This window comes from Streptomyces sp. NPDC057424 (genome assembly GCF_042803315.1).
Classification (GTDB): domain Bacteria; phylum Actinomycetota; class Actinomycetes; order Streptomycetales; family Streptomycetaceae; genus Streptomyces.
On record NZ_JBHVCP010000034.1, the window covers coordinates 1 to 54,945 of the forward strand.

The 54,945-nt window shown below is 72.2% G+C and carries 57 protein-coding genes, 3 pseudogenes and 1 riboswitch (1 of these 61 only partly in view); of the genes and pseudogenes, 25 read left to right on the plus strand and 35 right to left on the minus strand.

The window, feature by feature from the left end; all coding sequences use genetic code 11:
• Positions 1-789, plus strand: a 789-nt coding sequence (locus tag ACFU3E_RS24500; RefSeq protein ID WP_384162016.1) for a radical SAM protein, incomplete at its 5' end; no start/stop codon positions are given.
• Between the two features lie 481 nt (positions 790-1,270).
• Here the strand turns inward: ACFU3E_RS24500 and ACFU3E_RS24505 are convergent.
• Both ACFU3E_RS24505 and ACFU3E_RS24510 read right to left on the minus strand, forming a co-directional pair.
• Positions 1,271-1,840, minus strand: coding sequence for a DUF4232 domain-containing protein (locus tag ACFU3E_RS24505; protein WP_384162019.1), 570 nt, complete (start codon positions 1,838-1,840; stop codon positions 1,271-1,273).
• Between the two features lie 95 nt (positions 1,841-1,935).
• Entirely contained in the window at positions 1,936-2,364 is a 429-nt protein-coding gene (locus ACFU3E_RS24510) for a PRC-barrel domain-containing protein (RefSeq protein WP_384162022.1), read from the minus strand.
• A 762-nt stretch (positions 2,365-3,126) separates the two neighbouring features.
• On the opposite strand from ACFU3E_RS24510, the gene ACFU3E_RS24515 reads away from it, so the two are divergent.
• The 3 genes and pseudogenes from ACFU3E_RS24515 (at position 3,127) to ACFU3E_RS24525 (ending at position 5,417) form a co-directional block, all read left to right on the plus strand.
• Positions 3,127-3,471 (plus strand): hypothetical protein, encoded by a 345-nt coding sequence (locus tag ACFU3E_RS24515; protein ID WP_384162025.1) that lies wholly within the window; start codon positions 3,127-3,129, stop codon positions 3,469-3,471.
• Between the two features lie 534 nt (positions 3,472-4,005).
• A complete protein-coding gene (locus ACFU3E_RS24520) occupies positions 4,006-4,524 on the plus strand; it encodes an immunity 21 family protein (protein ID WP_384162028.1) in 519 nt (172 codons plus the stop codon).
• Positions 4,525-4,593: 69 nt separating this feature from the next.
• Positions 4,594-5,417 (plus strand): annotated as a pseudogene (locus tag ACFU3E_RS24525) (SDR family oxidoreductase).
• Here the strand turns inward: ACFU3E_RS24525 and ACFU3E_RS24530 are convergent.
• Both ACFU3E_RS24530 and ACFU3E_RS24535 read right to left on the minus strand, forming a co-directional pair.
• Positions 5,418-7,109, minus strand: a complete 1,692-nt coding sequence (locus ACFU3E_RS24530; RefSeq protein WP_384162031.1) for a DUF885 domain-containing protein — start codon at positions 7,107-7,109, stop codon at positions 5,418-5,420.
• Positions 7,110-7,140: 31 nt separating this feature from the next.
• Positions 7,141-7,632, minus strand: coding sequence for an Lrp/AsnC family transcriptional regulator (locus tag ACFU3E_RS24535; RefSeq protein WP_384162034.1), 492 nt, complete (start codon positions 7,630-7,632; stop codon positions 7,141-7,143).
• 67 nt (positions 7,633-7,699) lie between these two features.
• Between ACFU3E_RS24535 and ACFU3E_RS24540 the strand changes: the two genes are divergently transcribed.
• The gene (locus ACFU3E_RS24540; protein ID WP_384162246.1) at positions 7,700-8,917 is read left to right on the plus strand and encodes a trans-sulfuration enzyme family protein; all 1,218 of its coding nucleotides are present in this window, start codon (positions 7,700-7,702) and stop codon (positions 8,915-8,917) included.
• A gap of 9 nt (positions 8,918-8,926) precedes the next feature.
• On the opposite strand, the gene ACFU3E_RS24545 is transcribed toward ACFU3E_RS24540, so the two are convergent.
• The 5 genes from ACFU3E_RS24545 to ACFU3E_RS24565 form a co-directional block, all read right to left on the minus strand.
• A complete protein-coding gene (locus tag ACFU3E_RS24545) occupies positions 8,927-10,180 on the minus strand; it encodes a GNAT family N-acetyltransferase (RefSeq protein WP_384162037.1) in 1,254 nt (417 codons plus the stop codon).
• 109 nt (positions 10,181-10,289) lie between these two features.
• Positions 10,290-11,852 carry an alkaline phosphatase D family protein gene (locus ACFU3E_RS24550; RefSeq protein WP_384162040.1) on the minus strand — a complete coding sequence of 521 codons (1,563 nt, stop codon included), beginning with the start codon at positions 11,850-11,852 and terminating at the stop codon, positions 10,290-10,292.
• 127 nt (positions 11,853-11,979) lie between these two features.
• Complete coding sequence (locus ACFU3E_RS24555; RefSeq protein WP_384162043.1) at positions 11,980-13,419, minus strand: PLP-dependent aminotransferase family protein; 1,440 nt, start codon at positions 13,417-13,419, stop codon at positions 11,980-11,982.
• Positions 13,420-13,456: 37 nt separating this feature from the next.
• Entirely contained in the window at positions 13,457-14,287 is an 831-nt protein-coding gene (locus ACFU3E_RS24560; RefSeq protein ID WP_384162046.1) for an alpha/beta fold hydrolase, read from the minus strand.
• 106 nt (positions 14,288-14,393) lie between these two features.
• Positions 14,394-15,047, minus strand: coding sequence for an NADPH-dependent F420 reductase (locus ACFU3E_RS24565; RefSeq protein WP_384162249.1), 654 nt, complete (start codon positions 15,045-15,047; stop codon positions 14,394-14,396).
• Positions 15,048-15,156: 109 nt separating this feature from the next.
• Here ACFU3E_RS24565 and sigJ point away from each other — a divergent pair.
• A pseudogene (gene sigJ, locus ACFU3E_RS24570) lies at positions 15,157-16,040 on the plus strand (RNA polymerase sigma factor SigJ).
• A gap of 169 nt (positions 16,041-16,209) precedes the next feature.
• Complete coding sequence (locus ACFU3E_RS24575; RefSeq protein WP_384162049.1) at positions 16,210-16,971, plus strand: GntR family transcriptional regulator; 762 nt, start codon at positions 16,210-16,212, stop codon at positions 16,969-16,971.
• Positions 16,972-17,069: 98 nt separating this feature from the next.
• Here ACFU3E_RS24575 and ACFU3E_RS24580 read toward each other — a convergent pair whose 3' ends face one another.
• The 3 genes from ACFU3E_RS24580 to ACFU3E_RS24590 form a co-directional block, all read right to left on the minus strand.
• Complete coding sequence (locus ACFU3E_RS24580) at positions 17,070-18,218, minus strand: ROK family transcriptional regulator (RefSeq protein ID WP_384162052.1); 1,149 nt, start codon at positions 18,216-18,218, stop codon at positions 17,070-17,072.
• Positions 18,219-18,308: 90 nt separating this feature from the next.
• Entirely contained in the window at positions 18,309-18,971 is a 663-nt protein-coding gene (locus ACFU3E_RS24585) for a response regulator transcription factor (protein WP_361113689.1), read from the minus strand.
• A 14-nt stretch (positions 18,972-18,985) separates the two neighbouring features.
• Positions 18,986-20,155: a sensor histidine kinase gene (locus ACFU3E_RS24590; protein ID WP_384162056.1), complete on the minus strand. Its 1,170-nt coding sequence runs from the start codon at positions 20,153-20,155 to the stop codon at positions 18,986-18,988.
• A 330-nt stretch (positions 20,156-20,485) separates the two neighbouring features.
• Between ACFU3E_RS24590 and ACFU3E_RS24595 the strand changes: the two genes are divergently transcribed.
• From ACFU3E_RS24595 to ACFU3E_RS24605, 3 genes are all read left to right on the plus strand, one after another.
• Positions 20,486-21,052: a transposase gene (locus ACFU3E_RS24595; protein ID WP_384162059.1), complete on the plus strand. Its 567-nt coding sequence runs from the start codon at positions 20,486-20,488 to the stop codon at positions 21,050-21,052.
• An 86-nt stretch (positions 21,053-21,138) separates the two neighbouring features.
• A complete protein-coding gene (locus tag ACFU3E_RS24600; protein WP_384162252.1) occupies positions 21,139-21,630 on the plus strand; it encodes a transposase in 492 nt (163 codons plus the stop codon).
• A gap of 355 nt (positions 21,631-21,985) precedes the next feature.
• On the plus strand, positions 21,986-22,246 hold the full coding sequence (locus ACFU3E_RS24605; RefSeq protein ID WP_384162062.1) for a hypothetical protein: 261 nt from the start codon (positions 21,986-21,988) through the stop codon (positions 22,244-22,246).
• 74 nt (positions 22,247-22,320) lie between these two features.
• On the opposite strand, the gene ACFU3E_RS24610 is transcribed toward ACFU3E_RS24605, so the two are convergent.
• On the minus strand, positions 22,321-23,076 hold the full coding sequence (locus ACFU3E_RS24610; RefSeq protein WP_384162255.1) for a class I SAM-dependent methyltransferase: 756 nt from the start codon (positions 23,074-23,076) through the stop codon (positions 22,321-22,323).
• 554 nt (positions 23,077-23,630) lie between these two features.
• On the opposite strand from ACFU3E_RS24610, the gene ACFU3E_RS24615 reads away from it, so the two are divergent.
• From ACFU3E_RS24615 to ACFU3E_RS24625, 3 genes are read left to right on the plus strand one after another with little or no spacing between them, the layout of a single operon-like run.
• The gene (locus tag ACFU3E_RS24615) at positions 23,631-24,551 is read left to right on the plus strand and encodes an ATP-binding cassette domain-containing protein (protein ID WP_384162064.1); all 921 of its coding nucleotides are present in this window, start codon (positions 23,631-23,633) and stop codon (positions 24,549-24,551) included.
• A 2-nt stretch (positions 24,552-24,553) separates the two neighbouring features.
• Positions 24,554-25,279, plus strand: coding sequence for an ABC transporter permease (locus ACFU3E_RS24620; RefSeq protein ID WP_384162068.1), 726 nt, complete (start codon positions 24,554-24,556; stop codon positions 25,277-25,279).
• 55 nt (positions 25,280-25,334) lie between these two features.
• Positions 25,335-25,766, plus strand: a complete 432-nt coding sequence (locus ACFU3E_RS24625; RefSeq protein ID WP_384162071.1) for a hypothetical protein — start codon at positions 25,335-25,337, stop codon at positions 25,764-25,766.
• 4 nt (positions 25,767-25,770) lie between these two features.
• On the opposite strand, the gene mug is transcribed toward ACFU3E_RS24625, so the two are convergent.
• The 9 genes and pseudogenes from mug to ACFU3E_RS24670 all read right to left on the minus strand — a co-directional run bounded on the left by mug (position 25,771) and on the right by ACFU3E_RS24670 (position 35,425).
• Positions 25,771-26,316, minus strand: a complete 546-nt coding sequence (mug, locus tag ACFU3E_RS24630; protein ID WP_384162074.1) for a G/U mismatch-specific DNA glycosylase — start codon at positions 26,314-26,316, stop codon at positions 25,771-25,773.
• Between the two features lie 22 nt (positions 26,317-26,338).
• Complete coding sequence (gene purB, locus ACFU3E_RS24635; RefSeq protein ID WP_384162077.1) at positions 26,339-27,781, minus strand: adenylosuccinate lyase; 1,443 nt, start codon at positions 27,779-27,781, stop codon at positions 26,339-26,341.
• 90 nt (positions 27,782-27,871) lie between these two features.
• Positions 27,872-28,651 (minus strand): SGNH/GDSL hydrolase family protein, encoded by a 780-nt coding sequence (locus ACFU3E_RS24640; RefSeq protein ID WP_384162080.1) that lies wholly within the window; start codon positions 28,649-28,651, stop codon positions 27,872-27,874.
• A gap of 81 nt (positions 28,652-28,732) precedes the next feature.
• Positions 28,733-29,746: a hemolysin family protein gene (locus ACFU3E_RS24645; protein ID WP_384162083.1), complete on the minus strand. Its 1,014-nt coding sequence runs from the start codon at positions 29,744-29,746 to the stop codon at positions 28,733-28,735.
• A complete protein-coding gene (locus ACFU3E_RS24650; RefSeq protein WP_384162086.1) occupies positions 29,743-31,083 on the minus strand; it encodes a hemolysin family protein in 1,341 nt (446 codons plus the stop codon). The genes ACFU3E_RS24645 and ACFU3E_RS24650 overlap by 4 nt, the downstream gene beginning before the upstream one ends.
• Before the next feature lie 207 nt (positions 31,084-31,290).
• A pseudogene (locus ACFU3E_RS24655) lies at positions 31,291-31,442 on the minus strand (MBL fold metallo-hydrolase); the annotation flags it as partial.
• 75 nt (positions 31,443-31,517) lie between these two features.
• A complete protein-coding gene (locus tag ACFU3E_RS24660) occupies positions 31,518-31,982 on the minus strand; it encodes a GNAT family N-acetyltransferase (RefSeq protein ID WP_384162089.1) in 465 nt (154 codons plus the stop codon).
• Between the two features lie 55 nt (positions 31,983-32,037).
• Positions 32,038-34,605, minus strand: a complete 2,568-nt coding sequence (locus ACFU3E_RS24665; protein WP_384162092.1) for an ABC transporter permease — start codon at positions 34,603-34,605, stop codon at positions 32,038-32,040.
• A gap of 4 nt (positions 34,606-34,609) precedes the next feature.
• Positions 34,610-35,425: an ABC transporter ATP-binding protein gene (locus tag ACFU3E_RS24670; protein WP_384162096.1), complete on the minus strand. Its 816-nt coding sequence runs from the start codon at positions 35,423-35,425 to the stop codon at positions 34,610-34,612.
• Positions 35,426-35,560: 135 nt separating this feature from the next.
• On the opposite strand from ACFU3E_RS24670, the gene ACFU3E_RS24675 reads away from it, so the two are divergent.
• Positions 35,561-35,800, plus strand: a complete 240-nt coding sequence (locus ACFU3E_RS24675) for a hypothetical protein (RefSeq protein WP_003988727.1) — start codon at positions 35,561-35,563, stop codon at positions 35,798-35,800.
• Positions 35,801-35,804: 4 nt separating this feature from the next.
• A complete protein-coding gene (locus tag ACFU3E_RS24680) occupies positions 35,805-36,179 on the plus strand; it encodes a fic family toxin-antitoxin system, toxin component (RefSeq protein WP_384162099.1) in 375 nt (124 codons plus the stop codon).
• Between the two features lies 1 nt (position 36,180).
• On the opposite strand, the gene ACFU3E_RS24685 is transcribed toward ACFU3E_RS24680, so the two are convergent.
• The 6 genes from ACFU3E_RS24685 to bioB all read right to left on the minus strand — a co-directional run bounded on the left by ACFU3E_RS24685 (position 36,181) and on the right by bioB (position 42,015).
• Entirely contained in the window at positions 36,181-36,855 is a 675-nt protein-coding gene (locus ACFU3E_RS24685) for a class I SAM-dependent methyltransferase (RefSeq protein WP_384162102.1), read from the minus strand.
• A gap of 69 nt (positions 36,856-36,924) precedes the next feature.
• The gene (locus ACFU3E_RS24690) at positions 36,925-37,821 is read right to left on the minus strand and encodes an endonuclease/exonuclease/phosphatase family protein (RefSeq protein WP_384162105.1); all 897 of its coding nucleotides are present in this window, start codon (positions 37,819-37,821) and stop codon (positions 36,925-36,927) included.
• Positions 37,822-37,861: 40 nt separating this feature from the next.
• On the minus strand, positions 37,862-38,761 hold the full coding sequence (bla, locus tag ACFU3E_RS24695) for a class A beta-lactamase (protein ID WP_384162108.1): 900 nt from the start codon (positions 38,759-38,761) through the stop codon (positions 37,862-37,864).
• A gap of 84 nt (positions 38,762-38,845) precedes the next feature.
• The gene (bioD, locus tag ACFU3E_RS24700; protein ID WP_384162111.1) at positions 38,846-39,571 is read right to left on the minus strand and encodes a dethiobiotin synthase; all 726 of its coding nucleotides are present in this window, start codon (positions 39,569-39,571) and stop codon (positions 38,846-38,848) included.
• 1 nt (position 39,572) lies between these two features.
• Complete coding sequence (locus ACFU3E_RS24705; RefSeq protein WP_384162114.1) at positions 39,573-40,853, minus strand: adenosylmethionine--8-amino-7-oxononanoate transaminase; 1,281 nt, start codon at positions 40,851-40,853, stop codon at positions 39,573-39,575.
• Positions 40,846-42,015: a biotin synthase BioB gene (bioB, locus tag ACFU3E_RS24710; RefSeq protein ID WP_384162117.1), complete on the minus strand. Its 1,170-nt coding sequence runs from the start codon at positions 42,013-42,015 to the stop codon at positions 40,846-40,848. The genes ACFU3E_RS24705 and bioB overlap by 8 nt, the downstream gene beginning before the upstream one ends.
• A 151-nt stretch (positions 42,016-42,166) precedes the next feature.
• Here bioB and ACFU3E_RS24715 point away from each other — a divergent pair, with 151 nt between their 5' ends.
• Positions 42,167-43,294, plus strand: a complete 1,128-nt coding sequence (locus tag ACFU3E_RS24715; protein WP_384162120.1) for an 8-amino-7-oxononanoate synthase — start codon at positions 42,167-42,169, stop codon at positions 43,292-43,294.
• A 51-nt stretch (positions 43,295-43,345) separates the two neighbouring features.
• On the opposite strand, the gene ACFU3E_RS24720 is transcribed toward ACFU3E_RS24715, so the two are convergent.
• Together ACFU3E_RS24720 and ACFU3E_RS24725 are read right to left on the minus strand one after the other, a co-directional pair.
• Complete coding sequence (locus ACFU3E_RS24720; protein WP_384162123.1) at positions 43,346-43,576, minus strand: DUF397 domain-containing protein; 231 nt, start codon at positions 43,574-43,576, stop codon at positions 43,346-43,348.
• Positions 43,577-43,585: 9 nt separating this feature from the next.
• Positions 43,586-44,446 (minus strand): helix-turn-helix domain-containing protein, encoded by an 861-nt coding sequence (locus tag ACFU3E_RS24725; RefSeq protein ID WP_384162126.1) that lies wholly within the window; start codon positions 44,444-44,446, stop codon positions 43,586-43,588.
• A 213-nt stretch (positions 44,447-44,659) separates the two neighbouring features.
• Between ACFU3E_RS24725 and ACFU3E_RS24730 the strand changes: the two genes are divergently transcribed.
• Positions 44,660-45,118 (plus strand): ATP-binding protein, encoded by a 459-nt coding sequence (locus ACFU3E_RS24730; RefSeq protein ID WP_384162129.1) that lies wholly within the window; start codon positions 44,660-44,662, stop codon positions 45,116-45,118.
• A 137-nt stretch (positions 45,119-45,255) separates the two neighbouring features.
• Here the strand turns inward: ACFU3E_RS24730 and ACFU3E_RS24735 are convergent, their stop codons facing one another.
• From ACFU3E_RS24735 to ACFU3E_RS24750, 4 genes are all read right to left on the minus strand, one after another.
• Entirely contained in the window at positions 45,256-45,885 is a 630-nt protein-coding gene (locus ACFU3E_RS24735) for a DUF6328 family protein (RefSeq protein ID WP_384162132.1), read from the minus strand.
• 81 nt (positions 45,886-45,966) lie between these two features.
• Positions 45,967-46,440, minus strand: a complete 474-nt coding sequence (locus ACFU3E_RS24740; protein ID WP_384162136.1) for a C40 family peptidase — start codon at positions 46,438-46,440, stop codon at positions 45,967-45,969.
• A 3-nt stretch (positions 46,441-46,443) separates the two neighbouring features.
• A riboswitch (cyclic di-AMP (ydaO/yuaA leader) is annotated at positions 46,444-46,656 on the minus strand.
• Between the two features lie 336 nt (positions 46,657-46,992).
• A complete protein-coding gene (locus tag ACFU3E_RS24745; RefSeq protein ID WP_384162139.1) occupies positions 46,993-47,301 on the minus strand; it encodes a hypothetical protein in 309 nt (102 codons plus the stop codon).
• Positions 47,302-47,308: 7 nt separating this feature from the next.
• Entirely contained in the window at positions 47,309-47,944 is a 636-nt protein-coding gene (locus ACFU3E_RS24750; protein WP_384162142.1) for an ATP-dependent Clp protease proteolytic subunit, read from the minus strand.
• Positions 47,945-48,033: 89 nt separating this feature from the next.
• Between ACFU3E_RS24750 and ACFU3E_RS24755 the strand changes: the two genes are divergently transcribed.
• Positions 48,034-48,321: a type II toxin-antitoxin system Phd/YefM family antitoxin gene (locus ACFU3E_RS24755; RefSeq protein WP_384162145.1), complete on the plus strand. Its 288-nt coding sequence runs from the start codon at positions 48,034-48,036 to the stop codon at positions 48,319-48,321.
• A gap of 217 nt (positions 48,322-48,538) precedes the next feature.
• Here ACFU3E_RS24755 and ACFU3E_RS24760 read toward each other — a convergent pair whose 3' ends face one another.
• Positions 48,539-49,531: an ABC transporter permease gene (locus tag ACFU3E_RS24760; RefSeq protein ID WP_384162148.1), complete on the minus strand. Its 993-nt coding sequence runs from the start codon at positions 49,529-49,531 to the stop codon at positions 48,539-48,541.
• Between the two features lie 125 nt (positions 49,532-49,656).
• Here ACFU3E_RS24760 and ACFU3E_RS24765 point away from each other — a divergent pair, with 125 nt between their 5' ends.
• The 7 genes from ACFU3E_RS24765 to ACFU3E_RS24795 form a co-directional block, all read left to right on the plus strand.
• Positions 49,657-50,286 (plus strand): TetR/AcrR family transcriptional regulator, encoded by a 630-nt coding sequence (locus ACFU3E_RS24765; RefSeq protein WP_384162150.1) that lies wholly within the window; start codon positions 49,657-49,659, stop codon positions 50,284-50,286.
• A gap of 132 nt (positions 50,287-50,418) precedes the next feature.
• Positions 50,419-50,721, plus strand: coding sequence for an urease subunit gamma (locus ACFU3E_RS24770; protein WP_018534180.1), 303 nt, complete (start codon positions 50,419-50,421; stop codon positions 50,719-50,721).
• A gap of 13 nt (positions 50,722-50,734) precedes the next feature.
• Positions 50,735-51,046, plus strand: coding sequence for an urease subunit beta (locus tag ACFU3E_RS24775; RefSeq protein WP_384162155.1), 312 nt, complete (start codon positions 50,735-50,737; stop codon positions 51,044-51,046).
• Positions 51,039-52,760 carry an urease subunit alpha gene (locus ACFU3E_RS24780; RefSeq protein ID WP_384162158.1) on the plus strand — a complete coding sequence of 574 codons (1,722 nt, stop codon included), beginning with the start codon at positions 51,039-51,041 and terminating at the stop codon, positions 52,758-52,760. The genes ACFU3E_RS24775 and ACFU3E_RS24780 overlap by 8 nt, the downstream gene beginning before the upstream one ends.
• Positions 52,761-52,770: 10 nt before the next feature.
• On the plus strand, positions 52,771-53,445 hold the full coding sequence (locus ACFU3E_RS24785; protein WP_384162161.1) for an urease accessory protein UreF: 675 nt from the start codon (positions 52,771-52,773) through the stop codon (positions 53,443-53,445).
• A 79-nt stretch (positions 53,446-53,524) separates the two neighbouring features.
• Complete coding sequence (gene ureG, locus ACFU3E_RS24790; protein WP_384162164.1) at positions 53,525-54,202, plus strand: urease accessory protein UreG; 678 nt, start codon at positions 53,525-53,527, stop codon at positions 54,200-54,202.
• On the plus strand, positions 54,190-54,945 hold the 5' portion of the coding sequence (locus ACFU3E_RS24795) for an urease accessory protein UreD (protein ID WP_384162167.1). The gene runs 27 nt beyond the window's last position; the window shows 756 of its 783 coding nt (coding positions 1-756); its start codon is at positions 54,190-54,192; the stop codon falls past the right edge of the window. The genes ureG and ACFU3E_RS24795 overlap by 13 nt, the downstream gene beginning before the upstream one ends.

The window sequence follows — 54,945 nt, forward strand, 5'->3', positions numbered from 1 at the left end:
GACGTCGCCTTCATCCGGCCCGAGCACGGCCACGCCATCGCCGCCGAACTGGAACGCCGCAGGATCCGCAAGCACTACTACCTGGAGACCCGCAGCGACGTGCTGCTGCGCAACGAAGAGGTCTTCCAGCGCTGGACCCGGCTCGGCCTGAAGTACATGTTCCTCGGCATGGAGGCCATCGACGCCGAGGGACTGGACCTGTACCGCAAGCGCGTCAGCCCCGACGACAACTTCCGCGCCCTGGAGGTGGCACGCCGGCTCGGGATCAACGTGGCGATCAACCTCATCGTCGATCCGGCGTGGGACGAGGAGCGCTTCCGTGTCGTGCGGGAGTTCGCCCTCAGCGTCCCGGAGATCGTGCACCTGACGGTGATGACGCCCTACCCCGGAACGGAGATCTGGCACACCGAATCCCGCAGGCTCACCACCCGCGACTACCGGCTCTTCGACATCCAGCACGCCGTGGTGCCCACCACTCTGCCCCTGGACGTCTTCTACCGCGAGCTGGTCAGGACCCAGGCGGTCATCAACCGCAAACACCTCGGCCTGCGCACCGCGATGGGCGCCCTGCGCGTCCTGGGCGGCAACCTCGCCCGCGGACAGACCAACTTCGCCCGCATGCTGTGGAAGTTCAACCGCGTCTACAACCCCGCCCGGCAACTGGCCGACCACCACCGCCCGGTGCGCTACGAGCTCCCGATGCCCAAGCACCTCGACGTCGGCGACCGCCGCGAACTGTACGTCCACACCCGCCCGGCGGCCCGACGCGACACCGGGCAGGCGGAGTAGCCGGTGTGCGCACGGGGGCGACGGCGAATTGGCGGGGAGTGTCATACAGAGCGTGCGATATGCCCGGAGCCCGAGTGACGTGCCAGGTCCCGAGCGGTGGGGCAGAGTGCGGGACCGGCGGCCGAGGACGAGTCGGTTGCCCGTGGGACGAGGTCGGATGTCGCTACTGGTGAGAGACGATCCGGCTCAGCGGCTCGACATAGAGGTGGACCGGCGCGACCGCGACCCTGACGTCGGGTTGCAGCTGGTCGTCGTGCAGGCAGTGCTGGAGGACGTCCCAGTGGACGTCTTCGTCGACGCCGGCAGGATCCGGCCTTCCTCGGTGGGGGACGAGGAGCTTTCGTGCGTAGCCGCGTCGGGCTGCCCGGACGAGGAAGTCGCGGACGTTCGCCCGGGCCGGGCACGGGACCGGGAAGGGTGTCGAGGCGCAGGAATCCCGTTGACCGGGCGCAACGGCCAAAGTCGCCGGTGTGATTCCGGGTCAGGGGTGCCTGCCCGGCTTGACCGCACTGACCTCGAAGATGTCACCGCAGACCCGGAACGAGTTCGCTGGTGTCCGCAAGGCCCAGGTCGATCCCGGCGGGTAGGCCTGGACCTGTGCGGCGCGAGGCGAACAGGGCTTGTCCGTCACGCCCTCGACGACGGTGTGGAGGGCGGCGTAGGCGCTGCCGCCGGGTTCCAGAGTCACGGTCGGGGCGTCGGGGCCTTGGCGCTGGGCGGGTTCGCCGATGCGGTCGCCGGCGGAGTCGAGCAGGGTGACGCCGGGATAGCCGTTCAGTGAACAGGATTCCGTGCCCGTGTTCGTGAAGACCAGGGGGACGTAGCGGTTGCCCGCGCCCGGCGAGACCCGGCCGAGGGACAGGCTCAGCCGGCCACCGGTGCATCGGGAGGGCGGCGTGGTAGACGAGGCGGACGGGGTGGTGCCGTCTCTCCTGGCGGGTGCCGCCGCCGGCTTCGAAGCAGAAGTGGCGGACGAGGCGGCGGACGCCGTCGGCGCCGACCGCCCGGCGGCGCCTTCCCTACATGCCACGGCCGCCAGAAGGACACTCACGCTCACGACGCCCGTTCGCAGCAGATGCATGTCCCGCCCATGCCGCGGAGCGGCCTGAGCGCGCGATCCGCTGTCCCGCCGGACGGCCGGGGACATCACGGCTGGCCGGGCAGCCGGGGAAACGGCGGATACACGTAGCCGGACCCCCAGAACGGGGCGTAGCCGTAATGCTGGTAGACGCGGTCGTAGAACTCGGTGCGGTCCACCAGCTCCGGGTCGTACTCGGGCGCGTCGACCACCTGGTCCCGGGTCCGGTCGATGCGCACCCGGTCCTCGGTCACGTCGGCCACGGCGTCGACCGGGATGTAGCTCTTCTTCTCACCGATGCCGAGGAACCCTCCGTGTTCCACGAGGAGGAAGCGGACCCTGCGCTCTTCCTCGTCGACGAGCAGGTCACCGACCTTGCCGAGTTCGTTGCCCGAACGGTCCGTCACCTTCCGGCCCCGGACATCTTCGTCGGCGGCGGTGATCGCCTGGCGGGATTCGGAGATCTTCGTCAGGACGGGGATGTCGCCGGATTCCACGTCGCCTCCCTCGGACGTCACAACAGGGGATGTGCGGCCCGGGCCGGATGGCCCGGCGCTTCGTCCTCCCCGGTTCCCCTCTTCGGGGGGGGCATACCCGGCCTTCCCCGCCTTTTCTCAGCCATGTCCGCGTCCGGCGCCGGTCACCGGCGGCGGACGCGGGTTCGGGGGCATGAGTGCCCGATGGCGGACGGGAACTCCGCGAGATCCGCGATGGGATCGTGACCACCGGCGACGTAGACAAACGCCGGACCGGTATCGACACAGCGTGCCCGCCCTCGCTCGGCGGCGTCCGCGGGCCGTTCGGCCCCTGTACGACGAGCAGGTCAGGATCCGTTGGGCCGACCGGGGTCTCTCGCCGCCATCCCTGTTTACCGCCGCCGGAGCAGGGGACCTGTGGGTGGACCGTTGTAGCGGTCGGCCGGCCGGGCTGTGGGCCTTGGGCACCTCGCGGGTTCCGCACCCTTTGTTCCAGGCATCGCGGCTCGGCCGGCTCACCGATTCCGGCGACGTGTCGAGCAGCGGCTCCTGACGTCACGCCGGTGAGTGGTCCCGTCGTGTGGAGCCACTGCGTCCGTGGCGTGTAGCGGACGCCGTCGGAATCAAGAGTGCCCTGGGCCCGCCGCGTGCCACTGCGAGGGCTCTGAGGACAGTGACCACCGGGTCGGTGGTGGCTGTCGGAAGCTGGGCGTTCGTCCCGATCCGCCCGCAGGCCCCGACGTACGACAGGGGCGGCGTCATCGAAAGCAGAGGAGATCGAGGATGGTTGCGTTGACATTGGTCACGGGTGATGGCCAACGAGTGGAGCCGGAGACGGAGTTCGCTCCTCTCGCCGTCATGGCTGCCGCCGACGGCGAACCCGTCGGAGGCCGGATGGTGAGCTTCTTCGTCGACGATCCCGAAGGAACCGGGACCGACTTCCACGGTGGCTCCCCCGTCCGGGTGACGACGGCTTCGGACGGGACAGGCACCACGGACGTGCCGCTCATAGCCGGTGACTCGCCGGGCGATGTGGAGGTAAAGGTCTTGGTGGAGGGGGCGCACGCCTTGTTCTCCTTGCACGTGTCTGAGCACCGGGACGGCAGCGACAGGGTCTCTGCCCCGTAACCCACGACACCGGTTTCACGGAACTGAGGTGAAGAGTCCCCGCGGGCCGGGCCGTCGGCGGTTCTTCATCTCTGCGACTACCGACGAGGGCGGACGGGCCACAACGTGCGGGAACCACTCTCCGGCGTGGCGGAGCGCGACGCGCAGTCGGTGTGCCCTCGCGGAGGGAGTCGGCATCAGGGCCGGCCATACCTCCGGGCGTGCTGAGCCCGTCCCACCGGCCGACAGGTGAAGCACCGCCGCCAGCACGACCGACACTGCCGTGGCTGTGGGGACGGCGGGCAGGCTGCGCTGGGGCGATCTTCGTCCTGACACGAGTCCGGCCCGGGTTCCGCGGCGGCGGTCTGACTCGCTCCCGCCCCCGCATCCTCGGACCGGCCAGGCAGGAGGGGCTCTGAGACATGCGAGCCGTTCACAGCCCGCGGCCCTCGCCCTCGCCGACCCCGATCCCTGTCGGCCCCCGTGGGCGCCGGTGACTGCGGCTGCTGAACCCCTGCTCCTGTGAAGCGAGTTGACCCTGTAGGTTCTTGCGCCATGGTGCGATACGCGGAGCCGGGCGCGGTGCAGTGGGTGGAGTCGGGCGGCGGGCCGCTGATAGCGGTACCGGAGACCGTCCTGCCGTTCTGGGCGGGCGCCGACGGCGAGGAGACGGCCTCGGACTACGACCGGGCCTGCGAGGTGGACGGCCACGTCGGCCTCCTCCCGGTCGGCGACTCCACCGCGCTGGTCCTGGGGGACGAACCCGCCGCGACCGCCTACCTGCCCGGCCACGGCGTGTTCGTGCGGTGGCGGGCCGGCGACTCCGAGGAGGAACTGCTGGCGAGCGTGGAGTCGGCCGTCGACGCCGCGCACTGGGAGCCGGAGGTGTACTGGGACGTCCCGGGCGCGGTCCTGCTCTTCGACGCCGCCTGGCCCGGCACGGACCCCTCGGGGTCCGACCAGATGCGGGTCGTGCTGGAGCCGGGCAGGTACGCGGTCCGTGCGGCAACGGCCCAGCCGGGTCCGGAGACCTGGCTCGGCCTGGTCCGGCTCCGGTTGCTCGCGCGGAGGTAGGGCAGCACGCCCCTTGCCGGCCGGGAGAAGAGCGTGCGCCGACCGGCCGTTTCCGATCACCATGAGCCCATGCCCCGCCTTCGCCACCCCGCCCCCGAGGAACTGCGCCGCGACCCCATGCCGCTGCGCGGCCGTACCGCGCTCGTCACCGGCGCCAGCCGCCGCGGCGGCATCGGACACGCCGTGGCCCGCCGTCTGGCCGCGTACGGCGCGAGCGTCCAACTGCACCACCACGTCCCGCGCGACGCCGAACAGCCCTGGGGCGCGGACCGCCCCGAGGACGTCCTCGCGTCCGTCCGCGACGCGGCCGGCGGTCCGGATCGTCGCGGGCCCCGGCGACCTGGCCGACCCGGCCGTACCCGCCGAACTCGTCGGCAGGGCGGCCGACGCCCTCGGCGGACGTCGCGGCACTAGTCGCCAACCACGCGCAGAGCGGGTTCGACGGCTCGCTGGACGAGATCGACGCGGCGATGCTCGACCGGCACTGGTCGGTCGACACACGCGCGGTCCTGCTGCTCGTCCAGGCGCACGCCCGATTGAGGCCGCCCGGCCCCGGAGGCCGCGTGATGATGATGGCCTCGGGTCAGGACATCGCGGGCGGCATGCCCGGCTAGATCGCCTACGCCCTCCAGAAGGGCGCCCTCGCCTCGATCACCCGCTCCCCGTCGACGACGCTCTCCGAGCGGGGCATCACGGTCAACACCGTCAACCCGGGCCCCGTCGACACGGATTACCTGACCGGCGAGCACTACGACGCCGTCGCGGCCCGCTTCCCCTCGGGCCGGTGGGGCATGCCCGACGACCCGGCCCGCCCCGTCGCCTGGTTCGCGACCGACGGGGCGGGCCGGATCACCGGTGAGGTCATCAGCTCCGAGGGCGGATTCCGGCGCTGATCAGAGGGCGGACAACTCGTCCACCAGATCGTCCAGTCCGAGGGACCCCTGCGACAGTGCGGCCATGTGCCAGGCCTTCGGGTCGAAGGCGTCGCCGTGCCGCTCGCGGGCGTTCTCGCGGCCCAGCAGCCAGGCCCGCTCGCCGAGCTTGTAGCCGATGGCCTGGCCCGGCATGGACAGGTAGCGGGTCAGCTCGCTCTCCACGAAGTCCGCCGGACGGCTGCTGTGCGAGCCGAAGAACTCCTGCGCCAGCTCGGCCGTCCAGCGCTCGCCGGGGTGGAAGGGCGAGTCGTCCGGGATCGTCAGCTCCAGGTGCATGCCGATGTCGATGATGACGCGCACGGCCCGCATCATCTGCGCGTCCAGGTAGCCGAGCCGGCGCTCCGGGTCGGTCAGGAAGCCCAGTTCGTCCATCAACCGCTCCGCGTACAGCGCCCAGCCCTCCGCGTTGGCGCTCACCATGCCGACGCTCGCCTGGTAGCGGGAGAGGTTCTCCGCCACGTGCTTCCACTGGGCCAGCTGGAGGTGATGGCCCGGCACGCCCTCGTGGTACCAGGTCGACACCAGGTCGTAGACCGGGAAGCGCGTCTCGCCCATGGTGGGCAGCCAGGTGCAGCCCGGGCGGGAGAAGTCGTCCGACGGCGGCGTGTAGTAGGGGGCCGCGGCGCTGCCCGGAGGGGCGATGCGCGACTCCACCCGGCGCACCCGCTCGGCCAGGTCGAAGTGGGTGCCGTCCAGCGCCTTGATCGCCTCGTCCATGAGGCCCTGCAGCCAGTCGCGGACCTCGTCGACCCCCTCGATGTGCGTGCCCTGCTCGTCGAGGTGGGCCAGCGCCTCCCACGGCGTGCCGGCGCCCGGCAGGATCTTCTCGGCCTCGCTCTTCATCTCGCCGAGGAGGCGGTGGTACTCGGACCAGCCGTAGGCGTACGCCTCGTCCAGGTCGAGGTCCGTTCCGTTGAAGTAGCGCACCCAGCGCGCGTACCGCTCCCGGCCCACCACGTCCGGCGCGCCCTCGATCGCCGGGGCGTACACGTCCCGCATCCAGTCGTGCAGCCGGACGACGGCCTCGGTGGCCGAGCGGGCGGCGGAGTCCAGCTCGGACCGCAGGGAGTCGGGGCCGGCGGCCGCGTACTGCTCGAACCAGCCGTGGCCCTCGCCGTCGGCGTCGGCCCATTCGCCGAGCTGCTGCACGAACGTGGCCGTGGCGCGGGGCCCGCCGTACAGCTTGCGCTCCAGTCCGAGCGCGAGGGACTCCCGGTAGCCCTCCAGCGCGGCCGGGACCGCGCGCAGCCGCTCGGCGACCGCCGTCCAGTCCTCCTCCGTCTGCGCCGGCGTCACGGTGAACACCTGCCGCACCGCATGGGCGATGGAGCTCAGGTTGCTGACGGACCGCAGGCTCTCGTCGGCCTCGTGCACCGCGAGTTCGGCGCCCAGCCGCTCGCGCAGCAGCCGCGCGCACCGGCGTTCGATGTCACTGTCCGCGCCGGGCAGCCGTTCGGCCTCGTCCAGCCGGGCCAGCGTCCGGCGCGCCAGCTCCGCGAGTGCCTCCTGCCCCGCGGGCGAGGTGTCGGGCAGCCTGCTCGAACTCTCCTTGTCGCCGAGGTACGTGCCGGTGATCGGATCGAGGGCGACGAGCTCGTCGACGTACGCGTCGGCGACTTCACGGGGCAGCGGGCTCTTGATCTCAGACATGCGGCCATCCTCGTACGACGGGCCGCGCACGTCACGCGGATTGAGCCGAGGGCGAAGGCGGCAGCAGCGGCCCGCACTCCCACTGCTGGAAGATCAGCCGGGTCTCCACCCGGGCCACCTCCCGGTGTGCGGTGAACTCGTCCAGCACGAGCCGCTGCAGATCGGCCATGTCGGCGACCGCGACATGGACCAGGTAGTCGTCGGGGCCGGTCAGATGGAAGACCGTCCGCGACTCCGGCAGGGCCCGGATCCGTTCCACGAACGGCCCCACCAGCTCCCGCCGGTGCGGCCTGACCTGCACCGACAGCAGGGCTTCCAGCCCCCGCCCCAGCTTGGCCGGATTCAGCTCCAGCCGGTGCCCGAGGATCACCCCCGAGCGGCGCAGCCGCGTCACCCGGTCCAGACAGGTCGACGGCGCCACCCCGACCTGCGCGGCGAGGTCCCGGTACGTCGCCCGGGCGTCGTTCTGCAACAGCCGCAACAGATGGAGATCCACCGGATCCAGTACGACAGATTCAGCCATCGGCCGAACGTAGCACGGGGTACTCACCCGGCAGCCCGTTCGATGTTCACCCTTGCCCATCATGGACATGGACACAACGAGCACGCGCGCCCACGACGACATACGCACCGCACCGCGAGCCCTCGCCACCGAGGCCGTGCACGCCGGTCGGGACGACCTCGCCCGGCAGGGTCTGCACGCCCCGCCGATCGACCTGTCCACCACCTACCCCTCGTACGACAGCCGCGGCGAGGCGGCCCGCATCGACGCGTTCGCCACCACCGGCGCCGAGCCGGACGGCCCGCCCGTCTACGGGCGGCTCGGCAACCCGACCGTCGCCCGCTTCGAGACCGCCCTGGCCCGCCTGGAGGGCACCGAAGCGGCGGTCGCCTTCGCCAGCGGCATGGCCGCACTGAGCGCCGTCCTGCTCGCCCGCGCCTCGATGGGCCTGCGCCACGTCGTCGCCGTGCGCCCCCTCTACGGCTGCAGCGACCACCTGCTGACCGCCGGGCTGCTGGGCTCGGAGGTGACCTGGACCGACCCCGCCGGTGTCGCCGACGCCCTGCGTCCGGACACCGGCCTGGTCATGGTCGAGTCCCCGGCCAACCCCACGCTCGCCGAGGTCGACCTGCGGGCCGTGGCGCACGCCTGCGGCTCGGTACCGCTGCTCGTGGACAACACCTTCGCCACACCCGTCCTCCAGCGCCCCGCCGAGCACGGTGCCCGGCTGGTCCTGCACAGCGCCACCAAGTACCTCGGCGGCCACGGCGACGTCCTCGCCGGCGTGGTCGCCTGCGACGAGGAGTTCGCGGGCCGACTGCGCCAGGTGCGCTTCGCCACGGGCGGCGTCCTGCACCCCCTGGCCGGCTACCTGCTGCTGCGCGGCCTGTCCACCCTCCCCGTCCGGGTCCGGGCCGCCTCCGCCACCGCCGCCGAACTGGTCCGCCGCCTGACCGCCGACCCCCGAGTGGCACGGGTGCACTACCCGCGCATCGGCGGCGCCATGATCGCCTTCGAGGTGCACGGCGACCCGCACGAGGTCATCGCCGGCGTGCGTCTGATCACCCCGGCGGTGAGCCTCGGCAGCGTGGACACCCTGATCCAGCACCCGGCCTCCATCAGCCACCGCATCGTCGACGAGGACGACCGCAGGGGAGCCGGGGTGAGCGACCGGCTGCTGCGCATGTCGGTCGGTCTCGAGGACGTCGAGGATCTGTGGTCGGATCTGGACCAGGCGCTGCGGCGCCCCTTCAGGAGCGCGGGGAACTGCGCGTCAAGCCACAGCGCACCCGCAGCCGCCCACTGACGCACGCCCCTACGGTGCGGAGGCGCTGCCGAACTCCTCCGCACCCGCCGCCACGGGCTCACCCAGCCGCGCCGCGATGACCAGCGTCCCCTCCTCGACCTGGTAGTCGAGAGGAAGTCCCAGTCCGCGCATGGCGGCCACCATGGCCGTGTTGGACGCCTGCGTCACGGCGTACACGCTGGAGCAACCCGCCTCCACGGCCATGGCCACGAGCCGCGCCAGCAACTCCGCCCCCACGCCCCGCCGCTGCCAGGTGTCCTCGACGAGCAGCGCGACCTCCGTCTCGTCCCCGTCCCAGAGGAGGTGACCCAGCCCGACGATCCGGCCGGAGGCCGTCTGCACGGCCAGGGTGCGGCCGTAGCGGGGACTGAGCAGGTGGTTGAGGTACCGGTCGGCGTCACCGACGGGCCCGTGGTAGCGCAGCTTCAACGTGCGCGCCGAGCAGCGCTCGTGCATCGCCCGGGCCGCCGCCAGGTCACGGGTGTCGGCCCGCCGCACGGTGATGTCGCCGCCCTCGGCGAGCGTGAGCACGTCCCGTGCGTGCGGCAGGCGCGGACCGAGCCGGGCGTCCAGTTCCACCAGTGCCCTGGCCCGGGCGAACTCGGTCGGCGTGAACGGCAGATACGGCCGCTCCACCGTGATCACTCCGCCTTCCGGGGCGCGCAGCCGCATCACCGTGTCGTCGAGAGCCCCCTCCACCGCAAGGCCCCCCGGCGCCCGGCCTCCCAACGGAGCGGGCCGGGACCGGATCGTGCACCGTCCCAGCAACTGCCTTAGGGCCAAAGGCAGTTCCGCAGCGTCCAGGGCGGTGCGGGCGGCGAGCCCGAGGACCCGGGTCGGCGCGTCCACCAGGTCGTGGGCGTCGGCCCGCTCGATCCAGGTGTCGGCGCCTCCGGCCGACTCGACGGCCGTGGTGATCGCGGACGCCGGCAGGCCGGCCGGGCCCCGCAGCAGGAACTCGTCGACCGTGCCTTCGGCCAGCGGGTGCGTCTGCAGGCTCAGGATGTCGACGCGCCGCCCGGCCAGGGCGACGCACAACGCCGCCAGTGACCCCGGCTCGTCCTGAACCGTGGTCCGCATCCGCCACAGCGTGTTCGCCCCCGGCACCGGTTCCGGTGCCGGGGACCCGGTATCACTCGTCGGTGGTGCGTGTTCCTGGCGTCGTGTCCGCCAGGCGTGGAACGCCGCCGCGACCCGCTGCCACGAGGCGGCGGGGCGGCAGTTGTCGTCAGGGTGCGTCACTCGGGTCACTTCTCGCGTCATGCACCCAGTGTGACGGAACGGTGTTGCGTGATCGCGAACGCACGGTGACCGGCGGGTAAAAAGGCAAGTGTGCCCCCTTTGTCAACGCTTCAAACGTTGCGCTCCGTACTTACTGGCCGACCAGGCCCGGCTGGAGCGTCTGTGTGAAGAGCACGGTGCCGTCCTGTTCCCGCAGACGCACCGTCAGCTCGCCGCTGTGGCCGTCGATGTCGACCTCGCCGAAGAACTGGTAGCCGCCCGCGGGGGAGACGTTGGCGGTCTTCGGCGCCTTCACGAACACGCGGTCCGGGCCGAAGGTTCCGTCGAGCGTGTTCGCGGGGAAGGCACCGGCGTTGAGCGGGCCCGAGACGAACTCCCAGAACGGCTCGAAGTCGGTGAAGGCGGCCTTCGACGGCAGGTAGTGCTGCGCCGACGTGTGGTGCACATCGGCCGTCAGCCACACTGTGCCCGTGATCCGCCGGTGCTTGACGAACCGCAGCAGTTCGGCGATCTGCAGCTCACGGCCGAGCGGCTTGCCGGGGTCGCCCTGGGCGACGGCCTCGATGTTCTGACCGTCCGGGACGACCAGCCCGATCGGCATGTCGGAGGCGATCACCTTCCACACCGCACGGGAGCGGGACAGCTCGCGCTTGAGCCACTCCAGTTGCTCCCGGCCGAGGATGCCCTGCGCGTCGGTGGGCTGGTTGTCCGGCGAGTTCGCGTTGCGGTAGGTGCGCATGTCCAGGACGAACACGTCCAGCAGCGGGCCGTGGTGCTGCACGCGGTAGACCCGGCCGTCGGGGCGGCGCAGCGTGGAGATCGGGAAGTACTCGGAGAAGGCCTGCCGGGCGCGGGCGGCGAGCACGTCTACGCGCTGCTCGGTGTACCGGGTGTCGCTGAGGATCTCGCCCGGGTACCAGTTGTTGGTGACCTCGTGGTCGTCCCACTGGACGATGGACGGGACCCGGGCGTTGAAGGCGCGCAGGTTCTCGTCCAGCAGGTTGTAGCGGAAGTTGCCCCGGAACTCGGTGAGCGTCTCGGCGACCTTCGCCTTCTCCTCGGTCGTGATGTTCCGCCAGGTCCGGCCGTCGGGGAGGGCCACGGTCTCGGTGATCGGGCCGTCGGCGTAGATGTTGTCGCCGCTGCACAGGAAGAAGTCCGGGTCGAGGGCGCCCATGGCGTCGTAGATGCGGTAGCCGCCGAACTCCGGGTTGATGCCCCAGCCCTGCCCGGCCAGGTCGCCGGACCAGACGAACCGCACGCCGTCGCGGCGCTTGGCGGACACCGTGCGGAAGGTGCCGGTGACCGGCTCGCCGGTGCCGCGCGGGTCGTCCGGGTCGGCGAGCAGCACGCGGTAGTGGATCTGCTCGCCGGACGGCAGGCCGCGCAGCCGTGTCGTGCCGGTGAAGTCTGTGCCCGGGCCCAGCAGCGGGCCGCGCCATCGGTGCGGGTTGCGGAACGACTCGGTCGCCGACGTCTCGACGATCATCCGGGCCGGCCGGTCGGAGCGCACCCACACCAGCCCGGAGTCGCAGGTCACGTCTCCCGCCTGCACACCCCACCCCGCCGTCGGGCGCCCCGAGCGCGCGAATGCGGGAGCCGCGCCGGGAACGGTGGACAGGGACAGGGCCGCCGACGCGGCGAGGGAGCCACGCAGGACGCCACGGCGCCCGGGCAACGGACGGTGAGACATGGATACGCCTCCAGGGACGGGATCCGGCCAAGTGTGCAGAGCCACACCTACTGGCACGCCGCGGCGCACACACGAACCCCAAGTGAACAACTGACCGCAGGGTGAGGGAACCTGCGAACCGGTCGGCTCACCCGGCCGCAGCCTCCGCCATCAGACGCACACCGTCGGCGATCCGGGCGGGTGGCACATGGGCGTAGCCCAGAACGAGCTGCACCTCCCCGGCCCCGTCGGACCCGGAACGCGAGTGGGCGTACGCCGACAGCGGGCGTACCGCCACCCCCGCCTCCGCCATGCGCGTGAGGAACCGCTCCTGCGGCCCGTACCGTCCCGGCAGCGTGGCGATCACATGCAGGCCCGCGGCGATCCCGGACACCTGCGAACCGGGCAAGTGCGCGTCCAGGGCGTCGACCAGCGCGTCACGCCGGTCGCGGTAGGCGCGTTGGCAGCGGCGCAACTGGCGGTCGTAGTCGCCGCGCTCCAGGAAGCGGGCGAACAGGGCCTGGTCGAGGGCCGGGTGGCCGAGATCCATCGTGCGCTTGCGTTCGACGACCTCCTCAGCCCAGGACTCCGGCACCAGCACCCAGCCCAGCCGCAGGCCCGGCGCGAGGGACTTGCTGACCGAGCCCGTGTAGGCCACATGGTCCGGGTCGAGGCCCTGGAGGGCGCCGACGGGAGCACGGTCGTAACGGAAGTCGCCGTCGTAGTCGTCCTCCAGGACGATGCCGTCCACCGACCGCGCCCAGTCCAGCAACTCGGCGCGACGCCGGGCCGAGTAGGCGATGCCGGTGGGGAACTGGTGGGCCGGAGTCGTCACCACGGCCCGTACGCCCGAGGATCGCAGCGGCTCCAGGGCGACTCCCTCGTCGTCCACCGGCAGCGGCACGGCGGTGACCCCGGCCGCGCCGTACAGCGTGTCGTGCTGGGGACTGCCCGGGTCCTCCACGCCGACCGTGCGCGCCCCGCGCGCGTGGAGCGCGAAGCCGAGCAGGGTCGTCGCCTGGGCCACCCCTGAGACGACCACGATCCGCTCCGGGTCGGCCACCACGCCCCTCCGCCGGACGAGCAGTTCGGCCAGCGCGGTACGCAGCCTCGGCAATCCGCGCGGATCGGGGTAGCCCAGCTCCTGGTGCGGCAGTTCCGCCAGCACACCGCGCTGCGCCGCGGCCCACGCCGCGCGCGGGAACAGCGCCAGGTCGGGCGTCCCGGGCACGAAGTCCGCACGGGCACCGGGCGGGCGCGGAGCGAGGTCGTGCGCCGGCGGCTGTGCGGCCCGTACGGCCGCGCCCACCCAGGTCCCGGCGCCCCGGCCACTGCGCAGATACCCCTCGGCCGTCAGCTGCTCGTACGCCTCCGTGACCAGCCCGCGCGACACTCCCAGGTCCGCCGCGAGATCCCGGCTCGACGGCAGCCGGGTGCCCGGCGTGAGCCGGCCCGAGCGGACCGCCTCGCGCAGCGCCTCCTGCAGGGAACGGCCCCGCGTGCGTGCCGGTGCCGAGGCGGCGGGGAGCAGCAGCTCCCAGGCGGCGGGCGCCGCACCTCCGCCCCGGGCGCTCCGCGATGGCCTCATGTGGGGCAACCCTAGAGGCTCTGCCCCTCGGTGCCGGTCAGCGGCTGCCGTCGAGGACGACCCGGGCCACCAGCGCGGGGTCGTCGTTCATCGGGACATGGCCGCAGCCGGGCAGTCGCACCAGCCGGGCCCGGGGAATGACGCCCTTGGCGCGCACGCCCTGGCGGGGGATGAGCAGCCGGTCCCGGCTGCCCCACGCCACGGTGACCGGCGTGCCCACGATGTCGTCGGTGAACTGCACGGTCCGGCCGGAGCGCAGGGTCTCGGAGAACCCCTGGGACCGGGCGAGCGCGAGGGTCTCGGCGACCACGGCCTCGGGTGAACGGCGGCCCGGGCGGGCGTAGATGGTGCTCGTCAGCAGGGTGCGGCCGATCGCCGGCCGGGCCAGCCGCTCGACCACGGGCAGCGGCATCCGCTGGGCGATCTGCCGCATCGTCATCAGCACGGTGAAGGCGTAGCGGCGCTCCGCCGCGTTCCAGAACCCGGCGGGGGACAGGGCGGTGACGGAGCGGACGCGTTGCGCCCGGGCCAGGTCCAGGGCCAGCAGGCCGCCCAGCGAGTTGCCGGCCACGTGCGGCCGTTCGATCTCCAGCGCCCCGAAGAGCGCCGTCAGGACCGTGCTCATCGTGGGCAGGTCGTGCGCCATGCCGTCCGGGAGTGCCGGAGACTCACCGCAGCCGGGCAGGTCCACGGCGATCACGTCGCGTTCGGCCGCCAGCGCGGGGATCACCGGTTCCCACGCCTGCCGGTGGTGGCCGATGCCGTGCAGCAGGAGCAGCGGTTCGCCGCTGCCCCGGCGGGTGTAGGACAGGGTCACGCTCTGCTCGCCCTGCGCGGAGGCGACTTTGAAGGAGACGGTGGCGGACATGGGGTGCTCCTCGGCTGTACTCGCTGACGGACGCTGTAGACAGCTTGTCAGCAATTACTACCCGCCGGTAGCCCCATGTGTGTCGCCGCGTCCTCCCGCCGGCCGTTCATCGGGCCCGGCGCACCTCCAGGTTGAACTCCCCGTGCCCGAACTTCCGGAACAAGCCGGCCCAGAGGGGCAGCCACATCTCCACGGCCCGGGCCGCCCGGATTCCGCCGAGGTCGAGCACCCGGTCCGCCGGCCAGCCGAACTCCCCGAGCAGCGCCGTCACCTGCTCCTTGGCGCCCGGGTCGTCCCCGCAGACGAAGACGTTGTGCTCGCCCGGCACGCCGGCCGGATCCACCATCACCCGGCAGTTGACCGTGTTGAGCGACTTCACCACGCGCGCGTGCGGAAACGCCCGCTGGATCTGCTCGCCCACACTGTCCGACCCGACGGGGGACAGCCGCAGCTCGTCCTCCTCGAACGCCAGCGGGTTGGACACGTCCACGAGGACCTTCCCGTCGAGGTTCTCCGCCCCGGCCGCCTCCAGCGCGGCGAGCGCCACGCGCCCGCCGACCGCGTTCACCACGACCTCCCCGAACTCCGCCGCCTCCGCGAACGTCCCCACACTCGCTCCGGGGCCCGCGGCGGCGGCCCACTGCACGGCGGCCGTGTTGTCCCTGGTGCGCGACCCGAGCCGCACCTCGTGCCCCAGCTCCACCAGCCGTCCGCCGAGGGTGCGCCCGACCTGACCCGTACCCAGCACCGCGTACCGCATCGCCACCTCCGCAGCCGTGCCGCCGATGACCGGCGTCCTGTCGGCCATTCTGTCCGGGAAGGGGTGATTCCGCCTGGACAGGGCCGCATCGGTGGGCTGGGATGGAGCCGTGGCCGCCGAGACCGCGACCGACGTCTTCGAAGCACACCGTCCCGTCCTGCTGGGCGTCGCCTACCGCATGCGGGGACGCGTGGCCGACGCGGAGGACGTGGTCCAGGAGGCCTGCTGCGCTGGTCCGGCGGCGACCGCGGCGACGTGCGCCAACCGTGCGGCCACCTCGTACGGATCACCACCCGCCTCGCTGTCGACCGGCTGCGCCAGATCAAGGCCCGCGGCGAGACCTGCGTCGGCCCCTGGCTGCCCGAGCCCTGCGTCACCGACTTCGGCGACACCGTGCCGGACACCGCCGAGCGGGAGGTGCTCGCCGACTCCGTCTCCCTCGCCGTCCTCGTCGTGCTGGAGTCGCTGTCGGCACTGGAGCGGGCCGTGTTCGTGCTGCGCGAGGCCTTCGGCTTCCCGTACGCCGACATCGCCGCCATGCTCGACCGGGGCGAACCGGCGGTGCGCCAGCTCGCCGGGCGGGCCCGCAAGCACGTCGAGGAGCGGCGCCCCCCCCGCTACGAGGTCGACCCAGCCCAGCGCCGCGACCTCACCGAGAAGTTCCTCACCGCGGCGGCCGAGGGCGACCTCGAGGGCCTGATGGCGCTGCTCGCCCCGGAGGTCCGGCTCGTCGGCGACAGCGGCGGCACGTCGCGGGCGCCGCTGCGGGTCCTGCAGACCGCCGACAAGGTGGTCCGCTTCCTCGTCGGCGCGGCGCAGAAGGGCCTCCCGGGCCTGTCCGTGCGTTTCCTGGAACTCAACGGCGGCCCGGCCGCGCTGATCCTGTCCGACGGCAAGCCCGACTCCGTCTTCCAGCTCGACGTGGCCGACGGCCGCGTGCAGGCGGTCTACGTCGTCCGCAACCCCGACAAGCTGCGGTCGCTGGCCGCCTAGACGCGTCGCCGGGGGCGGTCCGCGGCCTCGTGGCACCGGCCCGTGAACGTTCCCGGCCATTGGTCTTGACCAAGGATCAGGGCCGCCCTATGGTCGCAGAGAAGTGCAACAACCTTTAATAAACAAGGGCGCTGAAACGCTGCCGACCACGGCGATTGCGGAGGACAGGGTGGGGACCACGCAGCTGGAATCGGTGCAGGAACCGAAGTACTGGCATCTCAAGACCGTGCTCAGTCAAGCGCTCGACTCGGAGTTCTCGGTGGGGGAGATCCTGCCCAACGAGCGCGATCTCGCGGCCCGCTTCGGCGTCGCCCGCGCCACGCTCCGCCAAGCCCTGGAGCAGCTCGAACTCGAAGGCAGGCTGCAGCGCCGCCGCGGTGTAGGAACGACCGTCGCGCCGCCCCGCGTGGGCGTCTCCCTCGGCACCGGCCCGCACACCTGGCCGGGCGGCCCCGAGGACGCCTGGGAGCCCGCCGACTGCACCGCGGCCGTGCCGCCGCCGGCCGTCGCCGACGCGCTGGAGACCGGCCGCGACGAGTCCGTGCACATCGTGCGGCGCTCCCGCGTCTCCCACGGCCGGCCGGTGGCCGCGGAGCTGCTCTACATCCCGCAGCCCTCGGTGCCCGAGCTCTCCGGTATCGACGCGCCGTCCGCAGCGGCCCGCGCGCGTGCGGTGCTGCACGAGCTGCAGCGGCTGGAGCCGGAGCGGCAGGAGAACGCGGTGGAGCTCGGCTCCGCCGGGGCCGACGAGGCCAAGGAGCTGGACCGGCTGCCCGGGGCGCCGGTGCTGGTGGTGACCACGCGGTTCGTCGCCGGGGGGCGTACGGCCGCGTTGTCGGTGGCGACGTATCGCGCTGACACGTGCCGACTCACCTTCGGTGACTCGGGGAGCGTGGAGATCCACGCCGGGCTTCAGAAGCAGGCGTCCTGAGCCTGGCGCCGTAGGGGTGCGGAGTGCGGGGGCTGCCGGCGCGCTGTGGCTTTTCGCGCCCACGCGGCGGAACCGCACATCAGCGCAGCCCCGCGCCCCTAGAGGGGGCGCTGCTCCACCGCGAAGAGCTGTTCCTCCACGTGGTCCAGGGCCAGGCGCAGGGCGCCTGTTGCCACTGCCGCGTCTCCGAGGGCGGAGAGGGTCACCTCCGGGGGGCGCAGGCAGTAGCGGGCGAGTTCATGGCGGAGGGGGGCCAGGACGCCGTCCAGCCCCGCCGCCCAGCCGCCGATGACGACCAACTCCGGGTCCAGGGCGAGGACGAGGGCCGCCACGTCGTGGACCAGGCGCTGGATGAAGCGGTCGACGGCCGCGCGGGCCCCCTGGTCGCCCTCGCGTGCCCGCGCGAAGACCCCGGCGACCGCCTGCTCGTCGAGGGGGTGGAGGGGTTCGTGCGTGGTGGACAGGAGCGTCTCGGGCGTCACCTCCCGGCCCAGCAGATGGAGCGCGCCGATCTCGCCGGCCGCCCCGCCGTAGCCGCGGTGCAGCCGGCCCCCGATCAACGCGCCGGCGCCCGGGCTGAGCCCCGCCAGCACGAACACCACGTCGTCCGACTCGGTGGCCGCGCCCTTCCAGTGCTCGGCGACCGCCGCCGCGTTGGCGTCGTTCTCGACCAGCACCGGGCACTTGAACGACCGGCCCAGCCGCTCGCCCAGCCGCAGCCCCGTCCACCCCGGCAGCGCCGTGCCCAGCCGCACCGTGCCGTCGGCCTCGACGATCCCGGGCGTCGCCACGCCCACGGCCCGCAGCGACCCGCGAGCGACCCCGGCCCGCCGCAGCAGTTCGGAGACCGCCCCGCGCAGCCGCTCCAGCCGCTCGTCGGCCGCGGCCGTCTCGGGCACCTCCCTGGCCTGGGCGCCGATCACCCGCCCGTCCATGTCGGACAGCAGCGCGGCCACCCGGTGCGCCCCGATCTCCAGCCCCAGCAGGTGCCCGGCCTCCGCCCGGAACCTGAACCGCCGCGCCGGGCGCCCCTGCCTCCGGGCAGCGCCCTCCTCGGCCGCCTGCTCGACGGCCAGCCCGGCTTCGATGAGCCCTTCGACGACGCCTTCGACGGTCGGCCGGGACAGCCCCGTCACCCGGGTGATCTCGGTGAGCGTCGCGCAGTCCGTGGCACGCAGCGCGTGCAGCACCACCGCGGAGTTGATCCTTCGCAGCAGCGAGGGGTCCCCGCCGGTCAGCCGCCCCACCGTCCGTCCTCCCAGGTCGTGCGCGTGTTGGCCGGATCGTACTGCGACCCGGCACACCCCGGCGAGGGGCGGGCACCGGCCCTTCGCCGATCAGCCCGGTGCCACGAACCCCGACTCGTACGCAGCGATCACCGCCTGGGTGCGGTCCCGCGCCCCCAACTTCGCCAGCACCGCGCTGACGTGCGACTTCACGGTCTCGGTCCCCACGACGAGCCGGGCGGCGATCTCCGCGTTCGACAGACCCCGCGCCATCAGCCGCAGCACCTCGGCCTCACGCTCGGTCAGCCGGGCCCGCTCCAGCACGGCCCGTGCCGCACGGTTCCCGCCGGTGTCGCCGTACTCGGCGGCGAGTTGCCGCACCGAGGCCGGGAACAGCAGCGACTCGCCCTCGGCGATCAGCCGCACCGCGTGCACGATCTCGGCCGGCCGGGCCCGCTTGAGCAGGAACCCGTCCGCCCCGGCCCGCAGCGCCTCGTACACGTACTCGTCGTTCTCGAAGGTCGTCACCACGAGGATCCGCGGCGGATCGTCGACCGTCCGCAGCAGCGCCCGGGTGGCCTCGATACCGTCCAGCAGCGGCATCCGTACGTCCATGGCGACCACGTCCGGCCGCAGCCGGCGCACGAGCGGGATCACCGCCGCCCCGTCCGCGGCCTCCCCGACGACCTCGATGTCGGGCTGCGCCTCCAGCACGGCCCGCAGACCCGCGCGCACGAGGGGTTCGTCGTCGACGAGGAGAACGGTGACCGGCATCCGGCCAGCGTAGATCAACTCAGCGGCAGTTCCGCATGGACCTGCCAGTCGCCGTCAGCGGGCCCGGTCCGGGCCCGCCCGCCCAGCAGGGCCGCGCGTTCCCGTATTCCCCGCAGACCGCTGCCGCGCCCGGAGCCGGGTGTCCCGCCGGGCAGCGGATTGCGTATCGCGAGGACGAGGGTGTCCTCGGCCACGTGCACACGGACGCGCACCGGGACCGCCCCAGCGTGCCGCAGCACGTTGGTCAGCGACTCCTGGAGGATGCGGTAGCCCTCCCGGGACACCGGCCCGGGCACCGTCTCCACCGGGCCGGTCACCTCGGCGTCGACCTTCGCCCCGGAGACACGGGCCGACTCCAGCAGACGGCCGGCGTCCGCGAGGGTCGGTCTGCCGCTCACCGGCTTCTCCGACTCGCGCAGGACACCGAGCACCCGCTCCAGGTCCTCCAGGGCGGCCCGGCCGGCCTCCTCGATGGCGCCCAGGGCGCGATCGGTGAAGGCCGGATCGCCCGCCGCCCGAGCGGCGCCCGCCTGCACGACGGCGACCGTGAGCGCGTGACCGATCGAGTCGTGCAACTCGCGGGCGATCCGCGTGCGTTCCAGGAGCTGTTCCGTGCGCTCCTCCAGTGCCGCGAGCCGCTCGGCGGGTGAAGGGCCGAGCAGGCGCAGGGCGATCGCCGTGATGAGGTGCCCCGAACCGACCACGACGACGGCCGCCAGGACCAGGGGCAGGGGCGCGAGCAGGGCGTGCCACCGGTGATGCCCCCCGACGGAAAGCCAGGCACCGCCGGCACGCTCGCCGCCGAGCGCCGTCGACACCAGGTCCACCGCGAGGAGGAGGAGCTGCACGCAGAGGTGCGACGCCACCGTGCCGAGGAACAGCCGCGCCTGGAGCCACACCACCAGCCGCCCGCGGTCGCCCCATGTGGCCGAGGGCGTGAGCACGATCTCCGCGCGGTCGCTGCCGTTCCGACGGCCGGTCAGCAGCAGCCGCGCCTGGAACCCCTCCACGACCCGCATGGCGGGGACGAGGCCCGCGAGCCCGAGCAGCACGGTCGCCGTGCCCACGGTCCACCACGCCTCGTCGACGAACAGCCACATTGCCGGCCACACGATGGCCATGCAGAGATGCAGCCACCGCGTGTACGTCACCGCCCGCGCGAACGGGCCCAGCATGCGGACCATGGCGTCATCGTGCCAGCGGGCACTGACATGGATGCTGATACTCAGGTTCCGGTGGCCGTGGCTCGGGCACTGACTGACGCCCTGCTGGGCTGTCCTGCCGCTGTTCTGTCCGGCCGCCGGGACCTGTTCTCATGGCTCCGGCCGGGCGGAACATGACCTGACAGGAGCTTGGCCAGAAGCCCCCTCAATGTCCTGTCTGCGCCACCCGGCCGGTGCCCACCTTCGGTTGGGAAGGCACCATCAGCATGACATCAGAGGTCGTGGAGGACACCGTGGACCAGGACGTGTTCGGCGGGGATCGACTCCCATGCCGACACCATTCACGTCGCGGTGATCAGCGACAACGGTGGCCACCTCGCGGACGCCGAGTTCAGCACCACCGCCGCCGGATACGCTGCGGCCCTGGCCTTTCTGAACGCCCATGGCCAGGTGACCGCGATCGGCGTGGAGGGCACCTCCTCCTACGGGGCCGGCTTCACCCGCGCCGCCCGCTCGGCGGGCCTTGACGTCGTGGAGGTCAACCGGCCCGACCGGGCCGAACGCCGCCGCGTCGGCAAGTCCGAGCCCATCGACGCCTACGCCGCTGCCAGCGCCGCCCTGTCTGGACGGGCATCCAGCGCGCCCAAGGACGACACCGTCGCCGGCATACGCGCCCTGCACAACGCCGCCCGTTCCGCCGTCAAGGCGCGCACCGCCGTCCTGAACCAGATCTCCCACCTTCTCCTCACCGCGCCCGAGACCATCCGCGCCAAGTACGGGCAGCTCAAAGCGGCGGACCGCACCGACACCCTGGCCCGGCTGCGACCGACCGGGGACGTCGTCCATGTCGCGGTCCTCACCGCTCTGAAGAGTCTTGCCCGGCGTGTCAAGGAGCTGACGCGGAGCACGAAGAGCTGACCAAGACCCTGGATGGCGAGGTCACCGCCCACAACCCCGGCCTGCGAGCCGCCTACGGAGTCGGCCCCGACACCGCCGCCCAGCTCCTGGTCACAGCCGCAGGAAACCCCGACCGCATGCGCACCGAGGCTTCCTTCGCCGCCTTGTGCGGCGCCGCACCGGTCCCCGCCTCCAGCGGCAGAACCAACCGGCACCGACTCTCACGCGGCGGTGACCGGGCAGCCAACGCCGCCCTCTACCGCATCGCCCTGGTCCGTATGTCCAGCGACTCCCGCACCCGCGACTACGTTGCCCGGCAGACCGCAGCCGGACGAACCAAGAAGGAGATCATCCGGCTCCTGAAACGGGCCATCGCCCGGGAGATGTTCCGCTGCCTGACCACCACGGTCGCCGTCCCCGGCATTGCCGATCTGCGGCCCCTGCGCCAGTCCAAGAACATCACGCTCACCGCGGCCGCCCGTCACTTCGGGCTCTGGCCGGCCCACCGTCTCCACCCTCGAACGCGGGATCCCTCGCTCACGCCTACCGCGACCGGCTCCATGCGGCCTGACCCTTCGACGCGAACATTTCACTCGTAGACAGTGGCGGCCTGAAGCGCTCTGGCCAGGAACGTCCAGTCCCCACCTTCCGGGAGTTCCTTCCCGACGTTCTGGTACCGGCCCGGAGAGTCATGTATCCATGCCGCAAGGGCCTCAAGGAAGCGGTCGAGGCTCTGGTTCTCCCATTCTGGCTCTGTCGGTAGTTGGTGACGTCAGTTGTTCGTGAAAGCTGACGGCACCAGGCGATGGCCCAGAAAGATGTTCGCGAATTCTGACGTCGCCATCGGGGTTGCGGTGTCAAGCTGGATGTGCTCAGTAAAGGAGCACCCCCGATGCCGCCGGGCCAGTCGAAGGTCGAGTTGTACGCCGCGCTGGGCGCGACTCCCGCGATGGCATGTCGAACCGGGTGTTGCAGTGCAAGTACGGCGTCACCTGGAGCACGGTCAACAAGGCCCTGACCTCGGCTTGGCCGCAGCCACGCACGACAACCGCTTCGGCGCGGCCGTCGAAGCTGGATCCGTTCACGCTGCTGATCGACGAGATCCTGCTCATTGATCTGGACGCGACCAGGAAACAGCGCCACACCGTCACCCCCGATCTACCGCCGTCTGATCGACGAGCACTCCTCGTCCGAGGCGTTGCGTTGACCACGTGAACCCGCACCGATGAGAGGGCGCAAGCGTCCTGCGAGCAACCGCGCGGTCCGGCCAGGGACTGAGAGTCCGGTGTTCATACCTTGCTCGCGACCACCATGTAGTTCTCGGCCTCAAGATCGAACGTGCTCAGTTCCGTTTGGAGTCCGACCCGGTGCAGCTCGACTTCGAGTTCCTCGTACCGGTAGGGCCAGCAGGACAGCAGTTCCGAGCGGACAAGAACCAACCCGGTCGCATCAACTTGCGCGATCGCAATCTCGATGTGGTGCTCCTCCTCCCAATGCGGCGCAATCTCCCAGCGGTAGACCACGACGGCATCGCGACCGTTCCGGCGGACGAGTCGGTCACTGATCTCCAGCCGGGAGCCTCTGGCCCTCACGAGTTCCCAAGTGCGGGATGTGAGTACCAAGCGCCCGCCGGGGCGCAGAAGCCGTGACATCGACTCCAGAGCAGCACCCCTGCCGGTCGCGCCCGCGGCATGGTGAAGCGAGTTGCCAACGCAGAACACCATGTCGAACGTGTTGTCCTGGAAATGGTCGGGCAACTCTGCCCAGTTCGCCCGTACGGCCCGGACGGATGCCCCGAACTCCTCAGACAACTCTGCAGTCCGACGAACCATCGCCTCGCTGGCGTCAGTTGCGACAACCTGCATGCCACGACCGGCGAGGCCAACCGCCAACTGTCCGGTTCCGCACGAACAGTCGAGGACGTGAGCGTTCGACGGCAGGAGATTGAGGACGTCGTCGAACGACGCAGCGAACTCGGCTGGAGGCAACTTTGCATCCGAGATGAGCCATTCGTACACCTCGGCAAGCACGTCATAGCCTGTCACAACCACTGCCTCCGTCACGCGGCAGACTCACGGTAGGACGTCAGTCCATCAGCGGAGCAAGCCGGGCACCAATGGTTTTCGCAAGGATGGCTCTGACGGTGTTTGTGGGTTGTCAGTTGTCCGTCTGAGTGGATGTCACCGGCTGGTTAGCTGGGAAGTTGTTCGTGAGAAGTAGTGTCACTCGCGGGGTTGCGGTGGCAAGGTGAATGTGCTCAGTGAAGGAGCACCGCCGATGCCGCCTGGTCAGTCGAAGGTCGAGTTGTATGACGCGCTGCGGCGTGACGCTCGCGAGGGCATGTCGAACCGGGCGCTGGAGCGCAAGTACCGGGTGGGCTGGCGGACTGTTCAGAAGGCGCTGAGTTCGGCGTGGCCGCAACCTCGGGAACCGTACGCGCCTCGCCGTTCCAAGCTGGATCCGTTCAAGCAACCTTGCGCCTCGCGCCTCAGAGTGCTTGACGATCAATAGGAGCATCAGCGAGCCTCCCCCGCACGGGGGATACGATCTCCACCGCCGGGGGAAGACCGCACCCCGGACCGGCCGCCACGCTGCTGTCATGACCAGCATCGACGTCCAGGACCTCACCAAGGAGTTCGGCGACCGGCGGGCCGTGGACCAGCTCACCTTCCGCGTGCTGCCCGGCCGCGTCACCGGCTTCCTCGGCCCGAACGGCGCCGGGAAGTCCACCACCATGCGGCTGGTGCTCGGCCTCGACCGGCCGGCCGCCGGTTCCGCCACGATCGGCGGACGGCCCTACCCGGCGCTCCGCGAACCCCTGCGCCACGTGGGCGCCCTGCTCGACGCGCAGGCCGCGCACGGCTCCCGCACCGCGCGCGACCATCTCCGCGTCCTGGCGGCGAGCAACCGCATCCCGGACCGGCGGGTCGACGCTCTGCTGGAGGAGACGGGCCTGGCGTCGGTGGCCCGGCGCCGCGTGCGGACGTACTCGCTGGGCATGCGCCAGCGGCTCGGCATCGCCGCCGCCCTGCTGGGCGACCCCGAGGTGGTCATGCTGGACGAGCCGTCCAACGGCCTCGACCCCGAAGGCATCGTGTGGATCCGGGCATTGCTGCGCCGGCTCGCGGCACAGGGCCGCACGGTCCTGGTCTCCAGCCACCTGATGAACGAGACGGCGTCCTTCGCCGACCATCTCGTCGTCCTCGGCCGGGGCCGGCTCCTCGCCGACACCCCGATGCGGGACTTCATCCACGCGCGCGTGCAGCCCCGCGTCCGCATCCGCACGACCGACCCCGCCGTCCTGGAGTCGGCCCTCGCCCGGCACGGCCACCACGCCGAGGAGCACGCGGACGGGCACTGGAGCGTGCCCGACGCGCGGGTGGACGACATCGGCCGCATCGCCTCGGCCGCGGGCCTGCCGGTCCTGGAACTGGCTGCCGAAGAGGGCACGCTGGAGCAGGCCTACTTCGACCTCACCGGCGCCGAGACCGAGTTCACCGCACAGCCCCAGGAGTCCTGACCATGGAGTTCACGCCCGTACTGCGCTCCGAGTGGCTGAAGATCCGCACGCTGCGCTCGCTCCCGGGAGCGCTGCTGGCCCTGTTCGCGGCGACCACGGCGTTCTCCGCGACCGCCGGAGTCTCCGATGCCTCGGACCCGGGGTCCGATTCACTGTTCACGGCCCTGGCCGGGGTCATACCGGGCCAGATCGCGGCCATCTCCTTCGGGGCCATGGCCGTGTCGTCGGAGTTCCACCGGGGCGGGCTCCGGCTCACACTGGCCGCGGTGCCGCAGCGCGGCCGGTGGTTCGCGGCCAAGGCGGTCGCCATCGCCGTACCGGCGCTCCTCGTGGGGCTGGTCACGGCCCTCGCCGCCCTCCTCGTGGGGCGGGCGGGGCTCGGCCCGGCGGCCGAAAGGCTCAGCACCGTCGAGCAGGTGCGCGGTGTCGTGGGCTGCGGCCTCTACCTCATGCTGATGGCCCTGTTCGCCGCAGGTGTCACCGCCCTGCTCCGCAGCGGCGTGGCCACCCTCTCCCTGCTGGTGCCGTTCATCCTGGTGGTGTCGTTCGTGATCGGAGACGCCACGGGCACCGTCGCCGACTTCCTGCCCGACAAGGCCGGGCAGTTGGTCCTCCGGGAGACGCACGACGGCACCCTCGGGCCGTGGTCGGGGCTCGCGGTGACCGCGCTGTGGGCCGCCGCCGCCCTGCTGGCGGGAGTCTGGAGCGTGCGCCGCAGGGACGCCTGACGGCGAGCGGGTTGACGCCCCGCCAAGTGTCAGTGGGGGCGGGTTTACTGGACCCATGAACATCGCACAGCACATCGCCCTCGTCGACGAGCTGTGCTACCGCCCCTTTCCGGCGGAGCACGGCCCGTCGGACGTCGGAGTCTCGGGACCCGCTCACCATTTCGCGGTGTTAGAGGCCGCGACCGACGGCGACCCTGCGGCCCGGACGGTGACGATCGACCAGTACGAGAAGGACCGGGACGCCGTCTGCGAGCTCCTCGCCTCCCGCTGGGGCGACACGGCTCCCTACAACCTGCAGACCGTCCTGCTGCGCACCGAGCGGGAGGAGATACCCGGGCCTTGGGCCGAGTTGAGCGCGCGGGCGAACGTCGCCCACCTGTGGGCGGTGGAGGGCACGGGCCGCTGGGTCGCCGTGGCGGTCGCGGACCGGGACGCGTCGCGGGAGGTCCAGCTGCTGGCCCTGGTCACGGAGACGGACCCGCCGTAGGAGATCAGGTCCCGGCGGCTTCCCGCAGCCGCCCGAACTCCTCCGCCATCGTCTGGACCGTCCAGTGCGCGTTCAGCCCGCTCGGATTGGGCAGCACCCACACGCGCGTGTCCCCGATCGTCCGAGCCTGTGGCCCCACCCGCGCCTTGCGGTCGTCGAACGCGGCGCGGTACGCGGTCACCCCCACCACGGCCAGCCAGCGCGGCCGCAGCCGCCCCACCTTCGCCGCGAGCAGCCGACCGCCCTCCCGGTACTCCTCGGCACTCAGCTCGTCGGCCCGCGCGGAGGCCCGCGCCACGACGTTGGTGATGCCGAGCCCGTACGACAGCAACTCCTGCTGCTCGGACGGCCTGAGCAGGCGCGGAGTGAACCCGGACCGGTGAAGCACCGGCCAGAAGCGGTTGCCCGGGCGGGCGAAGTGATGGCCCGTCGCGGCCGTCATCAGGCCGGGATTGATGCCGCAGAACAGGACGTGCAGGCCCTCCGCGACCACGTCGGGCACGACGCGGTCGCGGGCGGCCTCCAGTTCCTCGGGCGTGAAACGCGGCACCGTCGGCTACCCGGCCGGCGCGTCAGAGGATCGACCCGGGCGTGTAGCCCGCGGCCTGGGGGTGCTGCTTCACGATCTCCTCGACCCGGGCGACCACGGCGGCGACCTGGTCGCCCGCGGCACCGGTGAAGGACAGCTTGTCGGCCATCAGCGCGTCCAGCTGGTCGCGGTCCAGCGGGATGCGCGCGTCGGCGGCCAGCTTGTCGAGCAGCTCGTTGCGCTCGGCGCCCTGCTCGCGCATGGCCAGCGCGGAGGCGACGGCGTTCTCCTTGATCGCCTCGTGCGCGATCTCCCGGCCGACGCCCGCGCGCACGGCGCCCATCAGCACCTTGGTGGTGGCGAGGAACGGCAGGTAGCGGTCCAGCTCACGGGCGACGACCGCCGGGAACGCGCCGAACTCGTCGAGCACCGTCAGGAACGTCTCCAGCAGACCGTCCAGCGCGAAGAACGCGTCCGGCAGCGCGACCCGGCGCACCACCGAGCAGGACACGTCGCCCTCGTTCCACTGGTCGCCCGCCAGCTCACCGGTCATCGAGGCGTAGCCGCGCAGGATCACCATCAGGCCGTTGACGCGCTCGCAGGAGCGGGTGTTCATCTTGTGCGGCATCGCCGAGGAGCCGACCTGGCCGGGCTTGAAGCCCTCGGTGACCAGCTCGTGCCCGGCCATCAGCCGGATCGTCTTCGCCAGCGACGACGGGGCCGCCGCCAGCTGCACCAGCGCGGTGACGACCTCGTAGTCCAGCGAGCGCGGGTAGACCTGCCCGACGGAGGTGAACGCCTGCGAGAAGCCCAGGTGCGTGGCGATCCGCTGCTCCAGGTCCGCGAGCTTCGCGGCGTCCCCGCCCAGCAGGTCCAGCATGTCCTGCGCGGTGCCGACCGGGCCCTTGATGCCGCGCAGCGGGTAGCGGCCCAGCAGCTCCTCGATCCGGCCCTGGGCGACGAGCAGCTCGTCGGCGGCGGTGGCGAAGCGCTTGCCGAGGGTGGTGGCCTGGGCGGCGACGTTGTGCGAGCGGCCGGCCATGACCAGCTCGCCGTACTCGCCGGCGAGCTTGCCGAGCCGGGCCAGGACGGCGACCGTGCGCTCGCGCATCAGCTCCAGCGAGAGGCGGATCTGCAGCTGCTCGACGTTCTCGGTGAGGTCGCGGGAGGTCATGCCCTTGTGCACGTGCTCGTGCCCGGCGAGGTCGTTGAACTCCTCGATCCGCGCCTTCACGTCGTGCCGCGTGACCTTCTCGCGCTCGGCGATGGAGGCCAGGTCGACGGTGTCGAGAACGCGCTCGTAGTCGGCCAGCGCCGCGTCCGGCACCTCGATCCCGAGGTCCTTCTGGGCCCGCAGCACGGCGAGCCAGAGCTGCCGCTCCAGCTTCACCTTCTGCTCGGGCGACCAGAGCGTGGCGAGCTCGGCGGAGGCGTAGCGTCCGGCGAGGACGTTCGGGATGCGGGGCTTGGCGGGAGCGGAAGTCACGTGACCGGATTCTACTGGCGATTCGTGCAGGCCAGCGCCGCGGGTGCCTTTGTCGGAACCTACGACACCGCCGGACGCGTCCACCTGCGGCTACGCCAGGTCTTCGTACGGCGACAGCTCCGGCCGCTTGGGCGGGAGGCCGTCGCCCGAGGAGCGGCCCGTCAGACGGCGGGCTATCCACGGGAGCAGGTGCTGCCGGGCGAAGCGGGCATCCGCCACACGCCGCATGACCCAGCCCGGCGGCAGCGTCGCCGGCATCGGCGTGTGCCACTCGGCGTCCTCGGGGTCGTAGCCCAGCGTCTGCCACACCGCCTCCGCCACCCGGCGGTGGCCCTCGGCCGTCAGGTGCAGCCGGTCCACGTCCCACAGCCGCGGGTCGCTCAGGGAAGGCGCGCCGTACAGGTCGACGACGATCGCGCCGTGCCGGGCGGCCAGCTCGTCGACGCAGACGAACAGCTCCTCCATGCGCGGCCGGAACCGCTCCAGGACGGGGCCCTGCCGGCCCGGGCTGCGCATCAGCACGAGCTGCCGGCACGCGGGGGCCAGCTTCTCCACGGCCTCCTCCAGGAGCCCGCGCACCCGGCCCATGTCGCACTTGGGCCGCAGGGTGTCGTTGAGGCCGCCGACCAGGGTGATCACGTCGGCTCCCATGGCCGCCGCGACGTCGACCTGCTCGTCGACGATCTGCTGGATCAGCTTGCCGCGCACCGCGAGATTGGCGTACCGGAAGCCGGGCGTACGGGCTGCCATCCGCGCGGCGAGCAGGTCGGCCCAGCCCCGGTAGGTGCCGTCGGGCATCAGGTCCGACATGCCCTCGGTGAAGGAGTCGCCGACCGCGACCAGGCTGCTGTAGGTGGGGTTCGTCTGCATGGCGACGGAAATGGTATCCCGTGCACATACCCAGCAGTCGGTCGGTCTCGGGGATCCCGCACGGCGGCCTCGGCCGCACCCTCACGCACGCTGACCGAACAGCTCCCGCAGCACGTCCTCCATGGTCACCAGCCCGGCCATCCGCCCGTCCGCCCCGAGGACGGCCGCGAGGTGCGTACGGCTGCCCCGCATCGCCGTGAGGACGTCGTCCAGCGGAGTGTGTTCCCGCACGCGTGCGATGGGGCGCATGTCCCGCAGCCGGAACGGCGTGTTCCGCCCGGCGGCGTCCAGGGCGTCCTTCACATGCAGGTAGCCGACGATCCGCCGCCCCTGGTCCACCACCGGGAAGCGGGAGAACCCCGACTCCGCCGACAGCCGCTCCAGCTCCTCCGGAGTGACACCCACGCTCGCGTACGTCACGCGCTCCAGCGGCAGCACCACGTCCCGCACCGGACGGCGGCCCAGCTCCAGCGCGTCGCGCAGCCGCTCCTGGGCACGGTCGTCGATCAGGCCGGCCTCGCTGGAGTCCTTCACGATCTGTGCTATCTCCGCGTCCGAGTAGGAGGCGGCGACCTCCTCCCGGGCCTCCACGCGCAGCAGCTTCAGCAGCGCGTTGGCGAACGCGTTCACCGTGAAGATCACCGGGCGCAGCGCACGGGACAGCGCCACCAGGGGCGGTCCGAGCGCCAGCGCGCTGCGCACCGGCTCGGCGAGCGCGATGTTCTTCGGCACCATCTCGCCGAGGAGCATGTGCAGATAGGTCGCGAGGGACAGCGCGATCACGAAGGACACCGCGTGCCCCGCGCCCTCGGGCATGCCGACCGCGTGGAACACCGGCTCCAGCAGGTGCGCGATCGCCGGCTCGGCCACCACACCCAGCACCAGCGTGCACAGCGTGATGCCGAGCTGGGCGGCCGCCATCAGCGCGGACACGTGCTCCAGGCCCCACAGCACACTCTTCGCGCGCCGGTCGCCCCGGTCGGCGTAGGGCTCGATCTGGCTGCGGCGCACCGAGATCAGCGCGAACTCCGCGCCGACGAAGAAGGCGTTGACGACGAGCGTCGCCAGTCCGATCAGCAGCTGGACGGCGGTCACAGCTCCACCCCCGTCTCGTCGGGCTTGTGGTCGTCGAGGGGGGCGCGCAGCCGGACGCGGGCCGCCCGGCGCCCCGTCGCGTCCAGGACCTCCAGGTGCCAGCCGGCGACCTCGAGGGTGTCACCTTCGGCCGGTATCCGGCCGAGTACCGTCGCCACCAGACCGGCGAGCGTCTCGTAGGGCCCCTCCGGCGCGCGCAGCCCGACGCGTTCCAGGTGGTCCACGCGCGCGGAGCCGTCGGCCGAGTAGAGAGGGTGCCCGGTCTCGTCCGTGCCGGCCGCGGCCAGGTCCGGGGTCTCGTGCGGGTCGTGCTCGTCGCGCACCTCGCCGACGACCTCCTCGACGATGTCCTCCAGGGTGGCGACGCCCGCCGTGCCGCCGTACTCGTCGATCACGACGGCCATCGTGCGCTTGCCGGAGAGCCGGTCCAGGAGCCGGTCGACGGTGAGCGTCTCCGGGACGAGCAGCGGCTCGCGCATCAGCTCGGAGACGTAGATCCGGGTCCGGCGCTCGGCCGGTACCGCCAGCACGTCCTTGACGTGGGCCGTTCCGACGACCGAGTCGAGGGTCCCGCGGTAGACGGGGAACCGGGAGAGGCCGGTCGCCCGGGTCGCGTTCGCGACGTCCTCCAGGGTCGCCTGCACCTCCAGCGCGACGACCTGCACCCGGGGCGTCATCACGTTCTCCGCGGTCAGGTCGGCGAGGTTCAGTGTGCGCACGAACAGCTCGGCGGTGTCCGGCTCCAGGGCGCCTTCCTTGGCGGAGTGCCGGGCGAGGGCCGCCAGCTCCTGCGGTCCGCGCGCCGAGGCAAGCTCCTCGGCGGGCTCCACACCGATCCGCCGCACGATCCGGTTCGCCGTGTTGTTGAGATGCGTGATGAAGGGCCGGAACGCGGTGCTGAACCCGCGCTGCGCGTTGCCCACGGTCTTGGCGACGGTCAGCGGCGAGGAGATCGCCCAGTTCTTGGGCACCAGCTCACCGACGACCATCAGGAACACCGTCGACGCCGCCGTGCCCAGCACCAGCGCGACGCTGTGCGACGCCGAGCGCGAGATGCCGAGGTCCTCCAGCGGCCCGGCGATCAGCGCGGCGATCGACGGCTCGGCGAGCATGCCGACCACCAGGTTGGTGACCGTGATGCCGAGCTGCGCACCGGAGAGCTGGAACGTCAGATTCCGTACGGCCTTCAGTGCGCCCTGCGCGCCCCGCTCGCCGCGCTCCACGGCCCGCTCCAGCTCGGCGCGCTCGACCGTGGTGAGCGAGAACTCGGCCGCCACGAAGGCGCCGCAGGCGAGCGAGAGCAGGATCGCCGTCAGGAGGAGGAGCACTTCGGTCATCGGTTCACCCCCGTTCCATGGTTCTCCAGGACGGGGCGGGACGCGCGGTGTCGCGCACGGGGAGGCTCGCCCATGGACGGACGCTCACAACCTTTCATGCAGGACCGAGTGGCCATTCAAGAGTAAAGGATGGGTAAAGTCCTCCGGGGCGGCCGGGCCGGACGGGTCCGACGGCGGAGGAGAGCCGGTAGGCGTCCCGTGGGCGAGACCCGCCCCGCGGTGGGCGAGCTGGACGGGGTGGTGGACGCAGCCGCCGGTGATCAGGGCCGCCCGTCCCCGGCTGGTCACCTCGACGGCGATGTGTCCGGGGGTCGGCCAGGGGCCGGGATCAGGCGTGGGCCCGGGGCGACCTCGGCGCCGCCTACGCCCAGCGGCTCGTGGCCGGAGTCCTGCGCGGCCTCTGGAAGCGGTCGCGCATTGCCGGCGGCACGGGCTCAGCCGGTGAGCGGCTTCACCCAGCGCCGCCACTGCTCCTGGGGCCCGTATCCGACGGCGCCCCACGCCCGGTGCGCGGTCTCGTTGCGGGTGAGCACCATCGCGTCCGCGCGGCGCCCGCCGAGCCGTACGAACCGCTCCTCCGCGGCGTCGAGCAGCGCGGAGGCGATGCCCTGGCGGCGGTGGCCCGGGTGCACGGCCAGCCGGTACAGATGGCAGCGCCAGCCGTCGAACCCGGCGATCACCGTGCCGACCAGTTCGCCGCCGCTCCCCCGAGCTCTCGACTCCGCTCGAGCAGGGGGGACCTCCATGGCCAGAATCAGCGCCTCGGGGTCACGCGCGACCAGCCGCTCCACACCGGCGCGGTCGTCGCTGATGCTCGTGCCCTCGGCGGCCACCTTCCAGAAGGCCAGCACGGTGTCGAGGTCCTCGGGCGTCGCGGCCCGGACGCACACGTCGGTCATTCCATGATCAGATCATGCACGCCGACCCGTGACAGACCGTTTCACCATATGGACGTCACTCGTGCGCGATGGCCGCCAGGACGTTCATGCGGGACGCACGCAACGCCGGCAGCAGCGCCGCCACGACGCCGACCATCGCCGAGCCGGCCACCACCAGCACGATCGTCAGCCACGGGATCGCCAGGGCCGTCATGCCCTGGAGCGCCAGTACCTGCTGCGTGCACACCCCCCACACCAGTCCCAGCACGAGCCCGAGGACCGCGCCGAACACCGCGATCACCACCGACTCCAGCCGGATCATCCGCCGCAGTTGGCGCCGGGCCAGCCCGATCGCCCGCAACAGCCCGATTTCCCGGGTGCGTTCGACGACCGACAGCGCGAGGGTGTTGACCACGCCCAGCACGGCGATGATGATCGCCAGCCCGAGCAGCGCGTACACGAGGTACAGCAGGACGGCGATCTGGTCGTGGACCAGCTGCTTGTAGTCGGCCAGGTCCCGCACCTGCACCTGCGGGTACGGATCCAGGGCCTCCTCCAGGTGCGCGCGCAGGTCGTCGTCGCTCGTGCCTTCGGCGGCGTTGACGTACAGCGCGGAGTCCTGCCCGCCCGGCGCGTACCGCTCAAGGGTGCCCAGCGCGAAGAACAGCCCGCCCTGGGTGCCGAACCCCTCGGCGGAGTCCTGGTCGGTGAGCGCGCCGACCGTCAGCTCGGCCGAGCGTCCGCCCGGGAACTCCACCGGCAGGGTGCTGCCGACCCGCACATCGTGGTCGCGGGCGAAGTCCCGGTCCATGGCCAGGTGCCCGCTCGCGAGCGCGGCGCCGGAGTCCCCCTGCGCGTAGGTGATGCTGGCGACCTCGTCGAGCCGCGGATCGTAGCCCGCGGCGGTGGTCTCCACGCGGTCGCCGTCCGGGAGCCGCACCGCGACCGGCGTGAACCGCCCGCGCACCACCAGGCCCACTCCGTCGGTGCCCCGCACCGTGTCGGTGACCTCCTGAGGGAACGGCTGGAAGTTGGTGTTCTGGATCACGAAGTCGGCCCCCAGCGTCCTGTCGATCTGCCGGTCGAACGACGCGGTCATCGACTCGCTCGCCACCGACATCCCGCCCACCAGGGCGATCCCCACCATCAGGGCCGCCGCGGTGGCCCCGGTACGGCGGGGGTTGCGCAGGGCGTTGCGCTGGCTCATCCGGCCGATCGACCCGAACAGCGCGGGGAAGGCGGCACCGAGCACCCGGATCACCGGCCGGACCAGCAGCGGCCCGGCGATCACGGTCGCGATCAGGGTGAGCACCACACCGAGCCCCAGCAGGGACGCCGCCGACGACGTCTGCCGCGACACCGCGCAGCCCGCGAGCGCCGCCGCACCGGCCGCCCCGACGATCCCGCCCGCCACCGCGCGCACCCGCAGCGGCTGTCCCACTCCGGCGACCTCGGCGTCCGAGAGCGCGGCCATCGGCGACACGCCCGCGGCCCGCCGCGCCGGGAGGTACGCGGCGACGAAGGTGACGCCGAGCCCGACGGCGTACGCCGCCACCGGTGTCACCCAGCCGATCGCCATCTCGTCGCCGTCGATGTTCATCCCGAGCAGGCCCATCAGCTGGATCAGCCCGGCCGCCAGCCCGATGCCCACGGCCAGCCCCAGCGTGGAGCCGACCAGCCCGAGCAGCAACGCCTCGGTGAGCACCGAGTCCCGGACCTGACGCCGGTCGGCACCCAGCGCGCGCAGCAGGCCCAGCTCGCGGGTGCGCTGGGCGATGAGCATGGAGAAGGTGTTGACGATCAGGAACACACCCACCAGGACGGCGATCCCGGCGAAGCCGAGCATCACGTACTTGATGACGTCGAGGAACCCGCCCAGCTGCTCGACATCGGACTCGGCCTGCTCGTCGGCCGTCCTGAAGTCGTAGGTGTGCGCGCCGAGCGCGCCGGCCACGCGCTGCTTGAGCCGGTCGTCGCTGACGCCCTCCGCCGCGTCGACGGAGATGCCGGTGGCCGTCCCCGGCCGGCCCAGCAGCTTCGTCTGCGCGGTGGGGGTGTCGAAGTAGATCCGTGCGGAGCCGGGGTTGGTGGTCGTGAACGTGACGATGCCGACCACCCGGACCTTGAACGACCCGGGGGGCGCGATCACGGTGAGGGTGTCGCCGATGTGCACGTTCTTGCGGCCGGCGGTCTCGGAGTCGAGCAGCGCCTGGGCGGGGCCGCGCGGAGCATGGCCCGAGGTCAGTTGCACGGGACTGCGCTCGTTCGGGTTCCAGGCGTAACCGAGCGTCGGCGCCCCGGTGGTCGGGCCGACCGGCCGGTTCTTCTCGTCGACGAGCGTGAGGCCGTTCACCTTCACGTCGGCTCGGGCCGCCGCGACCCCCTCGATCTGCCGGACGCGTTCGGCGAGCGCGGCCGGCAGGGTGGCCGTCCGGCCGGAGGGCACCGCCTCGTCGAGGTCCTCCTTCGGGCTGACCGTGACATCGGCCGCGGTGGAGGCGAACAGCCGGTCGAACGTGCGGCTGACCGTGTCCGAGAAGATCAGGCTCCCCGTGACGAACGCGACGGACAGCAGGACGGCGAGCGCGGAGAGCAGCAGCCGCCCCTTGTGCGCCAGGAAGCTCCGCAGGGTCGCCTTGAGCACGGGCTCAGTTCTCCTCGGGTGACGCCAGGGCGTCCTCGTGGCGGGTGCGGATCACGTCGAACCTCTTCATCCGCTCCAGGACCGCCTCCGCCGTGGGGCGCCGCATCTCGTCGACGATCCGGCCGTCCCCGAGGAAGAGCACCAGGTCCGAGTGGGCGGCGGCGCCCGGGTCGTGGGTGACCATGACGACGGTCTGCCCGAGCTGGTCGACCGCCTCGCGCAGGAAGCCGAGCACCTCCAGGCCGGCGCGCGAGTCGAGGTTGCCGGTCGGTTCGTCCGCGAAGATCAGCTCGGGCCGGGAGGCCAGCGCCCGCGCGCAGGCGACGCGCTGCTGCTGCCCGCCGGAGAGCTGCGAGGGGCGGTGCCCGAGCCGGTCCCGCAGGCCCAGGGTGTCGATCACCCGGTCCAGCCACGCCGCGTCGGGCTTCCGGCCCGCGATGTCCATGGGCAGGGTGATGTTCTCCAGCGCGTTCAGGGTCGGGATGAGGTTGAACGACTGGAACATGAACCCGATCCGGTCGCGGCGCAGCCGCGTCAGCTCGCGCTCCCTCAGCCCCGTGATCTCGGTGTCGCCCAGCCACACCCGGCCGGCCGAGACGGTGTCGAGCCCCGCCAGACAGTGCATCAGCGTGGACTTCCCGGAGCCCGACGGGCCCATCACGGCGGTGAACCGGCCCCGGACGACGTCCACGTCCACCGAGTCGAGTGCCAGTACGGTCGTCTCGCCCGAGCCGTACGCCTTGGTCAGGCCGCGCGCACGGGCCGCGATCCCGTCGGCCGGCGCGAGGCCGGGAGCGTGCTCCGCAGCAGGTGTGGGCAAGGCCGCCTCCTCTGGATGGGCATCAGGACCTCCTGACCCTGCCCGAGGGTAATGTGACCCGGCCCACACTCGGTATCCTCCGCGCGTCGGACTCTGCCCTTGCCGGTGCTAGCACCTCCGCGCTAGCTTCGAGACATGGCGAAGACCCAGCTGAACGTGCGTGTCGACGAGGGCACCGCCCGCGCCGCCCGTGAACGCGCCCTGGCCCGCGGGATGAGCGTCAACCGGTACATCGAGGAGCTGGTCAGACAGGACACCGGGGAGGTGGGCCACACCTTCGTGGAGGCCGCCGCCGACTTCATGAAGCAGTACGAGTCCGTCTTCGCCGAGGAGTTCGGCCCGGACCGTGAGGGCACGCGCGAAGGTCGCCACTGAACCGTTGAACAACCTCGAAATCGACCTCGCCTGGCTGCTGATGCTCGCCGAGCAGAAGACACCCGGAGACCCTCAGGTCACCGACTGGGGAGCCCTCGTCGCCGCCGTAGCCCGCCACCGGGCCGCCATATTCGACGTCCCCGTCTACGACAGCCCGCACGCCCGCGCCGCCGCCCTGCTCCAGCTCCTCCTCCACGTCCCCGCGCTGGAGCGCTCCAACGCCCTGTTCGCCTCCGCCGTCGCCTACGCGTACCTCGTCGCCAGCGGCGCCAAGGTCGTCACCTCACCCGAGCAGGTCCGCGACCTCGCCCGGCTGGTCAAGAGCGGCGAGGCATCCGTACGGGACATCGAGCAGGAACTGCGCCAGTGGAGCCTGTGACTCACCCCTCGGCCGGCCGCCACGCTGTGCCGAGCACGCAGTACGAACTGGGCAGCCTCGGCCCCTCCGCGGGCATCAGCACCTGCCGGTAGGGGCCGAGTTCGAACCCGGCGTCCCGCAGCGACCGCACCGGCTCCCGCGCCACATGGCAGCCCCCGCTGAGCATCGGCCACACCGTCCGGTCCAGCGCGTGCTGCGTGAACGTCATGGCCCGGCCTCCGCCCCGGCCGTGCTCGAAGAACCGCACCTCGCCGCCCGGCCGCAGCACCCGCCGCAGCTCCCCGAGCGCCCGGGGCACGTCCCGCACACTGCACAGCACCAGCGACACCACGGCCGCGTCGAAGCCCTCGCTCTTGACCGGCAGCGCCTCGGCCACACCCGGCACCACGTCCACCGGCACCTCGGCACGCAGCGCGGCCTCCACGGCCAGGTGCCGCAGCCGCCGTTCCGGTTCGATCGCCACGACCTCGGCGACGGTGCCGGGGTAGTGCGCGAAGTTCAGCCCGTTGCCCGCGCCGATCTCGATCACCCGCCCGGACAGCCCACCCAGCAGTTCCTCGCGTATCCGGCCCATGCCCATCCGGGTCTCGGCGGCCACACTGACCCGGGCGTAGCAGCGGGCGAACAACGGATGGTGCACGGCGTCCCGTGGCACCTTGCCGGAGCGGAGCGGCATGGGAAACCTCCCTGACGAGACCGGCCTCACCCCGATTCTCCCCGCAACCGGCCCGGCGCACCCCTGCCGCTACCGCAGGAGTACGCGGCCCAGCACCGGAAGGTGGTCGCTCCCGGTCGCCTCCAGCGCCGACACCTCCCTCACCTCGGCCCCGCGCCCCAGCACCTGGTCGATCCTCGCCACCGGCAAGTCGGCCGGCCAGCTGAACGCGAACCCGGTGGGCGGAGCGTGCAGCCGGGAGGTGAGCGGGGCGAGGCCGCGGTCCCGCACCGTGCCGTTGAGGTCGCCGACCACCAGCAGCCGTTCGGCCGGGTCGGCGGCGATCAGGGTCCCGAGCAGGGCCGCGCTCTCGTCACGGGCCGCAGAGGCGAGCCCCGTCGGGCCCATGCGCACGGACGGCAGATGGACCACGTACACCGCGATCCTGCCGTCGGGCGCGGACACCGTGGCCCGCAGGCCGCGCCGCCAGCTCTCCGGGAAGCCCTCGGGCCGGATGTCCACGGGCCGCACGTCCGACAGCGGGTACGCCGACCAGAGCCCGACCGTGCCGTGGACGGCCCGGTGCGGGTGGGAGGCGCCCAGCACGCCCTGGTACGCGGGACGCGCCGCGGGCGTCAGCTCCTCCACGGCGATCAGGCCGGCGCGGGTCGCGAGCAGGGCCCGGGCGGTACCGGCGGGGTCGGTGTTGTCGTCGGCCACGTTGTGCTGGACGACGGCCAGGTCGTACGAGCCCGGAGGCGAGGAGAACCACACCCCGCCGAACATCCAGAGCCACACGGCCCCGGGCGCCAGGCAGGCGAGCAGCCCCACCCACGACCGCTTGAGCAGGGCGAGGCAGCCGAGCACGGGCACGGCCACCCCCAGCCACGGCAGGAACGTCTCCAGCAGGCTCCCCAGCCGCCCGGCCCCGTTGGGCACGGCGGAGTGCAGGGCGAGCAGACCGGCGGCACCGCAAGCACCGCTCACCAGCCACGTGTCCCACGACGACCTGCCGCCGACGGCCACGCTAGGCGAGTTCCGCCGCCAGCAGGGCCGCGGCGCCGGCCACCAGCGGGTTGTCGGCCGCAGCGTCCTCCTCCGGCTGCGTGGTCAGCACCGACATCACGATCGGCGGGCCGTCCGGCGGCCAGGTGATGCCCACGTCGTTGTTGCCGCCGTACCGTCCCCCGCCGGTCTTGTCGGCGATCAGCCAGTCGGCGGGCAGGGCCTTGCGGAACTTCTCGGTACTGGTGGTGTTGCGCAGCAGCCAGTCCGTGAGCCGTGCGCGGTCCCGGGGCTCCAGCACGCGGCCGAGCACGAGCCGGGCGTAGGTCGTGCCGATGGCACGCGGGGAGGTCGTGTCGGTCACCCGCCACGGCTCCGCGGAGTTGAGCTCGGGCTCCCACCGGTCGAGCCGGGTGACCCGGTCGCCGACCGAGCGGCAGAAACGCGTGACGGCGGTCGGTCCGCCCAGCTCCTTCAGGAGCAGGTTGCCCGCGGTGTTGTCGCTGAAGCGGATGGTGGCGTCGCACAGTTCGCCGACGGTCATGCCGGTCGCGACGTGGTCCTCCGTGACGGGGGAGTAGCCCGACTTCATGACGTAGTCCCGGGTGTAGTGGACGCGCCGGGCCAGGACCTCGCCGTGGCGGTCGAGGTCGCGCAGGACCGCAGCGGCGGCGAGCGTCTTGAACACCGAGGCCATCGGGAAGCGCTCGTCGGCCCGGTAGGCCACCGTCCGGCCCGTGCGCATGTTGCGGGCGTACACGCCCAGCCGCGCGGTGTGCTCCTGCTCCAGTTCCCGCAGTCGCGCGGTGACACCGCCGGTGCCCGGAAGCGCGTGGGCCGTGCCGCCGCCCAGCGCGAGAGCGGCGGCCGTGCCCAGCGCGAGGGCCGTACGGCGGGACGGGCGTGGTCCGTTCCTGTGCAAGGTGGTCCCTTCGGAGGTGATCACATTCGTAGTTCAACACGCGATCACGCCCGCGCCGGTTTCATCGCGCGCCCGCCCGGACCCTCAGAACGCCCCGGGCGCCTCCCGTTCCCGGAACGCCTCCGCGTCCCAGGAGCCGTCCAGCCTGGGCGCCAGCCAGTGCGGCGCGGCCGCCTGGAAGTCCGCAGGGGGCAGGGCCCCCGACCCGGCCGGGACGGAGCCCAGCAGCGGGGCTCCGGCCACCTCCGGCAGGTCCGTGAGATTGCACCGCGCGGCGAGATCCGGGGCCGCGGGCCAGCTCCCGATGACGATCCCGGCCGGTTCCAGCCCCCGGGAGCGCAGTTCACGCGCCGTGAGCTCCGTCGTGTTCAGGGTGCCCAGCCCCGAGGGCGCCACGACCAGCACCGGCGCCGACAGCAGCCGGGCCGCGTCCGCCAGGGTGCCGCCGGCCGCGTCGAACCGGACGAGCAGTCCGCCGGCCCCTTCGACCAGCACCAGGTCGTGCTCGGTGGCCAGTTTGGCGGCGGCCTCCGCGACCTCGTGCGGACGGACCGGGGCCCGGCCGGCCCGGCGCGCAGCGGTGGCCGGCGCCAACGGCTCTGGGTACCGGGCCAGTTCGGCCGTCGTCACCGGGCCCGCGAGGCGGGCCACCTCGGCGGCGTCCCCCGGCTCGTCCGGCCGTACGCCCGTCTGCGCGGCCTTCAGCACGGCCACCGAACGGCCGGCGGCCAGGGCCGTCGCGGCGACGGTGGCGGTCACGACCGTCTTGCCGACCTCCGTGCCCGTGCCCGTGATCACCAGTACCGGCATGTCATCCCTCCCGCGCCGCCGCGCACACGGCCCGTGCGATCCGCGCCAGGTCCGCGTCGCCCGTGACGTACGGCGGCATGGTGTAGATCAGATCGCGGAACGGCCGCAGCCACACGCCCTCACGCACGGCTGCCTCCGTCGCGGCCTGCATGTCCACGGCGTGATCCAGTTGCACGACGCCGATGGCGCCGAGCACCCGCACGTCCTTCACTCCGGGCAGGTCCGAAGCCACCGAGAGCCCGTCCCGCAGGCCCGTCTCGATCCGCTCGACCTCCGCGCGCCACTCCTGCCCTAGCAACAGCTCGATCGAGGCGCAGGCCACCGCCGCCGCCAGCGGGTTGCCCATGAAGGTGGGGCCGTGCGCGAGCACCGGCACCTCGCCCCGCGAGATGCCGTCAGCCACCCGTGCGGTGCACAGGGTCGCCGCCATCGTCACATAGCCGCCGGTCAGCGCCTTGCCCACGCACATCACGTCCGGTGTCACGGCCGCGTGCTCCGCCGCGAACAGCGCGCCCGTACGGCCGAAGCCGGTCGCGATCTCGTCGAACACCAGCAGCACGTCATGCGCGTCGCACGCCTCGCGCAGCACCCGCAGATACGCGGGGGAGTGGAACCTCATCCCGCCCGCGCCCTGCACCACCGGCTCGACGATCACCGCGGCGAGCTCGTCCGCGTGCTGCGCGATCAGCGACCGCAGGTGCTCGGCGTACGCCTCCTCGTACTCCGCCGGGGGCGGGTCGGCGAACACCTGACGCTGCAGCACCCCGGTCCACAGGCCGTGCATCCCGCCCTCGGGATCGCACACCGACATCGGCTGCCAGGTGTCGCCGTGGTAGCCGCCGCGCCAGGTCAGCAGCCGCTGCTTGCCGGGACGGCCCAGCGAACGCCAGTACTGCAGGCACATCTTGACCGCGACCTCGACCGACACCGACCCCGAGTCGGCGAGGAAGACATGCTCCAGGCCCTCGGGTGACATGTCGACAAGGAGCTTCGCCAAGCGCACGGCGGGCTCGTGGGTGAGCCCGCCGAACATCACGTGGCTCATGCGCCCGAGCTGCTCGCGCGCGGCCTCGTTCAGCACCGGGTGGTTGTAGCCGTGGATCGCCGACCACCAGGACGACATCCCGTCGACCAGCTCTCCCGAGCCGCCGGCGAGCCGCAGCCGCACCCCGCTCGCCGACTCCACGACCAGCGGTTGCTGCCGCCCGGGCATCGGGCCGTAGGGATGCCACACATGCCGCCGGTCGAGCTCCAGCAGTTCGGAGACGGCCGGCTCAGGCATTGGGCGCGAGGTCCGTCCCGGTGCCCCGGCGGCGCACGGCGACCAGGTCGGTCCGGGGTTCGGCGCCGACAGGGGGGCCGGCGACCTGCGGCTCTTCGCCGGAGCCGCACGCCCCGCCGCCGTCACCGCAGACTCCGCCACCGTCGTGGCAGCCTCCGGCCCGGTGCTCCGGAAGCGTCACCCGGTCGGTGCCCTCCACCTCGAAGCCGGCGTCCGCGATCATCTCGAGGTCGGCCTTGCCGGCCTGGCCCTCGCTGGTGAGGTAGTCGCCGAGGAAGATCGAGTTGGCCAGGTGCAGGGCGAGCGGCTGCATCGTGCGCAGATGGACCTCGCGCCCGCCGGCGATGCGCACCTCGACGTCGGGACAGACGAACCGTGTCATCGCCAGGATCCTGAGGCACCGCTGGGGGGTTAGGTTCCATTCCTTGCCGAGCGGGGTGCCCTCGAACGGGATCAGGAAGTTGACCGGAACCGAGTCCGGGTCCAGCTCACGCAGCGAGAAGACGACGTCCACCAGGTCCTCGTCCGTCTCGCCCATGCCGGCGATCAGCCCGGAGCAGGCGGACAGACCGGCCGCGTGCGCCTTCTGCACGGTGTCGACGCGGTCCTCGTACGTGTGCGTGGTGGTGATCTCGCCGTACGTCGCCTCGGACGTGTTGAGGTTGTGGTTGTAGGCGTCGGCGCCGGCCTCGCGCAGGCGCTCCGCCTGGCCGTCGGAGAGCAGTCCGAGGCAGGCGCACACCTCGACGCCCTCGTTGTTGTCCTTGATCGTCTTGATCGTCTCGGAGACCCGGTCCACGTCCCGGTCGGTCGGGCCGCGCCCGCTGGCCACCAGGCACACCCGCTTGGCCCCTCCGGCCACACCGGCCGCGGCCGCGTCGGACGCCTGGTCGGGCTTCAGCCAGGTGTACTTCAGGATCCCGGCCGTCGAACCGAGCCGCTGCGAACAGTAGGAGCAGTCCTCGGGGCACAGGCCGGACTTGAGATTGACGAGATAGTTCAGTTTCACCCGTCGGCCGAACCAGTGCCGGCGCACTTTTCCGGCCGCGGCCACCACATCGAGCAGGTCGTCGTCGGACGTCGCGAGGACGGCCAGTGCCTCGTCGCGGGTCGGCAGCTCGCGCCGAAGCCCCTTGTCCACCAGCGTGTTCAGCAGGTCCATGAGAGCCGATCCTGTCCTACGGACCCGCTCCGGGCCAAGGAGAGTTCGTACAACAGAGTCGCTTCGAGGTGTGGGTATTGCCACACAGTGACCTGCTGGAGGTCCCGCTAGTGTCTGTGCACTGCCTACAAATTCCCCGGAGGACCCCCCCATGGCGTTCGGCTGGATCGACGAGCAGGCGGAGCTGCGCGCCCGCGCCGGACTCGTACGGACTCTGCGACCCCGTCCGGCCGATTCGCCGCTCCTCGACCTGGCGAGCAACGACTACCTCGGGCTGGCCCGCCACCCCGAGATCACCGAGGGCGCGGCCCGGGCCGCGCGGACCTGGGGCGGCGGCTCGACGGGTTCCCGGCTCGTCACCGGCACCACCGAACTGCACGCCGAACTCGAGCGGGAACTGGCCGATTTCTGCGGCTTCGAGGCAGCCCTCGTCTTCTCCTCCGGCTACGCCGCCAACCTCGCCGCGGTCACCGCCCTGGCCCCGCACGGCTCCCTGATCGTCTCCGACGCGGGCAACCACGCCTCGCTCATCGACGGCTGCCGACTGGCCCGCGGCACCACCCAGGTCGTGGCGCACGCCGAGCCGGACGCCGTGCGCAAGGCGCTGGCAACCCACGAGGGCACGGCGATCGCCGTGTCCGACACGGTCTTCTCGGTCGACGGCGACGCGGCTCCGCTCACCGCGCTGGCCGAGGCCTGCCGGGAGCACGGCGCCGGGCTGGTCGTCGACGACGCCCACGGCCTGGGCGTCCTCGGCGACGGCGGCCGCGGCGCCCCGTACGCGGCCGGGCTCGCGGGCGCCGGCGACGTGGTCGCGACGGTCACGCTGTCCAAGTCGCTCGGCAGTCAGGGCGGTGCCGTCCTCGGCCCCGCCCGGGTCGTCGACCACCTGGTCAACGCCGCCCGGACGTTCATTTTCGACACCGGACTCGCCCCCGCGGCGGCGGGAGCGGCCCTGTCGGCCCTGCGGTTGCTGCGCCGCGAGCCGGAACGGGCGGCACGGGCCCGCGCGGTGGCGGGCGAACTGCACGCACGCCTGACCGCCGCGGGTCTGGAAGCGGTACGTCCGGACGCCGCGGTGGTCTCGGTGCGGGCGCCCTCCCCCGAGGACGCCGTGCGCTGGGCGGCGCAGTGCCGCGCGGCGGGCCTGGCCGTGGGCTGCTTCCGGCCCCCTTCCGTGCCGGACGGCATCTCACGGCTCAGGCTGACCGCCCGCGCGGACCTGACCGGTCAGCAGATGGAACGCGCTGTACGGCTGATCGGCGAGGCGCGGCCATGAGTCGGCGTGACACGGCCGTGCGTCGCACGACGACGGCCTGATCGAACGCGGTTACATGCGGTCCACCCCGGCCGCGAACGCGGCCCAGCTCCCCGGGGAGAAGAGCAGCGCGGGTCCGGCCGGGTCCTTGGAGTCGCGCACGGCGAGCAGTCCGGCCCAGGGCGGGGCGCCCGGACACGCGGTCTCGACGCAGTTGTTCGCGCCGGTGCTGTAGCTGCTGCGCAGCCACCGCACACCGTGCAGCTCGATGCTTGAGGGGACATGACGAGGCAGTGCACGCATGGTGCCTCCTTACGCGCCGGCGGCTGTCCCGGCGATGAAATCCAACGAGTCCTCGGGCGAAAGGGCGTGGATCTGAAGGGCGTTGAAGGCCTCCGTGTAGGCCTGGAGGTCTTCTTTCCGTTCGAGGTAGAGGCTACTCGTCAAGTGGTCGAGAACAACCACATCCAGATCAGAAGTGCTCGAAAATGACAAGATAACGAAAGGGCCGGTGACGCCGATGTGCGCCCCGGCAGCGAACGGCAGTACCTGGAGGCGTACTTGGGGCAGCCGGGCCGCCTCGACCAGCCGCTCCAGCTGGCGGGCCATGACCCCGGGCCCGCCCACCTCCCGCCGCAGCACCGCCTCGTCCAGGACGGCGCTGAGACTCAGCGGGGGATCCGCGCGCAGCACGTCCTGCCGGGCCAGCCGCACCTCGACCAGCGTGTCGAGCCGGTCCTCGGGGAGCCCCTCCACCGCGGCCCGCGTCACCGCACGCGCGTACTCGGGCGTCTGCAGCAGGCCCGGGACGACGGTGGTCTCCAGTGTGCGCATCGCGCCGGCCTGGGACTCCAGGCTGATGAAGTCCCGGTAGGTCGGCGGCAGTACCCCGCGGTAGGCGTGCCACCAGTGGTGCCGGCCGCCGCTGTCCTCGGAGCCCGCCAACACCATGAGCAGTTCGCGAAGCTGGGAGTCTGCCACGCCGTAGGCGTCGAGAAGTAACCGCACATCGGCCGGTTTCACCCCGCTCGTGCCCGTCTCGATCCGGCTGACCTTGGACTGGTGCCAGCCCACCAGCCGGGCCGCCTCACCGCTCGTGAGCCCCGCAGAGGTACGCAGCGCACGCAGTTCGGCGCCCAGTTTCCGGCGGCGCACCGCGGGACCGTGCTGCATGGGCACCTCCTTACTCCTTCCGAGCCACCCAAATACGGTCTCGCGTCGCAGAGTTCACCGCTTTGAGCGACAGATATATGCATATCTTGGTGGATCGCCGTCCTTCAGGGGTGTTCTGGTGGCAGTCTGGCGACGAAGCACCAGTCCGGGACCGTACTCGAACCATCCGCTCCGTGTCGGGCTGCGGTCCCGTGGGAAAGGGACGACGTCGCCATGGCAGACCATCTGGAAGCATCCGTCACTCTGCCGAGCGATCCCGCCTCGGTCTCCGCAGCGCGTGCCTACGTGGTGGGCACGCTGGCGGAGTGGGGCCTGCCGGCGGACACGGAAGTGTCCGACACCGTCCGGCTCATCATCTCCGAACTCGCCACCAACGCCGTCCAGCACACCTTCGGTCAGTCGCCCACGTTCACCGTGGACGTCGTGCTCGACCGCGACGAGCACCTGCGCATCGGTGTCACGGACGGCCACCCGCGCTTCCCCAGACGCCTGCCCGCAGCCGTCCAGCAGGACAACGGCCGCGGCCTGGTCATCATCCGCTGGCTGACCGCGGAATGCGGCGGCAGGCTCCGCATCCGACCCACCCGTGAAGGCGGCAAGACCATCTCGGTCGAACTCCCCTGGGCCGTCCCGGTCCAGCCGGTGACGACGGCGGTCCAGCAGGAGCCGTAGTCACACGGAGCAGGATCCGGAAGAACTCCCCGGCGCGTGCCCTCCGCGCAGCCCGGCCCGCGCGACCCACATCCGGGCCATCCGCACGGCTGCGACGCCCGTGCCGAGCCTCATGACCCACCGGGGGCCCGCGGCCGTCACCGGTGCCGTGCCGGCGCCTCCCGGTGTGCTGCCGCCCCTCGCAGCCCTGACGGCTGCCTGACGGTGCGCCGCAGCGGCGCCGGGATCCCGACGTCGCTCCGGCCCGGCTGCTCCTCGGCGGGCTCCCCGGTGCCGTCCGCCTCGCGGCGCAGCCCCGCCCGCCGCACCAGCCGCGGGAGCAGCCCCCACAGGCCGACGCAGACCAGGAAGGTCGCGGCGCCCGCGGCGATACCACCGGTCCGGCCCGTGGTCACGTCGACCACCAGCAGCACGGAACCGCTGAACGCGAACACCAGCACGCTCAGGCCGGTGCTGGCCAGGCGCGAGGAAACCCGCACGATGCGGGGCTTGGCGCCCTGCTGGAAGAGAGAGCGGTGCAGTGCGGCCGGCGCGGTGAAGAGCGCGGCGGCGAGGACCGCGAGCAGCAGCGTGACGACGTAGGTGACGCGCTGGACCGTGTCGAGGTCCTCGAAGCGCGACGTGAAGGCCAGCGACAGCAGGAAGGCGAAGAGGATCTGCACGCCCGTCTGGGTGACGCGCAGTTCCTGGAGCAACTCGACGAAGTTGCGGTCGGCGCGCTGCAGCGGAGTCTCGTTGCGCGCGGTGCAGGGACGGTGCTCGGCCATGGGGTCGCGGGTATCCATGTGAGCCCGTGTCACGCTCCGGCATGCGGCGGCGCGTCGGGGCGCCGCCGCACGCCGGGCGGATCACTTCACGCGCCCGTACCAGACGCTCTTGGTCCAGATCTTCTGCAGTCGCACCACGTCCCCGCTCTTCGGGGAGTGCCAGAGCTTGTTCTTACCCGCGTAGATACCGACGTGGTACACGTTGCTGCCCGAGTGGAAGAACACCAGGTCTCCCGCCTTGCGGTTCTTGGCGGAGATGTGGCGCGTCTTGTTGTACTGCTGGGCAGCCGTGCGGGGGAGCTTCTTGCCGGCCTTCTTGAACGAGTAGAGCGTGAGCCCGGAGCAGTCGAACCGGTGCGGACCGGTGGCCCCGTACTTGTACGGTGAACCCTTCTTCGAGGCCGCGATCTGGAGTGCCTTGGTCGCCGGCGTGGCTGCCGCGGCATCCGAGGCGAAGCCGGGCGCCACTATCGAGCCGCCCACCGCGGCGATGGTGAGCGCCGAGGCCGTGCCGGCCCGGGCCATGAGCGACGGGACACGATTGAGCGCAGTCATGCGCAACCCTTCGTCAGCCGCCTGTGAAGGATGACCTGTCGGATTCGGGCTGGCGAAGTTGCCCGGCCGCTGACGCGGCTTCACCCCAAGGGCTGCTCGGATCCGGTCATGGCGTGACCGTCCCGGCGACCCGTCGTGCTTGGGTCCTCCACTCCTGCCGATCCACTCCTGTCGACCGGTCATCCGGGCGGCGGCAGGACTCGGCGTCCGCCCGGATCGCCCCGCCACAGCGGCGGGGGCTTGTCGTCAGACAGGGATCTTGGCTCATGGCTGTCCGGATTTCCCAACGGAACCGGGGATTTGTGTTGTTACTCACCACTCACCCGTTCGGGTGGACACGTGTGCGTTCGAGCCACTGTCCACGGGTTCGCGCATCGCCGGACCAGCAGCGGAATGCCCCATTCCGTCCGAGGGCTAAGCGTGTTGCGCAACCGGAACGGTCCCGAAATCGGTCTCCCGCCTACTCCGAACAGGGGTACGTCTTTTGGTCCGTTTCAACTCAGGTCCGGACGCTCCGCCAACGGGGCGGGCGTCCGGACCGACGCTTCCGCGTCAACTGACGGACTCCGGGGGCAGGGTGAGGCGGGACGTGCGCCGTTCGCCGTCCAGCACCCGTAGCGCCCGGGCCAGGGTGCCGGAGTGCAGCTCCGTCTCGCCCCGCTGGTGCATCAGGGCCAGCGCGTCACGCAGCGCGGTCGCCTTGCCGACCAGGGCCTGGGCGGCGCGCAGCCCGCGGTAGGCGTCGCCGTCCTGGGCCGGGTTGATACGGCCGAGCAGGTCGACGACCTCGAGGTAGCGGTCGATCAGCTCCGCCTCGGCGCGCGTCAGGGCGGGCAGCGGCGGCAGTTCGGGCGGGAGCACCAGGGCCTCACTGCCCGGTCGGCGGGGCCAGGGTGGCCTTGCGGCCGGGGATGATCCCGTCCACCAGGCCGTACTCCACCGCCTCCCGGGCGGTGAGGATCTTCTCCCGCTCGATGTCCTTGCTCACCTGCTCCCGGGTGCGGCCCGTGTGCTGGGCGAGCATCTCCTCCATCCGGCTCCGGATGCGCGTCAACTCGTCGGCCTGGATGGCCAGATCGCTCGCCTGCCCGCGGACCGGCTCGGGCAGTGCGGGCTGACGGATCACCAGGCGGGCGTCGGGCAGCGCGAATCGCTTGCCGGGCGTGCCCGCCGCCAGCAGCACCGACGAGGCGGCACCGGCCTGGCCCAGGCAGATCGTCTCCACGTCGCAGGAGAGGTACTGCATCGTGTCGTAGATCGCCGTCATGGCGTGGAAGGTGCCGCCGGGGGAGTTGATGTAGAGCGAGATGTCGCGCTCCGGGGCCTGGTGCTCCAGGTGCATGAACTGGGCCATCACGTCGTTCGCCGAGGTCTCGTCCACGGGTGCCCCGAGGAAGACGATCCGCTCCTCCAGAAGCTTCGAGTACGGATCCATCGTCCGTTGCCCGGACCCGGTGCGTTCGGTGAACTCGGGCAGCACGTAGCGGGCGGACGGTCGGGTCATGGCGAACCCCTCCTCGCGGGCAGAGCTGTCTCCGGTGGCAGCCCATCTGTAAAAAATGTACAGGACGTACGTCACGTTATGATGGGGGTATGGCCTACGAGATTCCGGTGACGCAAGCCAGGGCTGAGCTCGCCGACCTGATCAACCGAGTGGTGTACGCCGGCGAACGCGTCGTCGTCACCCGGCACGGCAAGCCCCTCGTCGCCCTCGTCTCGGCCGATGACCTGCGGCGACTCGAAGAGAGCCAGGAGCTCCCCGAGGTCGCGGAGGAGCAGGTGGTCAGCGCGGTCTCCACGGTCCGCGAAGTGGCGTCCGCTCCTGGCGAACCCCAGCGGTTCGGCATCGCGGCGGAGCACCGGCGGGCGGGCCCCGCCTAGGGGGCGTCCGCGAACTCCCGCCTGCCCCGCGGCGCCCGGCACGCCGGGAGCACGCACCGGACGCGGCGCCGCAGGGCCCGCCCTGCGGGCGGACGGCGCGATATTGCGGACGCCCCCTGGGCCCCGAACCCGGGCAGACGGAAGACCGTGCATCCCCGTCCGCTGCAGCGGGGAAACACGGTCGCTTGCGTGGGGGCGCTCGGGCGCGACGGGGCGGTCAGCCGACTGGCGAGAGCTCCCGCCGGACGGCCGCGGGTTCGGTGCCCGCCTTCCGTGCCCGGAGTGCGGCGCCGAGCAGTACGGCACCCAGGCCCAGCGCCGCCCACCAGGCCAGGGTCAGAGCGGGCCCGGTCGCCGCCGCGCCGTCGAAGTAGGCCACCGAGCGCAGCAGTGTCGTGCCCGCGCCGGGCGGCAGCCACTGCCCGATCGTGCCGGCCGGTTCCGGCAGCATCTGCGGGGCCGAGGTGGCGCCGGAGAAGGGGTTGCCGAGCAGCATCACCACGGCGGCCGCGATGCCCGTGCCGGCGGGACCGACCAGAGCGGCGAGTCCGGCGACGGCACCGCCCACGGCCAGCGTGGACAGACCGAGCACACCCGCTTCAGCCCACCAGTCGCCGCCGAGTGCCCCGAGCCAGCTGTGCGCGATCCCGGCCGCGACCCCGCCCACCAGGGTGGACGCGCCGAGCAGCGCGATCACGGCCCGGATGCCGCGCAGTCCCAGCAGGGTGACCACCGCGCCCGCCGCGATACCGGCCAGGGCGAGCGGCAGCGTGGCGGTGTTCAGCACCGCGCCGCGCGGATCGCCGGCCGGGGCGGGCACGACGTCGGCCGTCTTGACCTGTGTGCCTCCCGCGGCGGCCTGTTGCGCCACGGCCTGCTGGAGGAACTGTGCGACGACCGGTCCGGCCGCGGACGCGGTGAGCAGTTCGGGTCCCTGTGGCGTGACCACGACCGCGCCGTACACGCTCCGGTCCTCGATGGCGTCCCGGGCGGCGGCCTCGTCGGCGTAGCGGTGGATCTCGAAGGCGCCCTCGTGCCGCTCCAGCTGCCGCTCCATCTGGGCTGTCGCTGCGGGCGGTCCGGCCACGCCCAGCGGCAGGTCGCGGGCCGCGACACGGGAGGCGGGCCAGGCGAAGGCCCACAGAGCGAGGGCGGCGAGCACGGGCACGCGGGCGACGACCGCGATCACATGGCGGCTGCGGGAAGGCATGGGGGTCTCCTGAGGTGAGCGGTACCGGAACTGCAAAAAGAAGGATCGTTCGTTTTTGCTCTGTCCTCACCGTGCTCCGCTCGGGGCGCCTTGTCAAGAATGAATATTCGTTTTACATTGGGGCCATGGCTCGCGTGTCCCAGGAACATCTCGACGCCCGCCGCCGCCAGATCCTCGACGGCGCCGCGCTCTGCTTCGCCCGCAACGGCTTCCACGCCACGTCCATGCAGGACGTGCTGAAGGAGGTCGACCTCTCGGCGGGTGCGGTGTACCGGTACTTCAGCGGCAAGGAGGAGCTGATCGGCGCGATCGTCGCCGAGGTGCTCGACGTCGTGGGCGGCGTCTTCGAGAGCGCCGCCGGGCAGAGCCCGCCCCCGCTGCCCGACGAGATGATCCCCAGGCTCCTGGAGACCTTGAAGGAGGCCCGGCCCGGGGTCGTCCAGGACGGCCAGTGGATCTTCCCCCGTCTCATGCTCCAGGTCTGGACCGAGACCCTGCGCAACGAGGACCTCGCCGAGCTGGTCCACACGGGCTACGCCAGGGTCCGCGTCGCGTGGGTGAACGTCGTCGAGGGCTACAAGGCCGCCGGCCTGATCTCCGAGGAGGCCGACGCCGAGGCCATGGCGCGTGTGATGATCGCCCTCGCGCAGGGGATCGCGGCCCAGATGGCCCTGTTCGGGGAGATGCCCTCGGAGATCCTCCGGGACGGACTGCGGGCGATGACGAGCATGCGCGACCCGCGCACCCGGGCGTGAGGGAGCACAGCTCCGTTAACGTTCCCGAAACGCGGTCCAACTAGCCTGCCGAACCACGCCACCTGGCACTTTGCCCCGTGGCCGCGGCAGCCGGGCCCCGCACGGCCCGGAGCGAGGACTGTGAGGTGGGACGTGCAACTGACCCCGCACGAGCAAGAACGACTGCTGATCCACGTGGCGGCCGACGTGGCCGAGAAGCGCCGGGCCCGTGGCCTGAAGCTCAACCACCCCGAGGCGATCGCGCTCATCACCTCGCACATCCTCGAAGGCGCTCGGGACGGCCGTACCGTCGCGGAACTCATGTCCTCCGGACGTAAGCTCCTGACCAGGGACGACGTCATGGAGGGCATCCCGGAGATGATCCACGACGTCCAGGTCGAGGCCACCTTCCCGGACGGCACCAAGCTCGTCACCGTCCACGAGCCGATCGTCTGACGGGGAGACCACCGTGATTCCCGGAGAGATCCTGTTCGCCGAGGACCCGATTGCCTGCAACGAGGGCCGCGAGGTCACCCGGCTCACCGTCCTCAACGCCGCCGACCGGCCCGTGCAGGTCGGCTCCCACTACCACTTCGCCGAGGCCAACCCGGGCCTGGAGTTCGACCGCGCCGCCGCGCGCGGCAGGCGGCTGAACGTCGCCGCCGGCACGGCCGTGCGCTTCGAGCCCGGGATCCCCGTCGACGTCGAACTCGTTCCGCTGGCCGGTGCCCGTGTGGTTCCCGGTCTGCGCGGGGAGACCGGAGGTGCCCTCGATGCCTGAGATCTCGCGTGCCGCGTACGCGGACCTGTTCGGCCCGACGGCCGGCGACCGGATCCGCCTCGCCGACACCGACCTGCTGGTCGAGATCGAGGAAGACCGTTCCGGCGGCCCCGGGCGCGCCGGCGACGAGGCCGTGTTCGGCGGCGGCAAGGTCATCCGCGAGTCCATGGGGCAGGCACGGGCCACACGCGCGGACGGCACCCCGGACACCGTGATCACCGGCGCGGTGATCATCGACCACTGGGGGATCGTCAAGGCCGACGTCGGCATCCGCGACGGCCGGATCACCGGCATTGGCAAGGCCGGCAACCCCGACACCATGGACGGTGTCCACCCGGATCTGGTCATCGGCCCGGAGACCGAGGTCATCGCCGGCAACGGGCGGATCCTCACGGCCGGCGCGATCGACGCACACGTCCACTTCATCTGCCCGCAGATCGCCGACGAGGCGCTCTCGTCCGGCATCACGACCCTCGTCGGAGGCGGCACGGGCCCGGCCGAGGGCTCCAAGGCCACCACCGTGACCCCGGGGCCCTGGCACCTGGCGCGGATGCTGGAGGCGATGGAGGCGTATCCGCTCAACATCGGCCTGCTCGGCAAGGGCAACACCGTCTCCCACGAGGCGATGCTGTCGCAGATCCGTGGCGGCGCGCTCGGCCTGAAGCTGCACGAGGACTGGGGCTCCACCCCGGCCGTCATCGACGCCTCGCTGACCGTCGCCGAGCAGACGGGTATCCAGGTCGCGATCCACACGGACACGCTCAACGAGGCCGGGTTCGTGGGCGACACTCTCGCCGCGATCGCCGGGCGGGGCATCCACGCGTACCACACCGAAGGCGCGGGCGGCGGTCACGCGCCGGACATCATGACCGTGGTTTCCGAGTCGTACGTGCTGCCCAGCTCCACGAACCCGACCCGGCCGTTCACCGTCAACACCGCCGAGGAACACCTCGACATGCTGATGGTGTGCCACCACCTGAACCCGGCGGTGCCGGAGGACCTGGCCTTCGCCGAGTCCAGGATCCGGCCGTCCACGATCGGGGCGGAGGACGTGCTGCACGACCTGGGTGCCATCTCGATCATCTCCTCCGACTCCCAGGCCATGGGGCGTGTCGGTGAGGTCGTCATGCGCACCTGGCAGACCGCGCACGTGATGAAGCGACGGAGGGGCGCGCTGCCCGGGGACGGACGGGCCGACAACCACCGCGTACGTCGATATGTCGCCAAGTACACGATCAACCCCGCGCTCGCCCAGGGGCTGGCCCGGGAGATCGGGTCGGTGGAGAGCGGCAAGCTGGCCGACCTGGTGCTGTGGGAGCCGGCGTTCTTCGGCGTCAAGCCGCAGCTCGTCATCAAGGGCGGGCAGATCGCGTACGCGCAGATGGGCGACGCGAACGCCTCCATCCCGACACCGCAGCCGGTCCTGCCGCGGCCGATGTACGGGGCGATCGGGCGGGCGCCGGCCTCCAACTCCGTCAACTTCGTCGCGCCCCTGGCCGTCGAGGCCGGGCTGCCGGAGCGGCTGGGGCTCGGGAAGCGGTTCGTGGCGATCGACTCGACGCGCGGTGTCACCAAGGCCGACATGCGCGAGAACGACGCGCGGCCCGAGGTGCGGGTCGATCCCGACAGCTTCGCCGTGCACATCGACGGAGTGCTGGTCGAGGCGGCGCCGGCAGCCGAACTGCCCATGGCCCAGCGATACTTCCTGTTCTGAGGGTGGTCTGATGTCGCGTGCAGCGCTTCTCGTCCTGGCCGACGGGCGGTTTCCCGCCGGGGGGCATGCGCACTCCGGCGGCGCCGAGGCGGCGGTCAAGGCCGGGCGGATCAGCGGGGCGGCGAGCCTGGGGGAGTTCTGCCGGGGCCGGTTGCAGACGGCGGGGCTGGTGGCGGCGGGGCTGTCCGCGGCGGCGGCGCTCGGGATCGATCCCGTCGCGCTGGACCGTGCCGCGGACGCGCGCACCCCGTCGCCGGCGTTGCGGGTCGCCGCCCGCAAGCTGGGGCGGCAGCTGCTGCGGGCCGCCCGGGCGACCTGGCCGTCCGCCGAACTGGACGCGCTCGGCAGGGAGTTCCCCAAGGGAGCGCATCAGCCGGTGGTACTGGGGCTGGCGGCCCGGGCGGCGGGGCTTGGGCCGGTGGACGCGGCGTACTGCGCGGCGTACGAGAGCGTGAGCGGGCCCGCGTCGGCGACCGTGCGGCTGCTGAGCCTCGATCCGTTCGACGCGACGGGGGTGCTGGCCCGGCTGGCGCCGGAGGTGGACCGGGTCGTGGACCGGGCGGTGGAGGCGGCCCGGAAGGTGGTCGACGAGGGGGTCGACGCCCTGCCGGCGGGGTCGGCACCGTTGCTGGAGATCGGGGCGGAGGCCCATGCGGGGTGGGCCGTGCGGCTGTTCGCCTCATAGACGGCCTCGGGCCCCTCCACCCCCACTCCCACCCGCACCCGCACCCGAACCCGCGGACAACAACGTAGGAGTCGCTCCCATGCACCTCGACCACACCCACCGCGGCCCCGCCGCCGTCAGCGCCGACGCTCTGCGCCCCGACGGCCGTCGCCGTGCCCTGCGCATCGGGCTCGGTGGCCCCGTGGGGTCCGGGAAGACCGCCACTGTCGCCGCGCTCTGCCGGGCGCTGCGGGACGAGCTGTCGCTCGCCGTCGTCACCAACGACATCTACACACGGGAGGACGCAGAGTTCCTGCTCCGCGAGGCCGTGCTGCCGCCGGAACGGATCACCGCAGTGGAGACGGGCGCCTGCCCGCACACCGCGATCCGGGACGACATCTCCGCGAACCTGGAGGCGGTGGAGGATCTGGAGGACGCGGTCGGGCCGCTGGACCTGGTGCTCGTGGAGTCCGGTGGGGACAACCTCACCGCGACCTTCTCCAAAGGGCTCGTCGACGCGCAGATCTTCGTGATCGACGTGGCCGGGGGAGACGACATCCCGCGCAAGGGCGGGCCGGGCGTGACCACCGCCGATCTGCTCGTCGTCAACAAGACCGACCTCGCCCCGTACGTCGGCTCCGACCTCGCCCGGATGGCCGCCGATGCCAAGGCGCAGCGTGCCGAACTGCCTGTCGTCTTCCAGTCGTTGCGGAGCGAGGCCGGGGTGGCGGACGTCGCCGCGTGGGTGCGTGCGCAGCTCGCCGCGTGGACGGCCTGAGCGTGAGGGCCGGCGCCGGGGTGCGGTCCGTCGCGCGGATCGTCGCCCGTGACGACGGGCGCGGCGGGACCTCGCTGCCCGTGCTGGAGAGCGACGGACCCCTGGCGCTGCGGCGCACCCGGGCCGTCGGCCCCGAGGCGCGGGTCATGCTGGTCGGCGCGATGAGCGGGCCGCTCGGCGGTGACCACTTCACGGTCGAGGGCCGGGTGGAGCAGGGAGCACGGCTGTCCGTCGGCTCGGCCGCCGCCACCATCGCGCTGCCCGGGCAGGCGAAGGGCGACGCCCGTTACGACGTCCGGCTCAGCGTCGCCGATCATGGCGAACTGCACTGGCTGCCCGAGCAGTTGATCTCCGCCCACGGCAGTGACCTGTCTGTCACCACCCGGGTCGAGGTCGCCGCCACCGCCCGGCTCGTGCTGCGCGAGGAGCAGGTGCTCGGGCGCGTCGGTGAGGAACCCGGGCGGCTCACCAGCCGTCTGACCCTGCGGGTCGCCGGGCAGGTCGTGCTCGACCAGGAACTGGCCTGCGGGCCCGGCGCGCCGGGCGGCTGGGACGGGCCGGCCGTGCTGGCGGGGCATCGGGTGGTCGGCCAACTGGTCGTCGTACGGCCGGAGTTCGCCGCCGAGCCGGTGGCGGCCCAGGTGCTGGGGGAGGGGGCCTCGGTGGTGCCGCTCGTTGGGCCCGCCGCGCTGGTGACGGCGGTGGCGCCGGACGCCCTCCGGCTGCGACGGCTGCTCGACGAG

Excerpts from the sequence above, each read along its gene's own strand:
- ACFU3E_RS24515 (WP_384162025.1), top strand. The coding sequence starts at position 3,127 with ATGGTTGCGTTGACATTGGTCACGGGTGATGGCCAACGAGTGGAGCCG.
- ACFU3E_RS24520 (WP_384162028.1), top strand. The coding sequence starts at position 4,006 with ATGGTGCGATACGCGGAGCCGGGCGCGGTGCAGTGGGTGGAGTCGGGC.
- ACFU3E_RS24530 (WP_384162031.1), bottom strand. The coding sequence starts at position 7,109 with ATGTCTGAGATCAAGAGCCCGCTGCCCCGTGAAGTCGCCGACGCGTAC.
- ACFU3E_RS24535 (WP_384162034.1), bottom strand. The coding sequence starts at position 7,632 with ATGGCTGAATCTGTCGTACTGGATCCGGTGGATCTCCATCTGTTGCGG.
- ACFU3E_RS24540 (WP_384162246.1), top strand. The coding sequence starts at position 7,700 with ATGGACACAACGAGCACGCGCGCCCACGACGACATACGCACCGCACCG.
- ACFU3E_RS24545 (WP_384162037.1), bottom strand. The coding sequence starts at position 10,180 with ATGACGCGAGAAGTGACCCGAGTGACGCACCCTGACGACAACTGCCGC.
- ACFU3E_RS24550 (WP_384162040.1), bottom strand. The coding sequence starts at position 11,852 with ATGTCTCACCGTCCGTTGCCCGGGCGCCGTGGCGTCCTGCGTGGCTCC.
- ACFU3E_RS24555 (WP_384162043.1), bottom strand. The coding sequence starts at position 13,419 with ATGAGGCCATCGCGGAGCGCCCGGGGCGGAGGTGCGGCGCCCGCCGCC.
- ACFU3E_RS24560 (WP_384162046.1), bottom strand. The coding sequence starts at position 14,287 with ATGTCCGCCACCGTCTCCTTCAAAGTCGCCTCCGCGCAGGGCGAGCAG.
- ACFU3E_RS24565 (WP_384162249.1), bottom strand. The coding sequence starts at position 15,047 with ATGCGGTACGCGGTGCTGGGTACGGGTCAGGTCGGGCGCACCCTCGGC.
- ACFU3E_RS24585 (WP_361113689.1), bottom strand. The coding sequence starts at position 18,971 with ATGCCGGTCACCGTTCTCCTCGTCGACGACGAACCCCTCGTGCGCGCG.
- ACFU3E_RS24590 (WP_384162056.1), bottom strand. The coding sequence starts at position 20,155 with ATGGTCCGCATGCTGGGCCCGTTCGCGCGGGCGGTGACGTACACGCGG.
- ACFU3E_RS24605 (WP_384162062.1), top strand. The coding sequence starts at position 21,986 with ATGTCGAACCGGGTGTTGCAGTGCAAGTACGGCGTCACCTGGAGCACG.
- ACFU3E_RS24615 (WP_384162064.1), top strand. The coding sequence starts at position 23,631 with ATGACCAGCATCGACGTCCAGGACCTCACCAAGGAGTTCGGCGACCGG.
- ACFU3E_RS24620 (WP_384162068.1), top strand. The coding sequence starts at position 24,554 with ATGGAGTTCACGCCCGTACTGCGCTCCGAGTGGCTGAAGATCCGCACG.
- ACFU3E_RS24625 (WP_384162071.1), top strand. The coding sequence starts at position 25,335 with ATGAACATCGCACAGCACATCGCCCTCGTCGACGAGCTGTGCTACCGC.
- ACFU3E_RS24640 (WP_384162080.1), bottom strand. The coding sequence starts at position 28,651 with ATGCAGACGAACCCCACCTACAGCAGCCTGGTCGCGGTCGGCGACTCC.
- ACFU3E_RS24650 (WP_384162086.1), bottom strand. The coding sequence starts at position 31,083 with ATGACCGAAGTGCTCCTCCTCCTGACGGCGATCCTGCTCTCGCTCGCC.
- ACFU3E_RS24660 (WP_384162089.1), bottom strand. The coding sequence starts at position 31,982 with ATGACCGACGTGTGCGTCCGGGCCGCGACGCCCGAGGACCTCGACACC.
- ACFU3E_RS24675 (WP_003988727.1), top strand. The coding sequence starts at position 35,561 with ATGGCGAAGACCCAGCTGAACGTGCGTGTCGACGAGGGCACCGCCCGC.
- ACFU3E_RS24685 (WP_384162102.1), bottom strand. The coding sequence starts at position 36,855 with ATGCCGCTCCGCTCCGGCAAGGTGCCACGGGACGCCGTGCACCATCCG.
- bioD (WP_384162111.1), bottom strand. The coding sequence starts at position 39,571 with ATGCCGGTACTGGTGATCACGGGCACGGGCACGGAGGTCGGCAAGACG.
- ACFU3E_RS24705 (WP_384162114.1), bottom strand. The coding sequence starts at position 40,853 with ATGCCTGAGCCGGCCGTCTCCGAACTGCTGGAGCTCGACCGGCGGCAT.
- bioB (WP_384162117.1), bottom strand. The coding sequence starts at position 42,015 with ATGGACCTGCTGAACACGCTGGTGGACAAGGGGCTTCGGCGCGAGCTG.
- ACFU3E_RS24715 (WP_384162120.1), top strand. The coding sequence starts at position 42,167 with ATGGCGTTCGGCTGGATCGACGAGCAGGCGGAGCTGCGCGCCCGCGCC.
- ACFU3E_RS24720 (WP_384162123.1), bottom strand. The coding sequence starts at position 43,576 with ATGCGTGCACTGCCTCGTCATGTCCCCTCAAGCATCGAGCTGCACGGT.
- ACFU3E_RS24725 (WP_384162126.1), bottom strand. The coding sequence starts at position 44,446 with ATGCAGCACGGTCCCGCGGTGCGCCGCCGGAAACTGGGCGCCGAACTG.
- ACFU3E_RS24730 (WP_384162129.1), top strand. The coding sequence starts at position 44,660 with ATGGCAGACCATCTGGAAGCATCCGTCACTCTGCCGAGCGATCCCGCC.
- ACFU3E_RS24735 (WP_384162132.1), bottom strand. The coding sequence starts at position 45,885 with ATGGCCGAGCACCGTCCCTGCACCGCGCGCAACGAGACTCCGCTGCAG.
- ACFU3E_RS24740 (WP_384162136.1), bottom strand. The coding sequence starts at position 46,440 with ATGACTGCGCTCAATCGTGTCCCGTCGCTCATGGCCCGGGCCGGCACG.
- ACFU3E_RS24750 (WP_384162142.1), bottom strand. The coding sequence starts at position 47,944 with ATGACCCGACCGTCCGCCCGCTACGTGCTGCCCGAGTTCACCGAACGC.
- ACFU3E_RS24755 (WP_384162145.1), top strand. The coding sequence starts at position 48,034 with ATGGCCTACGAGATTCCGGTGACGCAAGCCAGGGCTGAGCTCGCCGAC.
- ACFU3E_RS24760 (WP_384162148.1), bottom strand. The coding sequence starts at position 49,531 with ATGCCTTCCCGCAGCCGCCATGTGATCGCGGTCGTCGCCCGCGTGCCC.
- ACFU3E_RS24765 (WP_384162150.1), top strand. The coding sequence starts at position 49,657 with ATGGCTCGCGTGTCCCAGGAACATCTCGACGCCCGCCGCCGCCAGATC.
- ACFU3E_RS24780 (WP_384162158.1), top strand. The coding sequence starts at position 51,039 with ATGCCTGAGATCTCGCGTGCCGCGTACGCGGACCTGTTCGGCCCGACG.
- ACFU3E_RS24785 (WP_384162161.1), top strand. The coding sequence starts at position 52,771 with ATGTCGCGTGCAGCGCTTCTCGTCCTGGCCGACGGGCGGTTTCCCGCC.
- ureG (WP_384162164.1), top strand. The coding sequence starts at position 53,525 with ATGCACCTCGACCACACCCACCGCGGCCCCGCCGCCGTCAGCGCCGAC.